Origin of the sequence: Shewanella sp. ULN5, from assembly GCF_030731885.1 — a bacterium.
Classification (GTDB): Bacteria; Pseudomonadota; Gammaproteobacteria; order Enterobacterales; family Shewanellaceae; genus Shewanella; species Shewanella holmiensis.
In genome coordinates this window covers 1-57,671 of sequence record NZ_JAPJEE010000013.1, presented here as the reverse complement: position 1 = coordinate 57,671, position 57,671 = coordinate 1, and the positions used below count along the sequence as shown (strand labels likewise).

Genomic DNA, 57,671 nt, shown 5'->3' with positions numbered 1-57,671 from the left:
GCATTACCTGAGTCAATCGAAAAAGCTGCTGAAATGATGGTGCAATGTCTACTTGGCGGTAACAAAATTCTTTCGTGTGGTAATGGTGGCAGCGCCGGCGATGCACAACACTTTTCTGCTGAGCTATTGAACCGCTATGAAATCGAGCGCCCACCACTTCCAGCCATCGCGCTAAGCTGTGACACCTCAACCATCACAGCGATTGCAAATGACTATAGCTATGATGAAATTTTCTCAAAACAGATTTTAGCACTGGGTCAACCTGGCGATATTTTATTAGCCATTTCAACCAGTGGTAACTCTGGTAACGTGATTAAAGCAATGGAAGCAGCGCTTAGCCGTGACATGACTATTGTGGCATTAACCGGCAAAGACGGCGGCGCAATGGCAGGCTTAATGAGCGCAGGGGATGTTGAAATTCGCGTACCATCAAATGTCACTGCACGTATTCAAGAAGTCCACTTACTGGTCATTCATTGCTTATGCGACAACATTGATCGCACCTTATTCCCACAGGATGAGCAGGCATGATAAAGCTTGTAGCCATCATGTCTGCACTTGTTTTACTTCAAGGTTGTGCAGGGGCGGTAATGATTGGCGCCGTAGGTGGTGCCAAAATGGCCAATGATGAGCGTAGTATGTCTACTCAAATAAGCGATACTAACGCCGACTTTGAAATCTCCAGTGCACTGTCAAAGCATGAAGACATTAACAATCAAACCAACATCACCGGTGTGGTCATGAATAGTAATGTACTCATGATTGGCCAAGCACCTAACTCTATGTTGCGCGATAAAGCCATCAAAGCGGTGCAAGAGTTAAACATTGGTGGCAAGATCCACAATCAGATACGTATTGGTAATCCAACCTCATTTACCACCCGCAGCAATGACACTTGGGTCACGACCAAAGTAAAAGGGCGGATGCTAAATGAAAAAGATTTAGACATCACGCGAGTAAAAGTAATTACTGAGAATGGTGAAGTCTTTTTACTTGGATTAATCGAACGCAATCAAGCCGAACTGGCTGTGGACATCGCCCGCAACACTGCAGGTGTTCGTAAGGTCATTAAAGTCTTCGAATATGTTGAGCCTAAAGAAGAAGATTAATCATCACCTCAACAGCGAATAACAATATTAAAGCCTCTATTTTTAGAGGCTTTTTCTTTTCTATTACCCGCTAATTATTGGGTGTGATTTTTTAGCTAATGCCAATTTATGGCCTTGCAACTTGCGCCACTGGTGTGTGATATAAGGCAGCACTAACGAAGGTAAAATAATCAATCCCGCACCTAACCAGCTTAATCCATCAAGCCATTCGTCAAACCACAACCAGCCAAAGAACACACAAAATAGTAGTCCGGTATATTCGGCAATTGCAATATCACTAGCTTGTGTCTTTCGATAAGCACAAAAGCAAAACCACTGGTATATCAGCAAAAAGATATTACTCATTAAAGCCACCAAAATGATGTCGACAGATATTGTCAGCTCACCAAAAAAAACCACCATCAAACACACAAGCGGTAAACTGAATAAATTATTCAACATCAGGGTGAGTGCAGGGTTTTCAGTCGATGGCAGTTTTTTGAGTGTCAGTTGGCTGACTGCAAAAGTTAGCGCACTGACTAACACTATGACAGCAAACCAATTTATTTGCGTTGGTCTTAAAAGAATGACAATACCTATAAACCCTAAAAAGACCGCTATCCACTGCAATGAAGTCACTTTTTCTTTAAGTAATAACGCCCCCAGTACCATAATCATAATAGGGCCTGAGAAAAACAAAGCACCCGCGGTGGCGAGAGGCAAAGACATCAAACCGATAATAAAACACAAGCCACCAATGGCACCGATATTGGCGCGAAAAAAATGCATTTTATAATGGCTTGTTTGTGAGCGACCGCTATATAACCATAGCGGTAACATCATCAACACTGACAATACTTGCCTGATCAGTAAAAAACTGGCGGCATCAGCATTCGATGGTAACCATTTAACTGACACATCATAAAGGGCACTAAAAACATTACCGATAATCAATAATCCTATACCCAACAAGACTGATGGCTGCATGTTTTTGCTCACTACGATTTAATAAGGCGCCATCATAGCGATCACCGAACATGAATAATAATGATGTTTTTTACTCATGTATGAGATAAATTAATAGTTGATATTGAATAGATTAAAATACGCAATTCAGTCCTCCTTGGCACTGTTGCAAATTAGCTATCCACTGTGCTCACTAACCTATTCAGTGGCTAATAAACGCTTACAACCAACGATAAGGCCCTACCCAGTAATGCGAAAACTTCCTCCACTAAGAAGCTTACATGTATTCGAAGCTGCTGCCAGACACCTCAATTTTTCGCTTGCTGCAACAGAGCTATGTATCACCCAAAGCGCGGTATCGCATCAGGTAAAACAGCTTGAAAACTACTTTGGTGAAACACTGTTTCATCGCTCAGGAAAGCAATTCCAGTTAACTGAAAAAGGCCACATTCTATTTGATGAACTTGAGCAAATTTTTAATCAATTAAATGATCTAAGTTTGCGGATCACTGGAGAGCAAAATCAACATTTACAATTGGCCGTGTTCAGTTCATTTGCAATTAAATGGCTTATTCCGCGCTTAGGTGATTTTAAACGCCAATATCCTCAATACAATATTCGCCTTAATATGATCACGGATGAGCCAATGCTAAGTGATTCTGTTGCTGACATGTTTATTTGCGGTCGACATGAGCAAACTGGATTTTGGCAAACAACGCTTCATAACGAACGGTTGATCCCTGTTTGTAGCCCTGAATTATTTCAACAACAGGAGATGTTCAACGCCGATTGGTTTGAAAAGCAATCATTGCTAGCAGTGGATGAACCTAGCTTGGGTCTTGATTGGGATTTTTGGGGACAGCACAATCAATGGCATTTTAATCGAGCTCAGCAAAGGCATGTTTTTAGTCACGTATTACTGGCGATTGAAGCGGCTAACGCCGGACAAGGCATTGCACTGGCATCTGACTTTATGGTCGAGTCTGATATTAAATCAGGCCGTTTGGTGGCGCTTGATTTACCTCCAGTATTTACCGATTTTAGGTTTAATTTCTTGTGTAAACACCGAAAGAAAAAACAACCAGGTATTGCCGCATTTATTCGATGGCTGCTGCAGCAAACCAACGAGGATAAAAAAACCAGTATCTAGTGATACTGGTTTTTAAGCTGAAAGCCATTGGGTATTAAACGATCATACCAATCTTTTTATACACTAAATCAATGGTTTCTTGGGCACGAGCTTTGGCTTTGTCAGCCCCTTGCTTCATCACTTGTTCAAGATAAGCCTCATCAGCACGATACTGCTTAAAACGCTCCTGTAATGGCTCAAGCATAGCCACAACCGCTTCGCCAGTAGCCACTTTCAAATGGCCATACATTTTGCCTTCAAATTCCGCTTCTAAACTAGCAATAGATTTACCCGTCGCACCAGACATTAAGCTTAATAAATTAGACACGCCCGGTTTGTTATCAAAATCGAAACGAACCACTGGTGGCTCGTCGCTGTCAGTCATGGCTTTTTTCACTTTCTTTAGAATAGCTTTAGGCTCTTCTAACAAACCAATGACGTTATTGCGGTTGTCGTCTGACTTTGACATTTTCTTCAAAGGGTCCTGCAACGACATGACTTTAGCACCGTGTTCTGGAATAAATGCTTGGGGCACTGTAAATGTGTCACCATAGGCATTATTAAAACGTGTTGCGATGTCACGGGTCAGCTCAAGATGCTGCATTTGGTCTTGACCAACAGGCACGGATTGCGCTTGATATAACAAAATATCAGCTGCCATTAAGACGGGATAACCAAATAGTCCAACGTTAATATTATTAGCGTGCTTTTGTGATTTATCTTTAAACTGAGTCATACGATTCAGCTCACCCATTTGGGTATAACAATTTAACGCCCAGCTTAATTGGGTGTGCTGTGGTACATGTGATTGCACAAACACCGTGCTTTTATCTGGGTCAACACCACATGCTAAATACAGCGCTAGGGTATCAAGACACGCTTCACGCAGTTTTGCTGGGTCTTGGCGAACAGTAATTGCATGTAAATCTACCACACAATAAATACAATCATGCGTGTCTTGCATTGCCACCCACTGGCGTAGCGCGCCCATATAATTACCTATGGTTAATTCGCCTGATGGCTGTGCTCCGCTGAAAACAATGGGTTTAGTCATGGGTTTTGTTGCTCCAATTACTGTATTTTAAAATTATTTAGAAAGTAAAAACTGACCGATTTGGTCAAAGTTGTCACACACTTCATTCGGTTCACTTAAACTAATATGCTCACCGTAGTTATAACCATAGGTTAAGCCGATAACCGTCACATTGGCAGATTTAGCCGCTAAGATATCATTCTTAGAGTCACCTATCATCAATAACTGTTGTGGCTCTATTTGCCATTGCTGTAATAGATGATTTAACGGTAAAGGATCTGGCTTCATTTTGGCTAATGAATCACCGCCGAGAACATGATCAAATAAATCCGATAAGCCAAAAGCCTCTAATAACGGTATGGTAAAACGATAAGGTTTATTGGTAACCACAGCTAAACGGTAACCAGCCTGCTTTAAAGCCGTTAAGGTCGATAAGACATTAGGATATAAACAGCTATGTTTTTCTAAATACAAACCATAGTGGTGCATAAACTTAGGCATAGTATCTATTAATAGCGTTTCATCAACCTCATTTGCTAGTGCAAAGCTAAGTGCTCGTCTCATCAGCATTTTAGCGCCATTACCCACCCAGCCTCTTACCTGCTCTTCACTTGCTTGCGGCAAATCTAACTCAAGTAATGTTGCATTGGTTGCGGCAGCCAAATCCGGCACGCTGTCAACTAAAGTGCCATCTAAATCAAAGGCTATGGCACGTATTTTGTCAAAATTAGTCATGGTTTGGCTACTTTCTATTGCTAATGAAGTTGGCGTATTGATTATATTTTTGCTAACTCACTGCGCATTTCGTCGATCACAGTTTTATAATCAGGTTGACTAAAAATAGCTGAACCCGCCACAAACATGTCAGCCCCTGCTGCGGCAATTTCAGCAATATTATCAACCTTTACACCACCGTCTACTTCAAGACGAATATCATAACCACTGGCGTCGATGCGTTCACGTACCTGACGCAATTTATCTAAGGTTGAAGGAATAAATGACTGACCACCAAATCCTGGGTTCACCGACATCAATAAAATGACATCCAGTTTATCCATTACGTGATCTAAATAATGCAGAGGTGTGGCTGGATTAAATACCAAGCCAGCTTTACAACCCGACTCTTTAATTAATTGCAATGTGCGGTCAACATGCTCAGAAGCTTCTGGGTGAAAAGTAATAATTGATGCTCCCGCCTTAGCGAAATCAGGAATAATTCTATCTACCGGTTTTACCATCAAATGCACATCAATATCTGCAGTGATCCCATAATTACGCAGTGCCGTACAAACCATTGGGCCAATAGTCAGGTTAGGCACGTAATGATTGTCCATTACATCAAAATGAACAACATCTGCACCGGCATCGAGTACAGCTTTAACGTCGTCCCCTAAACGGGCAAAATCAGCAGATAAGATTGATGGAGCAATTAAATAAGGTTGCATCATGGTCTCGCAGCAAAATGGGTGTGGCTGTAGTTTACCCTTTGGAACAGCTTGGCTCTAGTCAAACCATGAAAAAATACCCAGGGGTATGCCAGAAGTTTGATTTTGAAAATAAATAACTAATAGGTGTTCATAAACTGTACTAGTTTGATATAATCGACAAAATTTTACGCCGTGTTTAGTCAGATATTAAGCAATTTTATTTGTGTTTTAATGACTAACATATTGTTATATCAAACGTTGATGAAGATAAAGCGAATAGTATTCACTGTGATACTGACGTTATTAATGGAAAGGATCCCCAACATGGAACTGCGTCCAAATCGTTTATTGTCATACTTTAACACTAAGCCATTACAAGCAATTGTGGCTACGGTGACAACATCATCTTTGGTAGTGTTCATCAGCTTGTCGTTTTCAACGACTGGCGAAACGGCGTCAACTCAAGCCTGTGCCTGCGAAGCAAATGTCAATTACAATAGCAGCTTACCTAGCAGCCATCCCAATAATCGCTGTGCTGTTCAAGGGCATGATGTCAGTTGGAAAAATTGGATTACAGGTAACAGCCGCTCAAGTCAATTTCACTTTATTGATTTAATTGAACTGCTATACGGACATAAAGATAAGCCTATTACTGATATACCTACCTCTAAAAAACCTGAGCAAATTTAAAATTGTCTTTGTGGCAGGTATTTAGTAGCACTATAGCGGCATTTTTCGGCGTGCAAACAGATAAAAATCGCCAAAGAGATTTTAAAACCACTTCGCCAATTCCTTTCATTCTAATGGGCATAATGCTAACGGTTTTTCTGGTGCTGACACTTGTGGCCATCGTTAATCAAGTTTTGAGTTAGCCCCTTGCGCTAATAAACTTCATCATCAAAATAATGGTGATCGTATAGTGCCATAATTTCATCCACTTTATTTCGCGATGATCCTTTTTGGCTGATATTTCGCTGAACGGCTATCGTAGCTAATTTCGCCCCTCGATATAACTCTCGAGTCAGTGGAATGTCATGATTACTGATCAATACTGGAATATTGCGCTTATGGGCAGTATGACGTGAATGACGCGCTAATAATGCTTGGTCATCAAGGCTAAAACCAGGTCCGGCATAAGTGGTAAAGCTTGCGGTTGTCGACAATGGGGCATAAGGTGGATCGCAATAAATCACATCACCGTCATTGGCTAAACCGAAGGCTCCCTCATACCCGATGCATTTGAATGTTGCCTTTTGAGCTTTTTCTGAAAAATATCGTATTTCAGCTTCAGGAAAATAAGGTTTTTTGTATGAACCAAAAGGGACATTAAAGCCACCTTTACGGTTATAGCGGCATAAGCCATTAAAACCAAAACGATTTAAATATAAGAAATACACTGAGCGTGTAAAAGGATCTCGGCTTAGATTAAAATCTGCTCTTATGCGGTAATACGCTTCCTTATTATTCATATCTGCAACAAACATGGCTTTTGCTGCCGTAATATAAGCTTCCGGTTGCTGCTGCACAATTTGATAGAGGTTAATTAAATCCTGATTAATATCGCACAACAAGTATTCGTCATAATCTGTATTCAAAAAAACCGAGCCAGCACCAACAAAAGGTTCAACGAGGCGCTGTCCCTTAGGTAAATGTTTAGACAATTCTTCAACGAGTTTAAACTTTCCACCCGCCCATTTGAGAAAGGCTCTATGTTTTTTTGTCATAAAGTGAGCTACTTGCTGCCAAAATTAAAGCTGATGATTGTACTCTGTTTAATCATGTTTATCATCGATTTTCCTGCTCAATGATGTATTCACTCAAATCGCTCCATTTTCTTAGCCAAGGCTCACTCAAGCCCAATTCTGCTTGAAGTCTATTTGCCTGATTTTGCGCTTGTGTGGTTGAAGCAAACTGGCCAAACAAAATGACATAACGATTTTTATAACGTGCAATATAGACATCTTTTTCATGAACCAATTTGTTGGTAATTGAAACCAATGATTGCTTATCGACCACACTTGCCAATTGTAAAGTATAGCCTTGAGGCTTAACGACTTGTGTCACTTTTGACGTCACATCAGCGGGGGCACTGATTGGTTCAGTGCTTTTGACAAGTGACGCTGATTGAGATGCTATCGCGGTAGTGTTACTGGATTGAATGTCGGTAGACTCTGCGTCATTCTCATCTGCTGATTGGGCTTGATTAACATTAATTGTGTTTATCAAAGCCGGTGCTTGTTGCTTCGGAATGGGTAATTCCCCCGAATAAATAGCCTCTTCTAACACTAAAAAACGCTTATGTGCTGTAAGCATAGGCGCCACTAATAATTTACCGTATTGAGCTAAAAATACGTTAGCCTGATCTTTTTGCTGTTGTTGCGTAGCAGTGAGTTGCTGACTAAATCGCGGTTCATTATTCGCTTTAAATACAGAACTGTTAAGCACACCATAAACTGTGCCACCAACTATCAATAAGCTAATCATAGCAATAGCGAATTTGAGCATCTTGGCACCCTTGGTTGGTGCATCTTTAGGTTCAGCAATAGCAAGATTTAATAGCTCAACCACCTCTTCAGGTGTACCAGATTGCTTTTCAAGTTGTTGATGAATAATGCTTCGTGCAATAAAGGGGGTACAGCCACTTCGCAGCAGTAAGCTTTGATATAAACCGTCTCGTTCTGCGATTGGCAAAGGTTCAATGCTGATTGGCAATAGCATTTGCTGCATTTCTTCAGACAGCTCTGCCATTACTTTTGTTAAATATTCTGAATCTATTGCCATTGTCACTGCAATATTAGCACCTGCACAGCGCATCTGAGATAATAAAATGCATTCAGCCCACAGTGATTTAGGCAATAAATGTGCATCATCAATAATGATATGTAGCGGCTTAGTAAGAGTTGATTGGATACGCATAACGGTATCCATAAGGGGCATTTCATCATCAAATATAGGCGATGAAATTAATTGAACTAAGATTTTTCGGCGAATTTCGGCAGGGTCAGCATGCAACGGGCACAGAACTAAAGCAGAATTGTGCTCATCTAACTCGCTTGCTAGAGCCAAACTCAGGGTAGACTTGCCTGATCCCTTTAGACCAGATAGCAGTAACAGTTGACCACTGTAACTGGCCGTATGCTGTAAACGCTGTACAAGTGCTTCTTGAGTTGGAAGTAGTAATAATGCTGAAGTCAAAGATCCACCACACGTCCTTTATGCGCGGCTGATCACCTGTTCAAGTAGATCTTCACTGACATCACTGAACACGTCTGCCTGACCTAAACCGGTAGGTAAAATCAATCTAATCTTACCTGCCAATACTTTTTTGTCGCGCCGCATATGCTTAATAAAGCTATCAAAATCCATTGAGCTAGGAGCTTCAATAGGTAAATCAAAAGCTACAAACAAGTCTCTAATTCGACAAACAATTGACTCATCGATCAAATTTAACTTATGTGCTGTTTCTGCAGCAAGAATTGTGCCTGCAGCAACCGCATCACCATGTAACCATGCACCATAGCCCATTTCAGCTTCAATTGCATGACCAAATGTATGACCTAGATTGAGTAGCGCACGCACTCCTCGTTCTGTTTCATCTTGATTGACGACATCAGCTTTAATTTGGCAACATTTAGCAATTGTGTAGCTTAATGCTCGTGTATCAAGAGCTTTTAACGCTTCAACATTTTGCTCTAACCAAACAAAAAACTCACTGTCCCAAATAATGCCATACTTGATCACTTCGGCCATACCTGCTGAAAATTCATTTGCAGGTAATGTTTTTAGGCATTCGGTATCGATAATAACACTTTGCGGCTGATAAAATGCCCCAATCATGTTTTTACCCAATGGGTGGTTTACTGCCGTTTTACCGCCTACAGATGAATCTACTTGAGATAGTAATGTAGTTGGTACTTGCACAAAATCCACTCCACGCTGGTAACATGCAGCAGCGAAACCGGTCATATCACCGATAACACCCCCACCCAGCGCGACCAACACTGAATCTCTGGCAAAATTATGTTCCAATAATGCTGAAAAAATGACATCTAAATACTCTAGAGTTTTATATTTTTCACCATCAGGAAGAATAACTTTTTTAATTGACGCACAAGACACCATTGCCTTTTCCAATGTCGCTAAGTACAAAGGGGCAATAGTGTCATTGCTAACGATGAGTACGTTCTTGTTTGCAAGGTAGCGATTAAATATTTCGCTTTCATGCATCAAATTCTGGCCTATATAAATGGGGTAACTTCTATCACCTAAATCAACCTGAATTTGTTGCATTGTTTTACCTAAAAACCGAGTTGCTCAATTATTTGATTTGCGACAATTTTCGCACTTTGTTCGTCTGTTTTAACGATGACATCGGCAATCTCTTCGTACAAAGGATTACGCGATTCTGCTAAGTTCTCAAGAACTTCGCGTGGGTCATCAACTTGCAGTAATGGACGACGTTTATCACGTTGCGTACGAGCAACTTGCTTGTCGATAGTCGTCTCTAAATACACCACGATACCGCGAGCAGAAAGATAGTTGCGAATATCTTTGCTCTGAACCGAACCACCGCCTGTTGCGAGTACAATACCTTGCCTTTCTGAAAGATCAGCAATGACTTGTGCTTCACGACGACGGAAACCTTCTTCACCTTCAACATCGAACACCCAAGCGATATCAGCGCCTGTTCTTTGCTCGATCTCGTGATCAGAATCGTGGAATTCTAAATGCAGCATTTGAGCCAAATGACGGCCAATTGTGCTTTTACCTGCGCCCATAGGGCCTACTAGAAAAATATTACGTTTTTCAGCCATTTCGTATACGTCTGAATCTTATATAAAAGAATGCCTGATCGACTAAAGAGACAGCCGACCGCTTAAAATATTACCTTGCTCTATTGAGACTTGACGGAGGATTATCTCAGTTTAGGGCCATTGCTGGCAAGCGATGCTGGCAATTTATAACAATTTTATTAAATAAAAGTGTTATAGCTTACGCCAAAAACAAAAGCCAGCTTGATTTAGCTGGCCTTTATCATTTGATTATTGATTATAACTTTTCAGAAATAATCTTTGGTGTCACGAAAATCAGTAGTTCTTGACGCTCATTTCGGTCTGTTGTGTTTCTAAATAAGAAACCAACCAGAGGAATATCACCCAAAACAGGTACTTTACTCACTCTGCTGATTAAGTTTTGTTGATAGATACCACCCAAAACAATGGTTTCGCCATTATCAACTAATACTTGAGTACCGATACGTTGAGTATCAATAGATACAGCTTCACCAGTTGGGGTTTGAACTGTTTTACCTTGAGAATCTTGGGTGATTTCTAAATCGAGAATCACGCGATTGTCAGGCGTTATTTGCGGTGTGACTCGAAGAGATAAAACCGCTTTTTTAAAGCTCACTGATGTTGCACCACTTGACGCAGATTCCACATAAGGAATTTCAACACCTTGCTCAATGTATGCTGCTTTTTGATTTGACGTAGTGATACGTGGGCTTGCGATAATTTCGCCTTTGTTTTCTTGTTCAAGTGCACTTAATTCTAAATCCAGCACGGTACCATCAGCTAATTTTGCAACATGGAAAGCAATGCTAGTTGGATTAGAAACCGCTGCGGGTAAATTAACGTTTAAGCGATCATCTAACCCAGGAATAATACCGCCAGCAATGCTGCCAGCACCTTCAAGCGAGCCTGAAGTACCTTTAGTGCCTTGCTGATCGGTAATGCCCCAGCGAATACCTAAATCTTCAGATACATCGTCTTTTACGGTCACCATACGCGATTCGATTAATACCTGCTTGATTGGAATATCTAACACTTCGATGAGTCGATGAATGCTTTCTAATATTTCTGCAGTGTCTTTCACCAGTAATGTGTTAGTACGTGCGTCAACAGCAACGCTACCACGACTTGATAGTAAACTTGAATCAGTTCCTTTCAACAATTCTGCTATGTCTAATGCCTTAGCATAATTAATTTGTAAAAACTCAGAATATAAAGGCGCTAACTCTTTTACTTCTTGTTTGTTTTTAAGATCATTACTTTCACGAATTGCCAACTCTTCACTAGGGGCAACCATTAAAATATTACCTTCAATGCGCTTATCAAGGCCTTTAGTTTGTAGAATTAAATCTAAAGCTTGGTCCCAAGGTACGTCATCTAAACGTAGCGTAATATCACCTTCAACCGTGTCGCTAGTGACTAAGTTAAAGTTATTATAATCGGCAATAATCTGTAATACCGTTCGAACTGAAATGCTTTGAAAGTTTAACGATAGTGAACGACCGTTGTATTTTTTGTCTTCTTTAGCAACCGCTAATCGTTCAATTTTATCAATGTTAACTTTAAATACATTACCGTCTTGCTTGTAGTTGTATTCGTAATTACCATTCACATCGACTAAAATTCGTGAGGTTAAATCTTCTTTAAATGTTTCGAAACTACTGACAGGTGTAGCAAAGTCCTCTACATCCATGACATACAATAAATCACTGCCAATATTGGTATTGTAAAGTTTGATTTCTAATTTGGCGCCAACTTGTTCAACATTAGCAGCGACTGAGCGATTACTTAAATTAAATAATATCTCTCCGCCACCTTTCGCATTCCGACGAAAATCGATGCTATTAACCGTATTTACAAATGGATTATCGGCACTTGATGGGCCTGAAACCGCATCGTTTATCGTTAAACGATAGGTATTACCTTCAATTTTACCTTGATAAGGTTTCACGTCTTTTAAAGCGACGACGATAGTTAATCCGTTAGCTTGCTGCTGAGTCGTTAAGGATTTAACACCAACGCTATCAATTGGCAGTTCGTCCTTTGGTAAGTTAGATGTTGTTTCATCAAAATTTAAAATAATTTCAGCAGGGTTGGCTGATAAGTCTACAGTAGGAGACGTTACAGCGGATTCAAACACAAGCTCTAATTCTAATTGATGATCGACAACAGAGTGATATTTCACATCTAATAGACGATTAGCAGCAACTGCGCTTGGAATTGCGCACATTAATAATACCACCCCTAACAGGGTTTTAACTGTTGATGAATTCGTCATTGATTTTCTCATCGCGGCAGAAGATTTCATTATTCCCTCATCCTTCGCACGGTTACTTGCCTGATAATTCTAAGTTGCTTGGGCGTTCTGCCCAACAACCTGAACCATCAGGGATTAATTCTATAATTTCGATGTATTGGGGCGTTACATTTGAAATGCGACCATGATAAAGCCCTAAATACTCACCTACACCCATACGATAAACATTGGTATCTGCTGATTCAATTAAAGCCCAAATTTCATCGTCTTCACTTAACGTTCCACGCATCCTAAGGTTATCTAACGCATAAGTCTCTAAACGGCTTTTACGCCTTTTTAAATCAGGCTGCAAACAGTCTTTTGACGTATCGATAACTTCTTCGGTTAATTCTCTTGATGGCGGAATAAACGGACTGCGCATCAATTCAGCTTGGTAAATAAAGTGCTCAAATTTTGGTGTTTCTTTTAGCGGCGGTATGCGCGCAACATGTTGTGCTTTAGTCGTTGTCACAAACAGCTCTAAATCACTTCTGTCGCCAATACAGCCAGTTAGCATTAAGCTGACACTAACACCAATCAGTGCGGGTAAGAATTTCATTTATTTCTTCCCCTTAGCATCTTTAGGTAACTCAGCACCTTCTTTAAAGCGATATGTCTTAGCGAGAATCGCCATCGACAAACCACCGTCTTCTTTATGTGTGATACTAAAATCATGCAAACTAACAATACGAGGAAGTTTTGCGACTCCACTCACCATATTACCAATTTGATGATAATCACCCTCAACATTTAACCGAATTGGAAATTCAATATAAAAGTCACGCTCAATTTCATCTTCCCAATCTAAACTGTTTATTCTTAAACCTGAATCTGTGGCTACAAAAGTAATATCGTCCAATAAACCAGGCATCTCATTTTCTGATGGAAGCATTTTCAATAATTCAGCAAATTGTGCTTCCATAATGACTAATTGTTCACGGTATAACTTTAGATTAGCAGCTAATTGATATTTAGTTTCAAAATCGGCTTTTAATTCAATTTCTTTTTTCTGCTCAGATTCCATAACGGCAATCGTATCAGCAATAAATAAATAATAACTGGCACCGATAACACATAAAGATAAGAATCCAGCAAACACTAGCTTGACTAATTTAGGCCAGCCGCCAATATTCTCAAAATCAATATCATTAAATTGGTCTAAATCAAGATTCATTTTTTCGCTCCTTGTTGCATATCAAGGGCTTTATTACCAAATTCGTCAGTAATCGATACTCTTAATTTAAAGCGCTGTAGCTGACGTAAATCTTCATTTTGAGAAATAATGGATTGCATACTTGGATCAGTTAAATAACTTGAGGTTTTAACTTTCCTCATCATATTTGCAACGTTGTTATTTGATTCGCTGCGTCCTTCAATCCAAAGAATACTGCCTTTTTTCTCAATACTAGATAGATAGATCCCTGGTGGCACAATTCTCACCAACTCATCTAATACATGTGTCGGCAAATTACGTGATTGCTGAAGACCTAAAATAATTTCAGTTCGACGCTCAATATCTTTTTTACGCTCGGTAATTTTCTTGATTTCGGCGATCTGAGTGTCTAATAAACTAATTTCTGACTGTAAATAACTGTTACGTTGACGCTGATCATCGGTCACTAATTCAAGATAACTAATAAACAAATATACCAGTAAAGACGTGACCAAAAATACTAGGGCAAGAATACCAATAAAATCACGTTTTTGTTTTTCCCGTGCTTCTTCACGCCACGGAAGTAAGTTTATGTTCGCCATTGAGCGTAACTCCTCAGCGCCAAGCCACTTGCTACCATGAACTTGTTAATTGATGGCTGTAATTGGGATTTAATTGCTTCATCGGCATGCAAGCAACCTTGAAACGGGTCGGCAACGATTGCATGAACACCAAGCTCATTGGTTAATACCGTTGTCATGCCTTCTAACTTACCTGTACCACCACACAACACCACATAATCGACTTTTTCACGGCCGCTGGCGGTACAATAGATTTGTAAGGTACGTTTAATTTGCTGCAACAGTTGTGTTTGGAATGGAGACAACACTTCAAACATATAATTTCTAGGTAGGTTACTTGTTACTTTAGCTAATTCAGCTTCTGCATATGGCATACCGTAGAAAGATAAAATAGATTGTGTGAATAACTCACCACCAAATGCCTGCTCTCGAATAAAGGTTGTTTCACCTTTTTCAACAACTGCAAACGTGGTGATATTGGCACCAATGTCTACCATGGCTATAATTTTATCTTTGGCGCCATCGGGTAATTGGGCATAAATAAGCTCAGCAGAGCGCCCTAACGCATACCCCTCAACATCAACCACTTTAACATCAAGCTCAACTGCATCTAGTGCATCAACACGAGCATCAATATTCTCAGTACGGCAAGCACTTAGCAAAACATCGACTTTCGACGGGTCAGTGATGTTTGGGCTTAAGGTCTCAAAATCGATACTGACTTCATCCAGAGAATAAGGAATAAGGTTGTCGGCTTCGATTTCGATTTGAGCTTCCATTTCTTCTTCATTTAATGAAGCGTCCATGTAAATCACTTTAGTCATCACCGCAGAACCAGAAACAGCAACAGCGGCAAACTTCACCCCTTTAGGCAAAGAACGCTTCAGTTGTCTCAAAGATTCTAATACAGCTTCAGAATCTCGAATATCATGATCAGCAACTGCGCCCTTTTTAATTGGCACCGTCGCGTAATTTTGAATTTTATATCCATCAGCAGTCTTACTGAGCAATATGGCTTTGACTTCATGGGAACCAATATCGACACCCACCATTTGCGGAGCTTGACGCTTCCATAATTTAGAAAGCATATTCCGTCATCACAAATTCTATTATTGTTTTAAAAAGATAGTAGCACAAAATCATCTCGTTACACTTATTTGTATAAAATGTTTCTATATTTTACAAATACTATTTTTACTTTACATGTTTTTACTTCACCAAAATGCTCATGGCTTATATACTATCTGTCCTATTTAAGATGTTGGAATACATGTGTGAAGTGGTTTAAAAGATTACTAATTGCCTTCTTTAGTTTAGCTTTACTCGGTGTAGGCGCAATTGCTGCTGCTTATTTTTATGTATTACCAGACCTGCCTGACGTTAACTCCTTAAAGACGGTTCAATTACAAACACCGCTACGCATATACAGTAGCGATGGCAAACTTATTTCACAATTTGGCGAAAAACGTCGCGTCCCTGTTGAATACAATGAGGTTCCTCAACAACTGATTAACGCGGTACTTGATACCGAAGATGCGCGTTTTTTTGAACATAAAGGTATCGATCCGATCGGTATTATTCGTGCTGCAACAATTTTAGTTACGACGGGTAAAAAAAGCCAAGGCGCAAGTACTATTACCCAGCAGGTTGCCCGAGGATTCTTTTTATCGAATGAAAAAACCTATATTCGAAAAATCAAAGAAATCTTTTTAGCTTTAAAAATTGAAAAAACCCTAAACAAAGAAGAAATTCTCACACTGTATTTAAATCGATCATTTTTAGGTAACCGGGCTTATGGTGTCGGGGCTGCTGCACAGGTTTACTATGGCAAAAATTTACATGAGCTAACATTACCTGAAATAGCGATGATTGCGGGCTTACCTCAAGCACCTTCTGCTGCCAACCCTATACGTAATCCAGCAAGAGCTATGGCACGTCGAAATTGGGTGTTAAGTCGTATGTTGGAAAAAAACAACATTACTCAAGCCCAGTATCAAGAAGCGATTGATACGCCTATTTCGGCAAAATACCACGGCGCAGAAATTGATTTATATGCGCCATATATTTCTGAAATGGCGCGTGACTATATGATTCAGAAGTATGGTGAAGAAGCGGCTTATACAAATGGATATAACGTCTACACAACCATTTCGTCTGAATTACAATTAATGGCTCAAGAAGCATTACGTGATAACGTTTTTGCTTATGATCAACGCCATGGTTATCGCGGCCCGATTTCTCAACTTTGGACGGAAACGCCTTTAGTCCGTGACGAAATTATTGAGCAATTGAAAAAAACTGAACCTATGCAAGGTATTTTGCCTGCTGCGGTAATGGATATCGCTGAAAAACAAGCTAACGTCTTACTGGCCAATGGCCAAGAGATCACCATTGATTGGGCAGGATTAAAGTGGGCTCGTAAGTTTATCAGTGATAAACGCCAAAGTTTACCCCCTAAACTCGCGAGCGATATTTTACAAGTTGGGCAACAAGTTTACGTCCGAAATAACGGTGAGTTCTGGCAATTATCACAGATCCCTGAAGTGTCCAGTGCCACCGTTAGCCTTGACCCATTTGATGGTGCCATCCGTACTCTGGTCGGGGGATTTAGTTTCAGCCAAAGCCAATTTAACCGAGTGACACAGGCAAAACGTCAATTGGGTTCAAACATCAAACCGTTTATTTACGCTACGACATTAGAACAAGATTGGACATTGGCCACCTTGATCAATAATGCTCCGATTAATAAACCTGATACTCGACAAGGTACTGCTTGGCGACCTAAAAATTCACCAGATATCTACGGCGGCCCCACTCGTTTACGTGTGGGTTTAGCACAATCGATCAACGTCATGTCTGTACGAGCAATGCGTCATGCTGGTTTGCAAAACACTATCGATGAACTGGTAAAATTCGGCTTTGATGCAAAAGATTTACCCCGTAACGAATCATTAGCCTTGGGCTCACCTTCAGTCACACCTTTGCAAGTTGCTACTGCGTTTAACGTTTTTGCTAACGGCGGTTATTTAGTTGAGCCTTATTTCATTGACCACGTCACGGATGCTTATGACAATATCATTGAACAAGCCTCGCCCACTTTAGCTTGTTCGCCTGCCACTGTTGCCGCTGACGATTCGTTTAACCAGCAAGCCGATGACAATACTCACAACGATACCTTTGCAGATATTTCATCTACGAACAATGAATTGACCGCTGAAAATAGCGATACTGAATTGGTCTGTAATCGTGAAAATGGTCGTTATGCGAATCAAATCATCACTGAGCAAACGGCATTCTTAATTACTGAATCATTGAAAAGCGTAATTTGGGGCGGTGGTGATTGGAGTAAAGGTACGGGCTGGAATGGTACGGCCTGGCGCGCCTCAAAATTGATTAAGCGCCATGACATTGCAGGTAAAACAGGGACAACCAATGAATCGCGCGATACTTGGTTTAGTGGTTTTAATCCAACATTAACCTCTACCTTCTGGGTTGGTTTTGATGATCATGGTCGTCAACTTGGCCGAGCAAGCTGGATGGCTAATGGTGCACCCGATCAAATATCAGGGGCAGAAGCTGGCGCTAAAACAGCAGGGCCTGGGTGGAATGACTTTATGAATAAAGCCTTAAAGGGCACTCCTGAACATTCAACTGAGCCACCGAAGGGTATTGTGTCTGTTCGTATTGATTTAGAAACCGGTAAACTCACTCGCAAAACCGACCATACCACGGCTTTCGAGTACTTCGTTGAGGGTACTGAACCTAAAGAATATGCCACTGAAGCACAAGAATCTGGCGAGATATTTATTGATAATGTTGCAGAAGATTTGTTTCAATAGTATTGATAAAAATAGAATCAATTGACTAAAAAGCCGCCTTAAGTGAAAACTTAAGGCGGCTTTTTTAGGTGTGCTCACATTATAAAAATAAGCGCTGATGTAACTCAGTTAACGAAGATACTTGGTAATGAGGTTGAATATTTTCATCATTTGCTAGGCCATTGGCATTTAACCAGCAGGTTTCAACACCAGCATTTATTCCACCTAAAATATCTGATTGAAGGGTATCCCCAACCATTAGCACTTGGTGTTTTTGCGGCTGCCCCATTTTTTCAAAAGCATGCTCAAATATCGCTTTATCTGGTTTTGCTTTACCCACTTGTTCAGAAATAATCACATGTGAGAATGCACTATCCATACCGGTTTTTTGTAAACGCGCTTGCTGTAACTGTGTAAAACCATTGGTGATGATACCAAGGTTAACTTTACCAATTAAGGCATCAATAAGAGCCTTTGCTCCAGGTAACGGCTGACAAATATCCGCCATTGCCATTAAAAAATCATGGTTAAGTTGCTCTGGCTTTACCGCCAACTTGGCTCCCCACTCGACAAACCTTTGAGTTTGTAATGTGTGCGCATTAATCGTTCCATTTTGATACTCAACCCAAAGCGGTTTATTCACTTTTTGATAATGGTCAAAATCAGATTGGTTAAAGGCAACGTTATATTTTGAAAATAATAACTTAAGCCCAGCGAATGCATCAAAATGAAATAAGGTTTCATCAGCATCGAATAGTATCCACTGGTATTTTGAAATATGCATTATTTGTACTCAAACAAGTTAAGTCGATTAATTTAATCGACCTCGACTATTTTATGTGGATTTTTAAACCGCTCTATTCAAATAAAGGCTTTAATTGCGACTCTTGTGCTAACAAACTTGTAAAAATCGTCAATTGGTTCGCTGCACGATCAAGATTATGATTAGGCTTATGGATAGAAAAATATACATCACCATTGATATGATCAGCTAAAAAACGACTTCCCAACATTAATGCCATCACTTTAATACCTAACCATAAACTGCGTTTTTCTATCGGAGTGATAATACCATCAAGGGCATTAATATAACTTTCACTTGCCGAGGCGATAATTTCCGGCCTAGCGATGACCTTATCTAAAGCAGTAGAATCTTCTTCTTCTGGCGAACAAAAAGCGCGCACCATATCGCCAAAATCATACATTAAATACCCTTTCATACAGGTATCCAAATCAATGATCGCCATGCTAGACATGTCACGCTTATCAAACAGCATATTGTTGATTTTGGTATCGTTATGACAAACCCTGAGTGGTAACAATGATTCTACACGTTTTAGCTCTTCAAATAAGGTGGTTTGGCTAAAGACCAAATCAACCCATTGCTGACATCCAGCCAAACGCTGACATTTGTCGTTAGTCACGGCTTGTTTCAATTGATTTAATCTAAAGGGCAAATTTAAGAAGTCATCGATTACATCTTTAATGCAATTGGGGCTTAATGAGCTCAATGCTGCGGCAAAGTGACCAAATGCACTCGCAGCCATTTTTGCTTGCTCAGTATTATTGACCACTTCAATGGTATGACTGTTAGGCAGATACGTGATTGCCCGCCAAAAGCCAAGCGATTTCAAATCTACGCCATATTGGTTATCTTGGGTTTGTACAGGCTTAACAACCTGTAATTTATAACAATGAGCATCTTGCTGTTGCTGTAAGTGTTCACTGATATAACGTGCGTTTTGGAGTAATTCCTGCGGTTGAGTAAATACATCGGTGTTTATTTTTTGTAATACAAACTCACCTTGAGGCCAACGCACTAAATAGGTTTGATTAATATGTCCATTTCCAAGCGCTGAGATAGTGACCTTATCGAAACCAATACCATAGTGAGGCAACACTTGCTGCCTAATAAAATCACTCACTCACACACTCCATTTCATCTTGTCGCTAAATCTGATTAACGATATTTCTTTAATTAGTCGGTAAATAATCTGCAAATACTTGATGCTGCATCAAGGTCGCTTGACTGCCTTTTAGGCTGAAGTCATAGCCACAAAGTTTAAAACTACCACGCATTGCAATGTGATTAATAATAGATTTGTTATCTAAAGGTGAAAAACGCGCTTCCGTGGCCTCATCGTTCAATAAATCAACAGTAATAGGACGATATTCGCTGCCATCATTGAATACTAATTCGCTACAAGCTTTATCGCCCTTAGCGGTATCAAGCCGCCATATATTCTGAGCCTCACCTGTATCACCCAACCAACGAAGAATAAAAATGTCATTTTGCATTACAATCCAAAAACCATCAGGTAACTTGGCTGAAATACGATCAACTTGCTGCTCAACTTGAGGTTGTGAAGCTGCAACATTATCGTCAGTATCACTTTCACCGCCGGTTAAACTCACCAGTCCCCACACAATCAGCCCTGATATCAATAATACACCAGCAATCTTTGCAGCCCAAAGCAGCGGAACATGATGTTCTTTGGCGCGGTTAAGCCAAGATTTTACCAATTCGGTTACAGAGCCAGTGTCTAATGCATCATGGTCAACATCAAAACGATGCGATGCTTGCCATGATTTTGCCAATGAAGGTTCATTGGTTTTATCATTGGCGGTGATAAAAGGCTCGCTAATCAAAGATTTTGCTCTTATGCCTTTGTTGTGGCCTTCTAAGTCATTAAAGGCCAATACATTTACCTCAGAAGGGACACTATCAGCAGCAATTGAGGCCTGTTGACTTGCTGATTTTACGGTGTCATTTACATTTTGGCTAAACACTTGTGGTTCATGACGTTTTCTTGCTCGGCCTAATATCGCTTGGGGCTGCGCTTTGGCACCAAAATAGCCTTCAACATACTTAACCTGCGTATCTTTGGCAGGGAAAAAACTAATAAATGTACTGCAAGCAACACCTAACAAACCAATTCCGATGATCACGCCTAATGGCCAAAACCAGTAACAACTCAAGCCAAACAACACATGAGGTAATAGTGGGATTAATACCCAATAAACTGGTTTCGCCGCATCAATTAGGCGCCGAACTGTCGACAAGCCCATCACAACGCTGCTGAGCAAAGTGACACATAGAATCAGCACACTTTGTGGAAAAATCAGGCTCACTAATGGCAAAATGCCAAAACTTGCTAATGTGATTGCCATAAAACGGTAGGCATTGTCGCGGCCCTGATAGCACCAAAGCGTGTTTAACTGCATTAAAAAATCCTTGAATCGTAAGCCAGGCGACTCGTTTGAGCCACGGCGCGTATTTTAATATGAATCACTCAAAAAAGAGAGTGTTGATTACAATCTCTGTAAGCTGTAATTTTATGGCTATGTTGCCCGTTTCTGTTGAGTTATAATATTAAGCTTTCTTAACCCTATTACGAGAACAGCAACACTATGACTATTCGTGGCAATCTTTTTATTGTGTCAGCCCCCAGTGGCGCAGGAAAGTCTTCTTTGATATCAGCACTGTTAAAAGATAAACCCAGTGATATGCAAGTTTCTGTCTCTCATACCACGCGTCAACCGCGCCCGGGGGAAGTGAATGGTCAACATTACCATTTTGTCAGTATTGAAGAGTTCAAAGCATTAATTGCTGCCAATGCCTTTTTTGAATGGGCTGAAGTATTTGGTAATTATTATGGTACGTCACGTACTGTTATCGAACAAACTTTAGCCAAAGGTATAGACGTTTTTTTAGACATAGATTGGCAAGGCGCAGAGCAAGTTAAAAAGCTGATGCCTGAAGCGGTTGGGGTATTTATTTTACCACCATCAAAAACAGAATTAGCTCGCCGTTTAACAGGACGCGGACAAGATAGCCAAGACGTGATTGATAGCCGCATGGCTCAGGCAGTATCAGAAATGTCCCATTATACTCAATACGATTTTGTCATTGTGAATGACGATTTCGATACTGCATTAGTTGATTTACAAGCAATCATTCGTAGCCAACGACTAACCTGTGCTAGTCAGAGCCATACTCACAATGGTATGCTTGTCGATCTATTGGCAAATTAATTGTCTTAGTGTACAATTTTGCGTCATTTTTTCCCCATAGATAACACTGGAGTTTCAACACATGGCTCGCGTAACTGTAGAAGACGCTGTAAATAAAATCGGCAACCGTTTTGATATGATTTTGGTTGCGGCGCGTCGTGCACGCCAAATCGCCGTGCAGGGTAAAGACCCTATGGTTGAAGAGATGAATGATAAGCCTACGGTAATCGCTTTACGCGAAATCGAATTAGGTTTAGTCACCTCTAATACTTTAGACGCTGATGAGCGTCAAACTGTCCGTGAGCGCGAAGCTGCTGAAATAGCTGCTGTTGCTGCCATTGCAGAAGGTCGTGTAATTTAAGGAGTAGCGCCACTTGTATCTGTTTGAAGGTCTCAAGGAGTCGGCTTCCGCTTATTTAGACGCGGAGCAAGTAGAATTACTCAAGCAGGCCTATTTGGTTGCGCGAGATGCCCATGAAGGGCAAATGCGCACAAGTGGCGAGCCTTACATCACCCATCCGGTTGCGGTTGCCCGCATCCTTGCAGACATGCGTCTTGATTATGAGACGTTAATGGCTGCCTTACTTCATGACACCATCGAAGATACTCCCGTTACCAAAGAAGAACTCGCAGAGTTGTTTGGTGCCGATGTAGCAGAATTAGTCGAGGGTGTTTCTAAGCTAGATAAAATCAAGTTTCGCGATAAGAAAGAAGCGCAAGCTGAAAACTTTCGCAAAATGATGATGGCCATGACGCAAGATATTCGCGTTATTCTTATCAAACTAGCTGACCGTACACACAACATGCGAACCTTGGGGGCACTTCGTCCTGACAAGCGTCGTCGTATTGCCCGTGAAACACTTGAAATCTATGCTCCAATCGCCAACCGATTAGGTATTCATAATATCAAAATTGAATTGGAAGATTTGGGCTTTCAAGCTTATTACCCGATGCGATATCGGGTGATTAAAGAAGTGGTTAAATCCGCTCGTGGTAATCGCAAAGAATTAATCAACAGCATTGAAGCTGCAATTGAAACTCGCCTAGAAGATGCTGGGATTCCGGCAAAAGTAAAAGGCCGAGAAAAAAACCTCTACTCAATTTATCGCAAAATGCAGAACAAAGAACTGCAATTTGAAGAGGTGATGGATATATACGCCTTTAGGGTGATAGTGGATACTATCGACACCTGCTACCGCGTTTTAGGGTGGATGCACGGATTATATAAACCACACCCTGGCCGTTTTAAAGATTACATTGCTATCCCTAAAGCCAATGGTTATCAATCGTTGCACACATCACTGTTTGGTCCTCACGCCGTGCCTGTTGAAGTGCAAATTCGCACCGAAGAAATGGACCAAATGGCAGATAAAGGGGTTGCTGCGCATTGGATGTATAAAAACAACACCGATGCCTCTCAGCAGAACACCACTCAAGTCAGAGCTCGAAAATGGATGCAAAGTTTGCTGGAACTACAGCAAAGTGCATCAAGTTCATTTGAATTCGTCGAAAACGTCAAAACAGAACTTTTCCCTGACGAGATTTATGTCTTTACCCCTGAAGGGCGTATTTTAGAATTACCTGTCAATGCCACCGCAGTCGACTTCGCCTACGAAGTTCACACCGATGTGGGTAACACTTGCGTTGGTGCTCGCGTTAACCGCCAGGCTTACCCGTTAAGTCAGCCATTAATTTCAGGTCAAACGGTCGAAATTATTACTGCAAAAGGCGCTCGCCCAAATGCTGCTTGGCTTAACTTTGTTGTCACAGGTAAAGCGCGTGGCAAAATTAGGCAAGTACTGAAAAGCTTAAAAGGCGATAACGCCATTGCGTTAGGTCGCCGCCTACTCAACCATGCATTGGGTGAAACTAAAATTGAAAATATCCCCGTTGATCTGGTCGATAAAGTCATTAAAGAAACTAAACATAAAAATTTAGATTCATTACTGGCAGATATTGGTTTGGGTAATGCCATGAGTATCGTCATTGCACAGCGTTTGATGGGGCAAAAACTGGAATCTGCATCCAAAGATGGCAACGCTATGCCAATTCGAGGCGCAGAAGGCATGTTAGTGACTTATGCTAATTGTTGCAGACCTATCCCTGGAGATGCGGTTATTGCCCATGTTAGCCCAGGTAAAGGTTTAGTGGTTCATATGGAAAATTGCGCCAATATTCGCGGTTATCAAGGTGAGCCAGATAAGTATATCTCTGTACATTGGGATAACGCCGAAGGCGTTGAATACCATGCAAACTTGCGAGTTGAAATTGTTAACCATCAAGGTGCTTTAGCTAAAATCACCTCGATTATTGCCTCTGCAGGTTCAAATATTCATAACTTAAGCACCGAAGAGCGTGATGGCCGTGTCTACCAGATTAATTTACGTATTTCGGTAAAAGATCGGGTACATTTAGCCAATGTAATGCGCCGTATTCGAGTACTTCCAGAAGTATTACGCACGTCGCGTAACCGATAACCTTTATAATCATAACAATCAACAAGAGATATTATCATGGCAGAAAAAATCATCATCGCGACCGATAAAGCACCACAGGCAATTGGTACTTATTCACAGGCCGTCAAAGTTGGCAGTACCGTATATCTTTCAGGTCAAATTCCATTAGACCCAGCCACAATGACAATGGTAAGCGATGAGTTTTCTGCTCAAGTTGTACAGGTATTTGAAAACTTAACGGCTGTTTGTGAGGCCGCTGGCGGTTGCATGAGTGACATCGTTAAGTTAAATATCTTCTTAACCGACTTATCGCACTTTGCGACAGTGAATGACATTATGAGCCGTTACTTCCAACAACCCTATCCAGCACGCGCGGCTATTGGCGTTAAAGAGCTGCCAAAGGGATCATTGGTTGAAATGGACGGGATAATGGAGCTATAAGCTTGATACTCAAGTGAGTTTATATCCCACATTAGAGGGCGCTTAAGCGCCCTTTTCGCTTTCTCAACATGAACATTTATTATGAGTCCAGAACGCTACGCCCGCATTAATCAAATGCTAGATAACCGTCAAACAGATCTCACGCTTTGTTTAGATACTGTGCATAAAACCCAAAATATTGCAGCGGTTATTCGTACCGCTGATGCCGTAGGTATCCATCAAATTCATGCGGTTTGGCCCGATGCCGAGATGCGAGTCTCAGGTAATACCGCATCAGGGAGTCAACAGTGGGTCAAAACCCTGCAATACAACAGCATGAGCGAAGCTGCTAAACAGTTTAATTTGCAAGGCATGCAAGTGCTGGCTACCAATTTTTCAGATAAAGCCATCGACTTTAGAGACATTGATTACACCAAACCCACGGTCGTGATCATGGGTAACGAGCGTGACGGTGTCAGTGATGAAGGTCTTGCCATTGCCGATCAACATATCATCATTCCAATGCTTGGAATGGTGCAATCACTAAATGTATCCGTGGCTTCTGCATTAATCATGTATGAAGCACAACGCCAACGTGAACAAGCAGGCATGTATGGTACTCGTCAGTTAGATGAATCTTATTGTCAAAAAATGTTATTTGAACAAGGCCATCCTATTTATGCCAAAGCTTGTCGACGTAAAGGCATTCCTTACCCTAACATTGATGCACAAGGACAAATAGAAGCTAATACTACTTGGTGGCAACGCATGCGCGAACCCGATCCAAATGCTGAAGAAGCTTAACTGAAAATCAGCTTGTTATGACGATCGTCATAACGTTAAAGATAGTGGCAAACGCCTAATCAGGACTATGCCACTTAGACGGGATAAGCGCGCCTCCAACCACAACAATTACCAAGCAAGATAACAACAAACTCGCGTAATTTATTTAACCCTCTGCCAACAGCATCAATAAATAATCCAAATAATGACCAAGTATCGTCCACTTTTGTGCTGGTCAGAGCTTGTTATTAACAGATAGCGTTTAATATCGCAGCAACGCAAACCATTTGCACCGGCTCTCAAAACTCGCCATACTAGTTCAAACGCATGTTTGAACTAGTCTTATTAATAACAAAAAATCAGAGAATAGCCCTATGAATAATGCAATGAAAACACCCGTTGAGATGCTTGCGCATTGGGTTGACACTCAAGGTGATGAAATCTATCTACGCCAACCGATTAACGGCAAATATGTCGATTTTACCTGGCGTGAAGTACAACAGAAAATGCAACAAATTACCGGAGCCCTGCGACATTTAGGCTTAGTGCCTGGCGACAAAGTTGCCGTTTTATCTAAAAATTGTGCCGAATGGTTTATTACCGATCTGGCATTAATGCACGGGGGATATATCAGTGTACCTATTTACCCAACAGCCAATGCCGATACCATTCGTTATGTGTTAGAACACAGTGGTACCAAAGCTATTTTTATTGGTAAATTAGATTATTGGGCTGATCAAGAAGCTGGCGTAGGTGGAGATATATTACGCTTAGCGATGCCTTACGACACCATGCCTGCGCAATATCAATGGGATCAGTTGTTATCTTTGGGGCAACCGCTTGTGGATGTCGAGTATCCAACACCAGATACCACAATGACGTTAATTTACACCTCAGGTTCAACCGGTAAACCTAAAGGCGCCATTCATACGTTTGCGAATTACAGCTGGACCTGCGGCGTTGTCGTGCGTGATTTGCAAACCAATACTGCCGATAGATTAATATCCTATCTTCCTCTAGCCCATATTACTGAGCGAGTAGCGATTGAAGGTTCCTCTTTTTATTCTGGCTCATCGGTCGCCTTTGTCGAAAGTCTTGATAGCTTTGTCAACGATGTGCAACGCTGCCGCCCAACGGTTTTCTTCTCAGTGCCGCGTTTATGGACTTTATTCCAGCTGAACATTATCAATAAAATTGGTGAGAATAAGCTTAATTTCCTCTTAAAAGTCCCAATCATCAGTAGCATTATTAAGCGCAAGATCCAAAAGGGTTTAGGCTTAGAGCATTGTCGCTTATTAGGCTCGGGCTCTGCACCTATTCCACCCACACTATTGAAGTGGTATCACAGCATTGGCATGAATATCTGTGAAGCATGGGGCATGACAGAGAATTGTGCTTACTCGATTATCAACTTCCCATTCAATCCTAATAAAATTGGCAGTGTAGGTCGCGCCATTGAAGGTTGTCAGGTTCGCCGAACAGAACAAGGTGAATTAATGGTTAAAAGCCCTGGCTTGATGAAAGGCTACTACCTACAAGAAGAAGCCACAGCGGCGGCGTTTGATGAAGATGGCTTTTTCTACACTGGCGATTTATGTGAAATAGACAGTGATGGCTATATAGATATTACTGGTCGAGTCAAAGACAACTTTAAAACTTCAAAAGGCAAATATGTGGCGCCGGTTCCGATTGAGCGTAAGTTAGCTCAAGATTCACACCTTGAGCTAATTTGTGTGATAGGTTCAGGTTTACCACACCCTGTCGCATTAGTGCAATTATCTGAGGGAGCAAACAGACAGCCACGAGAAGAAGTGCGCAGCTCATTAAAAGCCACCTTAGACAGTATCAACCCTAACTTAGAATCCCATGAACATGTCGATGCGATTGTGGTGGTAACAGAACCCTGGACCATCGAAAATGATGTTCTAACGCCTACGCTTAAAATCAAACGTCATGTGTTAGAAAAAGCGTTTAGTGCCAAAGTAGAAGGTGTACGTGGAGCAAAAGTGCGCTGGGAAGACGAGCTATAACTCGATGAATTAAAATTCATGAGATAGATAAAAAAATACACGCTGAATGCGTGTATTTTTTTGACATATTCTGTCAACATATGCCGACCAAAACTGTCGCCTTAAGTGCAAAAAATAGTGTCACTTAGGTAACCTAATTTAATGAGAGTATCATGTTGATTGCATTGGCCATTATTGGCGGATTTATAATTTTAACCTTCGGCGCAGAAGCGTTAGTTCGTGGTGCGAGTGCTGTCGCATTACGCTTAGGTATCGCACCGTTGATCATCGGTTTAACCATTGTTGCCTTTGGTACCAGCGCACCAGAATTAGCGGTAAGCGTAAAATCGGCTTTAGCGGGTAACCCTGGCATAGCACTTGGCAACGTAGTGGGCTCAAACATTGTCAACATTGGTTTAATCTTAGCGATCACCGCACTGATCAAACCAATAAAAATCCAATCACAAATGGTGAAGCGTGATATTCCATTAATGATTGGCGCCTCTATATTAGTGTGGTTCTTGCTACTGGATGGTATTGTCAGCTTTATGGACGGCGCCATTTTATTTAGCTTGTTGGTCGGTTATTTGGTCTTCAGTTATGTTAGTTCAAAAAATGAGCCTGAAGAGTTAGATATTGATACCACCCCACAAAATCCACTGCTGTCAATTGGCCTTATTGCTGTGGGTATCGCGATGTTAGTCGGCGGCGGCATATTGTTTGTTGGTGGCGCGGTCGACCTTGCCAAAATGTTTGGCATTAGTGAAGTCATTATTGGTTTAACCATTGTGGCTATTGGCACCAGCATGCCTGAGTTGGTCACCTCGGTGATGGCGGCATTGAAAGGTCAAAGCGATATTGCCATTGGTAACGTTGTTGGCTCTAACATCTTTAACGTACTGGGTATTTTGGGCGCAACGGCGTTAATTCACCCAGTATCGGCTGAAGGTTTTAATCAAGTCGACTTTATTGCGATGATTATTTTTGCCATCTTAGTACTGCCATTCGCCTGGAGCGGCCTGCGGATCGGGCGTCGTGAAGGTGCAGTTTTGCTTGCAGGCTATATTGGATACACCAGCTATTTGATTTCTCAAGTGGTGTAATCATCAGCAGTCTAAATACTTCGAGCCCCTGATTATCAGGGGCTTTTTACTTTTAATCTTCATCGATGACAAATGTCATATTCAATTGATGACCTTTGTCGCTAACAACAATTCGGCCCTATCGACATACTAAGCCTATCCCAACAAATTGCTTGGGCTTACTTATACGGATATAGCCATGAAAACATAGATGCTGAACTGGCTTTTACGGCCATAGGTGAAGTTGACCCACTTAATGATAAAGAGCGTCATGCACTCAGACTTGCCAGCGAAGGAAAGTCGACTATTGATATTGCCAAAATCCTTTTCATTGCCGAGGGCACTGTGCGAAATGACTTATCCGAAGCCATCAGTAAACTGAACGCCGGCAATCGAATAGATGCAGCAAGAATCGCCAAACAAAAAGGTTGGTTGTAAAAACCACAAACATTCCGCTGCATCCCATTATTGCCTTAGAGGCAATCTCTGCTAGTATAGACAAAATACATGTATATATTTACAGTGTTACACAATAAACGGATTGGAGTAAGTTGCATTTGTTGCGTTTAGATTTAGTGCCCATTACTGAACTAAAAGGTGTGGCCCAAAAAATGGCTGAGAAGCTACACAAATTAGGCATAAAAACAGTGCAAGATGTGCTGTTTCACTTACCTTTACGCTACGAAGACCGAACCCAAATCTACCCTATCGCCAACTTATCTTTTGGCAGTTACGGCACCATAGAAGCAGAAGTGCAATCGACGCAAATTATTCAGGGCCGCCGCCGAATGCTTATCTGTAATGTACGCGATGCAACAGGCCCGCTGACCTTACGCTTTTTTAATTTTTCCATGGCACAGCGCAGCGCCATGCAACAGGGCGCGATGATCAGAGCCTATGGTGAAATCCGCCGCGGTAACCACCATGCTGAAATTGTTCACCCTGACTATAAAATCATTCAAGCGGGTAATGATGCCAACTTAAGCGAAACTTTAACGCCCATCTATCCAACAACCGAAGGGCTAAAGCAGGCAAGTTGGATAAAGCTGACCGAACAAGCGTTATTAATGCTTAGTCAGGGCGGGTTAGTTGAGCTAATCCCTGCCAACTTACAACCGAATAACTTAAGCTTACCGCAAGCCTTAATGATTTTGCATCGACCAGATAAAAACGTCGACCCACATATGCTGGAGCAAGGCGACCACCCTGCCCAACAACGTCTAGTGCAAGAAGAATTGCTGGCGCATAATTTAAGCATGTTGCAATTAAGACAAAAGTCTCGACGTGATAATGCCGTTTCTTTATCTGCAAGCGGTCAATTGCTCAATCCATTTTTAAAAAATTTACCTTTTAAACCCACTGGGGCGCAACAGCGTGTTGTGGCGGAAATCAGCGAAGACCTAAATCTAGCCCACCCTATGATGCGTTTAGTTCAAGGTGATGTTGGCTCAGGTAAAACTCTGGTTGCCGCTATGGCGGCGCTGCAAGCGATAGAAAACGGTTACCAAGTTGCCATGATGGCACCAACAGAGCTATTAGCAGAGCAACATGCGGCTAATTTTGCACAATGGTTTGAGCCCCTTGGATTAAAAGTAGGTTGGCTGGCAGGTAAACTTAAAGGTAAAGCCAGAGCCCAATCTTTAGCAGATATCGCCTCTGGTGCTGCCCAAATGGTCATTGGTACCCATGCGATATTTCAAGAAGCGGTACAATTTCATAAACTTGCCCTAATCATAATCGATGAGCAACACAGATTTGGCGTACATCAACGCTTAGGGTTGCGAGAGAAAGGCGTGCATCAAGGTTTTCATCCACACCAACTGATCATGACTGCAACCCCCATACCTCGCACACTGGCCATGACAGCCTATGCTGACCTTGATACCTCTATTATCGATGAGCTACCGCCAGGACGAACACCCGTGAGCACGGTGGCTGTATCCGATAGCCGCCGTAACGATGTCATTGAACGCGTCAGAATTGCAGCAATCCAAGATAATCGCCAAGCTTATTGGGTATGCACCTTAATTGAAGAGTCCGAAGTGCTAGAGTGCCAAGCTGCTGAAGACACGGCAGCTGAACTCACCGAAGTACTGTCAGAATTAAAAGTCGGTTTAGTCCACGGGCGAATGAAAAGCACAGAGAAACAAGCCGTCATGGCACAATTCAAAGCTGGCGAAATACACCTGCTTGTGGCAACCACTGTGATTGAAGTTGGCGTGGATGTGCCCAATGCCAGCTTAATGATTATCGAAAACCCTGAACGCCTAGGGCTAGCACAGTTACACCAGTTGCGCGGGCGGGTTGGCCGCGGCGCGGTAGCTAGCCATTGTGTGTTACTCTATAAAGCGCCCTTGTCGCAAACAGCAACCAAGCGTTTAGGGGTATTACGTGACAGTAATGATGGCTTTGTTATTGCGCAAAAAGATCTTGAGATTAGAGGTCCAGGCGAGGTACTCGGTACCCGACAAACCGGTCTTGCTGAATTGAAAATTGCGGATTTAGTCCGCGATCAACATTTGATCCCCAGCATTCAAAAATTGGCGGTTCATATTCATCAACAGGTTCCTGACAATGTCGGCCCGATCATTCAGCGATGGTTGGGTGAACGTCAACAGTATGTGCAAGCATAATACTGAGTAAAAAAGATGATTTTTTATTTTTATTTCAACCCTCCTATAGACAAGCAAGCGTAATCTTGCACAATGTACAGAGTATTATGGATTTTAATGTTCTGTATTATCAGCTTTAGCAGCTAAGGAATTACAATGCAGGTTAATAAAGAAGATCGAGCAACTCCCGCACCAGAGCCAAAATCGGGCTCCAACACCACAGTTATTGGCGTAGTGGTCGTTGCACTTATTGCGGCAGCTGGTTACTTCTATATGAGTGGTGATGACGCGATAGAAATAGAGCAAAGCCTCCCCACACCGGTTGTATTACCTGAGCCTATTCCTATGGAGCCGATTGAACAAGCCCCTATCGAAGAGCCTGCGATTGAAGAATCCATAACTGAGTCTGATGTTGTTCCATTAGGTGAACCTGAAACGCCTGCGGCAATTGTAGAGCCTTTACCCGCATTAGCGGAATCAGATGATTTTGTCGCGAAAAAAACCCTTGCCGTTGCCAGTGGCATGAAGATTGAACCACTGATTTTAAAAAAGGATATGGCGCGTCAATTTGTGGTCTTTATTGATAACCTCGCTCAAGGTGAACTGATCCGTAAAGCTAGCCCTATGATAGGTCCTGACAATAAATTTACCACCAGTGAAATCACTAACAAAACCTATCTCAACCCAGATAGTTATCACCGTTATGATATTTATGCTGACTTTGTCAGTGGCTTAAACGATCAAGAATTAGCCGCCACGTACCGTGAACTAAAGCCTTTATTCGAAGAAGCCTTTACTGAATTAGGCTATACCGACACCAGCTTTGATGCCCGTATGCATCAAGCCTTTAAGATGATTGTCGATGCACCTATCGTTGAAGACCCAATTGAGTTAACCTCGATTTCAGTGAACTACAAATATGTTGATGCTAACTTAGAAGCCTTGCCAAACGCCCAGAAGCTTTTGATCAGAATGGGACCTGAAAATACTCGTAAGATTAAAAATGCTGTAAAGCGTTTGCAACCTTTACTGCCAAACTAAGCCCATTAAATTCTTATCGGTCACTTCTACCATAAGGTGACCCTTAACAAGCAGCGAAAATGACATCATTGACGCTGCTTTTTTATGCCTTAAACACTGTTTCACACTTCATACTTTAGTGTACAATTGCGGCGGTTAATGATGAGCCTTGCGCATGTTTTAGTACACACTCAGAATTAACTCTTAGATAAGGACAACTAGGCAACATTGAGGCAATGTAATGCAGTTAGCATTTGATATTTTATCATGGGGAGCATGGACACCCGACTTTCAAACAAAAGAGAGTTGGTTGAACTGGCAATCACCTAATCAAAATGATCAGCCGAATTCCGTTGCCCCCGCGTTAACGCATATTCCTGCAATGCAACGTCGTCGTTTTAGTCGATTAACTAAAATGATGCTTCACGTTGCGTTTGAATGTCAGGCACAGCCCAATACTCGAAGCGTATTTGCCTCGCGTCACGGTGAGCTCAATCGCACCATCGGCTTGCTTGAAGATGTCATTGCCAAACAACCACTTTCCCCTATGGCCTTTAGTCAATCTGTACACAATACCGGCAGTGGTATTTATGGCATTGTCAGTGACAATACCGCAAGTTCAACCTCCATTGCGGCAGGAGCGCAAAGCTTGCCACAGGTATTTATTGAAACCTATGGTCAACTTGTAGCAAACCCTACACCTGTGCTGTTGGTTTTTGCTGATGAACCTGTCCCCCCTGTGTATAACGAATTTATCAACGAGGTCGAATTATCCATTAGCCTCGGCGTATTACTCACCTTAGCATCGGATACTCCTAGACCAGAAAGGATAGCCAGGTTAACACTGACAAATACAAATAATCTGCAGACTTCAGACTCTGCTATCAGTTTAAGCCAACTCATTCACCATCTTGCCAGCAGCAATCCACTGCAAGGTAAAATGTGCCAATGGCATTGGATGCTAACCCCCCATGTCTAGTACCAAGCAAACGTTACCCCCGCCAGCCCCAAAACTGACTGGAATCGCTTATATACCAAGATGGATTGGTGGAGTAGGTTGTTATTTGATGTTTGGTTTGGGTGGATTACTCAGCTCGTTGACAGTTTTACCTTTACTGCGTTTTTGGCCTGGCACTTATACCGTTAAAGTTGCGAGGGTACAGCGTTTTGTCAGTTGGATGTTTCGTGGTTTTGTCGCCATGTTAACTTTTGCAGGGGTGATAAAAGTCAGCCAAGCACAGATTAAACGACTGAATAACGTAACTGGTACCATTATTGTGGCTAACCATCCCACGCTAGTGGATGTTGTGGTACTCATCAGCCTAATGCCCAATGTTGGCTGCGTGGTCAAACAAACATTATGGCGCAATCCATTTATTCGCGGGGTATTATCCTGTGCTGGATATATTCCTAATCGCGGTGCAACGCTGTTACTAGATGATTGTGCTGAGGTGTTATCTCGAGGCACTAATGTGATCATTTTCCCAGAAGGCACGCGCACTGTAGTGAGAAGCATCATTAACCCTTTTGCCCGTGGTGCCGCCAATATAGCCCTGCGCACCTGCAGCGATATTTTGCCCGTGATCTTGAGAACCGATGTCGCAGGGTTAACCAAACAACAACCATGGTATGAAATTCCCCGACAAACGATTAATATGTCGGTTGAAGTCGGTGATATTTTTTCCTATCAAGCTTACCAGCAACTCGATGGCGGCGATGCAAAGCGGGCCAGACAGATGACGCGTGAGCTAGAACAGTTTTACAAAACACAATTAGTACACCCGATCCCGTTTTAGATATTAGCAACCATAAGAATAGAAAATGACCACGTTAAATAATGAAATCAAACAACTCATCATTGATTGTTTAGATCTTGAAGATATCTCAATTGAAGATATTGACACCAATGCCGCTCTATTTGGTGAAGGCTTAGGCTTAGATTCAATTGACGCTTTAGAATTAGGGTTAGCCATTAAAAAACAATTTGATGTTAAAATTGAAGCAAACTCTGATGCCACCAAAGCCCACTTTTACAGTGTTGCAAGTTTGGCAAGTTTCATTGAGTCACAGCGCGTTTAGGAGCCAACATGCAAAGCCGTGAACAAATTTATGACATGCTGTGTGGCATTCTAGTAGATGAATTTGAAATTGAACGTGAAGACATTACTTTAGAGGCTTCACTTTACCAAGATCTGGACTTAGACAGTATTGATGCCGTGGATTTAGTGATAAAACTGCAGCAGATGACAGGTAAAAAAATTCAACCTGAAGAATTCAAAGCAGTGCGTACCGTGGATGATGTCGTTAATGCCATTGATGGATTAATGAAACAATAATGAAACGTATATTGCAGGTGCTGTCTGCATTGGCGGTAATGGGATACCCAATTGCCGTCTACTTCGGCCTGCAATTATTGCCCAGCGGCGTCATTGCCCTAGTGTTATGTGGTTTATTAATCACGCGACTGTCATTAAGTCGGCAGCAATTAAAACCTATGCTAGCACCATTGATAGTCGGGATAGCCTTAACGGCAGCCAGCTTTATTGCTAAACGGCATGATTGGTTATTGTATTATCCTGTGGTCATTAACCTCAGTATGTTAGCTTTATTTGGCCACTCATTGAAATATGGCCCAAGCATGATTGAGCGTTTAGCTAAATTGAAAGAGCCCGATTTACCAAAGGAAGCAACACCTTATCTGGTCAAAGTGACCCAGATTTGGTGCCTGTTTTTTGTCTTAAATGGACTCATGGCGCTCTATACTGCGCTCGCAACAAGCTTAGAAACATGGACCCTATATAACGGCCTTATCGCATATGTATTGATAGGTGCTTTATTGGGTGGAGAATGGCTGTATCGTACTTTATGGTTGAAAAAACATGGATAATTTATTACTTAATTGGCTTAAACAAGGGCCAAATACTCAGCAATTAATCAGTTTTAATCATCACGATATTATGCCAAGCAACCGCTTTTGTGCTCAGGTGGCTTATCTTTATCAGCAGTTACATGCACAGCCTGCACAACGTTGGCTCCTGGCCGCCAAGCAAAGCGATTTATTTGCTGCAGGCCTTTGCGCAGGGTTATTAGCCGGTAAAACCATTATTTTGCCCGCAAACACTCAGGCAGGTACGATATCTGAACTCAACCATCAATTTGACGCTGTGCTTGCTGACGAGCCAGTTTGTGAAGTCAGAACCTTTATCCCCCTCAGCACTGAAATAACCCCGCCAGCCGCAAAATGGCCTAAAAGTGACCACTTAGGTGAGTTAATTCTATTTACTTCGGGGAGTAGCGGCGAACCCAAAGCGGTACGAAAAACCATTGCTCAACTTGATGCAGAAGTCAGCACATTAGAGCGCACTTTTGCCGAACAATTACCCCATTGCTCAGTCGTATCAACAGTTTCGCATCAACACATTTATGGTTTGTTGTTCAAAATTTTATGGCCACTTGCAGCTAATCGACCTTTCTTGAGTGAACAAATTGAATACCCAGAAACCCTGAGTTACTACTTAGCTATCATGCCAAACCTCTGTTTAATCAGTAGTCCTGCACAGCTTTCTCGGTTACCAGGTGCTTTAGACAATCAGCTACAGCACCGCCATCCTAGCTTAATCTTTAGCTCAGGTGGCCCACTTAGTTTTCAAGCAGCTACCGATATAGAGCAATGTTATCGTCAAGTGCCTATCGAAATTTTCGGTAGTACAGAAACCGGCGGAATTGCCTATCGACGTCAACACAAGGCCAATGAACCTTGGCAAGTGTTCAGCCCTGTGACCATTAAACAGGCCCCCGATGATGGTGCCCTATGCATTCAATCTGCTTATTTGGAACAAGATAACCAATGGCATAAGTGTGATGACAGCATTGAGCTAATTAACGCGCAGCAATTTACCCTGCTCAATCGCCTTGACCGTATTGTAAAAGTAGAAGAAAAGCGCATTTCCATGGTGCAGATGGAACAGTTACTACGCTCACATCCTTTAGTGGTAGATGCTGCAGTCGCTATGCTTACTAAGCCGCGCCAAATGCTAGGCGCGATTGTGACGTTAACCGACGAAGGTAAAGCATTGCTGGCAACAGAAGGCAAACTCGCAGTAAATAACCGCATTAAAAAGCATTTATTAAGCCAATTTGAGCGCGTCACACTTCCAAGGCGTTGGCGTTATCCGGATGCCATCCCTCAAAATTCGGAAGGGAAACGAGTCCAATCCGATCTGATTTCGTTACTAAAAAAACATGATTAAATCCGTATTACCGCAAATCATTAGCACGCATCAACAAGATGACACCATTACATGGCATATTTTTGTGGATGCCAGTTTAGACTTTTTTAAGGGCCACTTTCCTGAGCAGGCGGTATTGCCTGGTGTCACACAATTGGATTGGGCGGTGCAGTTAGGATGCCAGGCATTTGGCTACGATCCCAAAGTGGCTAGCCTTGAAGTATTAAAGTTTCAGCAACTGTTGCTGCCAGACAGTCAGGTTGAACTCACCATTAATCACAATAAAGATAAAGCCAGACTCACGTTTCAGTATGCCAACGGCGATAAACGCTATGCATCAGGGCGCATAGTGTGCATCCCCAAGGTTTCAGGAAACAACCAATGAAACTGGCATTAATTATTCCCAATTACAATCATCATCTTGAGATTGAAAATACCCTAGCGGCATTAGCACAGTTTAACCTACCCTGTTATTTAATTGACGATGGTAGTCAAGATGAAACCCGTTATGTGCTTCAAGCCATGGCGGACAAATTTGCTTGGGTCACTTTAATTCATCACCCTTTTAATCGCGGCAAAGGTGCTGCGGTGATCACTGGGCTAAGAGCGGCTTTTGCCGATGGCTTTAGCCACGCTTTGCAAGTGGATGCCGATGGCCAGCATAACCTCACGGATATTCCGTTAATGATTGAGGCTGCAGAGGCAAATCCACTAGCATTGATTTCAGGTAAGCCAGAATACGATGAATCTGTGCCCAAAGGGCGTTTATACGGGCGCTACATCACCCATTTTTGGGTGTGGATTGAAACCTTAAGTTTTGACATTCAAGATTCAATGTGTGGCTTTCGTATTTATCCCCTTGCCGCTACCGAGCAGCTTTTTAAAACTTGCTCGCTTGGCGAACGAATGGATTTCGATATCGAGGTCATGGTGAAGTTACATTGGCAAAAGACGCCAATTATTCAACTGCCCACTAAAGTGATTTACCCTGAAAATGGCATTAGTCACTTTCAAGGCTTACAAGACAACGTTCGCATCAGTTGGATGCACACGCGATTATTTTTTGGCATGTTAAAAAGACTCCCTCAAAGACTATTGCAGCGCGATAACCAACAACACTGGTCAACGATGCAAGAACGTGGCAGTTACTGGGGCATAAAATTACTGGCGCAAAGCTATCGATTTGGTGGCCATTGGTTATGCCGCGCCATTATGTACCCCGTAATTGGTTATTTCTTTCTAACTGGCGGAAGTGCACGTAAAGCATCGATGGAATTTTTACAGCATGTTAAGCAACTTAACCCACTACATACGGATTTATCAGCCAAGTTAAGCTGGCAAGACAGCTTGCGACACTTCATCGCCTTTGGTAACGCCGCCTTAGATAGAATCGATGCTTGGTGCGACCGGATTACACTGAGCGAAGTTGATTTTGCCGACAGACATTTACTTGCAGATCAAATAGCTACTGGTAAAGGTGCCGTGTTATTGGTATCGCATTTAGGTAATTTAGAATTATGCCGAGCAATATCCATCCACCAGCAAAAAGTAAAAGTGAATGTCATGGTGCTCACAAGTCATGCTGAAAACTTTAATAAAGTATTGCAGCAGCTTAACCCACAAAGCACGTTAAATTTAATCCAGGTTAACGAGCTAGACCCCAGCACCGCCATGCTATTACAGCAAAAAATCGAGCAAGGTGAATTGGTCGTGATTGCCGCCGACAGAACGTCTTCAAACAGTCAGGGACGAGTGGTTAACTTGCCCTTTTTAGGTGAACCAGCGCCCTTCCCGCAAGGGCCGTTTATTTTGGCAAGTCTACTTGATTGCCCTGTATTTACAATGTTCTGTATTCGTCAGCATGGCCGCTATCAAGTGCATGTTGAGCACTTAGCCGACACCTTAAAAGGCCCCAGAAAAGATCGAGCAGCCAGGCTCACAGATGCCATGACGAAGTACAGTCAACGCTTAGCGTATTTTGCACAACTTGCCCCATTACAATGGTTTAATTTTTATGATTTTTGGCGTGACGATAACAAAAGCATACGCCAATCTGTCCAATCTAAGCAGGAACAATAACTCGATGACGCACTCGATTTCGCAGCCAGCCACTATTAATTTAGGTCATGTGGATTTTTATCAAGGCCAACTCACTATTGAGCAAGTGGTTGCCATTGCGAAAGGGGCTAAGGTCAAATTGAATGACAGCCCCGAATATCAACACTACATTGAGAAAGGCGCCCACTTTATTGATAGCCTATTGCATGAAGAAGGTGTGGTTTACGGTGTTACCACAGGTTATGGCGACTCTTGCACTGTCAATGTCAGCTTAGAATTGGTGCACGAATTACCGCTGCATTTATCCCGTTTTCATGGTTGTGGCTTAGGTGATGTATTTAGCCCTGTTCAAGCTCGTGCTGTAATGGCATGTCGCTTGAATTCATTGGCTGTAGGAAAATCAGGTGTTAGTTATGCTTTACTGCAACGTATCGAGTGGTTACTGAATAATGATATTACTCCAGTCATCCCAGAAGAAGGCTCTGTCGGTGCTAGCGGTGATTTAACGCCATTATCTTATCTTGCTGCAGTATTAATTGGTGAGCGAGATGTGGTGTATCAAGGCCAACGCCAACCGACAAGCGTGGTTTATCAGGCTTTGGGGATAACCCCGCTAAAACTTCGCCCCAAAGAAGGTTTAGCCTTAATGAACGGCACTGCAGTGATGACCGCTTTAGCCTGCTTGGCATATGATCGCGCTCAATATTTATCACGTTTATCTAGCCGTATTACGGCAATGGCTTCATTAACATTAAAAGGTAACTCAAACCATTTTGATGAAATTCTGTTTGCCGCTAAACCACACCCAGGTCAAAGTCAGGTTGCCAGCTGGATACGCGAAGATTTAAACCATCATACTCATCCACGAAACTCAGACCGCCTGCAAGACCGTTATTCTATTCGCTGCGCACCGCATATCATTGGGGTTCTGCAAGATGCATTACCTTTTATGCGTCAGTTTATTGAAACTGAGTTAAACAGTGCCAACGATAACCCAATTGTTGATGCCGAAGGCGAACATATTCTGCACGGCGGCCATTTTTATGGTGGTCATATTGCCTTTGTGATGGACTCGATGAAAAACACTATTGCCAATATTGCCGATTTAATTGATCGCCAGATGGCATTGGTGATGGACACCAAATTTAATAACGGCTTGCCGGCTAATCTGTCGGCGGCTACCGGCGAACGCCGCGCCATCAATCATGGTTTTAAAGCCGTACAAATTGGCGTATCAGCCTGGACCGCTGAAGCCCTAAAAAACACTATGCCTGCCAGTGTGTTTTCTCGCTCAACAGAGTGTCATAACCAAGACAAAGTGAGTATGGGCACTATTGCAGCCCGTGATTGTATGCGCATATTGCAGCTTACGGAACAGGTTGCGGCCGCGGCATTATTGGCCATGAGTCAGGGGATCCAATTACGCATTAGCCAGAATGAGTTAGACATTAATAGCCTAACGCCTTCACTAGCAAAAACCCTTGCTCAGGTCAGTGAAGACTTTGAGTTACTTGTTGAAGATCGCCCATTAGAAGCAGTACTGCGTCAAACCGTCGCTAAAATACAACAAGGTGAATGGGAGGTCTGCTAATGAAAGGCATACTCAGTATTGAAATGGACATGGTAATCCCTTTCCACGATGTGGATTCTATGGGCATCACTTGGCACGGTAACTACCTGCGCTACTTTGAAGTGGCGCGTTGTAAGCTATTAGATAAACTTGATTATAACTACCGTCAAATGCAAGCGTCTGGGTTTGCCTGGCCAGTAGTAGACCTACAGGTTAAATATGTTAAAAGCAGCAGTTTTGATCAACTCATTACCGTTAAAGCCGCTATTATTGAGTGGGAAAATCGCTTGAAAATCAATTATCAAATTATTGATACCCACACAGGGCAACGCATTACTAAGGGCTATACTATTCAAGCGGCCGTTGATATGACTACCGAAGAACTGTGCTTCATCACCCCTGACATCTTTCAAGCCAAAATCAAGCCCTGGCTAAGCGCTAATGAATAAGCCAAACCGCGTGGTACGCTGGATTAACAAGCTCATTGTTATAATGCAATGTGGCCTAATTGCCGTGTTTTTGTTGCTATTGATTACCCAATTGACGCCATCACAGGCTGCTGACATGACTCATGCGCAAACCGAGCAAAAACCAAAGGATGCACTTTTGTCTCCCCTTGCTGATTTAGCAAGTGTATTTGATCGTCCCGCCAGTGAACAAGATTTACAGCAACTGGCTAATCAGGTGTCTTTAACACACGAAAATACCCAAGGCTTGTTTGAACAAACCCGTCATTTAGCGGTATTAAAAAAACCATTGAGCAGCCATGGGACATTTGCATTTAATCCCAATTTAGGTATGGTTTGGCATCAACAAGCCCCTTTTATCACCACCATGGTGATGCACAAGCAACAGCTAACCACCATAGATAGCCAGGGTAACGTTCAACACACTGCCGCCAAAAGTGCACAATCAGCTAATCCACTGATGCAGCAAATTCCACTGTTAATGCAACATTTACTCAGCGGTGATTTAATGGCCTTACAAGGTGATTTTTCGATGTTTTATCTTGCATCCGATGCCAATAGCACCCCATTATGGACCTTAGGCTTGCTCGCAAAAGACCCTCGTTTACAACAAGCGTTAGGTAAACTCATCATTCAAGGACAACAGCAAATCAATCGTATTGTGATGTTAAATCAAGCTTCAGCTCAGCAAGCTGATCGTCTCGATATCACCGACATACAATTCAACCAGGTTAATCATCTGCCATTAAGCGGAGAAAATGCCGCCTGGTTCGATATGGTAAATGTCAACGCATCGCCAACAACCGCAGAAAACGCCAGCCCTGTGACAACGCAACAATGAGTGCCAAACCAGTAAAAACTCACCTTTTTTCAGCCAAATGGCGTTTTGCTATATGGTGCCTGCTAATTAGCAGTGTAGTGGTGTATGGCGTAAATTTATGGCAATCAGGTGCAAAAGTTCAAAGTGACATATTGGCAATGCTGCCACATTTACAACAGGATGAATTAACCCATAAAGCACTTCAACAAGTGGAGAATCGTTTAGCGAATCAGGTTTATATTGCTATTGTTTCTTCGCAAAAACAGACCGCGATTAACGCAGCAAAAACACTGATTCACCAGCTTAAACAAGACCCTCAACAAGCCTTTAGCCAGGTGACCAGCGCCAGTGATAGCGATATCAATGCTTTAGGTAAATGGTATTTTGACCATCGCTTTAAACTACTCACTGCAGACCAGCAACATGCACTTACCACTAGGCAACTCGATGGGTTAATTGCTAAAGCGCAGCAACAACTTTACAGTGCATTTGGCTTCGCCAATAGCCAGTTGATAAGTCAGGACCCTTTACTGCTGTTTAGCGATAACATGCTGGCATTAACAGCCTCATCGTCACTCAGTCAGGAACAGGGTATTTTATTTAATCAGCAAGCTAATCAGACCGCCGCAATTGTTATCGCTAAAGGGGCACAAAGTGCATTTAATCCCAATGCACAGCAGCAACAGTTAGCAGTCCTCAATCATGCCTTTGCTGCCGTTGCCGGAGTAGATGTGCAAATTTTAAAAGCGGGTGCGCTGTTCCACGCTCAAGCGGCTACCTCATCTGCCAAACAGGAAATTACCTTTATTGGCGGCTTATCGCTTATTGGCGTGGTGCTCCTGGTCTGGCTTGGATTTCGCACCCTAATGCCACTGCATTTAGCCTTGCTCACTTTATCGAGTGGGTTACTGTTGGCGTTAGTCACCACGCTAAGTTTATTCAATGAATTACATCTACTTACGCTAGTGTTCGGCACCAGCCTTATTGGTATTGCCATCGATTACAGTTTTCATTTTTACTGTGAGAAACTCAGCCAGCCACAACAAAATGCCCAACAGGTCATCGACAATATTCTGCCTGCGATGACGCTTGCATTAGCCACTAGCTCGCTGGCCTTTATCGGTATTGGCTTTACGCCGTTTCCTGGCATGCAACAAGTGGCGGTATTTTGTGCCTCAGGGTTATTCGGCGCTTACATTACCTTAGTGTTGGCATTTCCACTGCTGGCAAACAAGCCCTTAAAGCCTTCAAATGCCTTAAACTGGGCACAATATTATTTACATTTAGTGATAAAGATATCCGCTAAACCTGTCATCAATCGAGTGGTGTTTTGTATCATAGGATTAGTGTGTTTTGCTGGGCTTTTACAGTTACAACATAACGATGACATACGCTATTTACAACAAAGTCCACAGCAGATCACTGATGAAGAAAACCAACTCAGACATTGGCTTAGTGGCGGCACAGATAATCAGTTTATTTTAGTCAGTGCTGAAAATGAAACCTCTCTTTTAGAAGCTTTGCATCAACTGACACCCACTTTAGACTTGGCTGTTAACCAAGGTGAGCTAAATCATTTCTTTAGCCTAGCGACTCTACTACCAAGCTTTTCACAGCAACAACAAAACTATCAATTACAAGGACTGATTTATCAGCAAAACTTACCCCATATTATTGATCAGTTAGGATTAAATGATGATACAGGCTTATTAAATCAGTCACTATTGACGGCTTACTTAGAAGCGCAACCCGCCAATTTAACCCCAAATGCGTTACTCGCACTTGGTGACAGCGCATTAAAAGACTTATGGCTGACGCCAACTAACAAAGGAAGCGTTGGGGCGATCGTGCTATTAACCGGAATCAACAAACTAGATGAATTAACAACGCGCATTAATCACACCCAGCTTAGCGATGCCAAGGTTAAACTGGTAGATAAAGTGGGCGACATTTCCAATTTAATGGGCCAATATCGCCAATTTACCATGCTGCTGCTATTGGGCGTGTTGGTCATTGCTTGTATCATATTTTGTATCAAATACCCGATTAAATTAGCTTTGGCCGTTATCGGAGTACCAACACTGGCGATCATTTTAACATTAAGCAGTTTAGGGCTTTTGGGCTCCCCTTTTAGCCTATTTCATGCACTGGCTCTCATATTAGTGCTAGGGATTGGCATAGACTACAGCTTGTTTTTTGCCGAAGCGAAACACACTAGCCAAGGTGTGATGATGGCGATATTTATGTCGGCTTGCTCAACGTTACTTGCCTTTGGTTTATTAGCCTTTAGCCAAACCAACGCCATCCATTTTTTTGGCTTAACCCTATTACTTGGGATCGGCTATGCCTTTTTACTTGCCCCCTTTATGACATTGATAACAAGGAAAATGCGTTAACATGCACAGCGAATCGTTAAACTCAATCAACAACTTGGACGTTGATGTTGCCATTATTGGCGCGGGCCCTTCTGGTGCTATTGCGGCCAGCCTGCTACATCAGCAAGGTAAAAAAGTGTTAGTGTTAGAAAAGCAGTATTTCCCACGATTTTCGATTGGTGAAAGCTTATTGCCTTGTTGCATGCAATTTATCGAACAAGCAGGAATGATAGATGCGGTTAAAGATGCTGGATTCCAGTTTAAAAACGGGGCGGCATTTCGTTATCAGGATCAATACACCACTTTCAACTTTACCGACAAATTTACAGCAGGTCCTGGCACGACATTTCAAGTCCAGCGCGGACAATTTGATAAAATTCTGGCAGATACAGCCGTAAAACAAGGCGTAAATATTCATTACGGTCATACGGTGACGCAAGTCGATTTGCATGCTGATCCCGTATTACAGGTTACCGATGATAATGGCGCCGCCTATCAGGTTAATGCCAAATTTATTTTAGATGCCAGTGGCTTTGGTCGCGTTTTACCGCGTTTACTGAATCTTGAAAAACCCTCAAATTTACCTTCACGCAGCGCCATCTTTACCCATATTGAAGATAATATTGATGATCCCACATTCGACCGAAACAAAATCCTGATCAGTGTGCACCCACAACATAAAGATATCTGGTACTGGCTGATCCCATTCAGCAATAATCGTTGTTCTATTGGTGTGGTCGGTGAACCGCATTTACTGCAACATCTTCAAGGCACTTTAGAACAGCAATTATTCTCTATTGTGAATGAAGAGCCCGGCCTGAAACGTTTACTGACGAATGCTAACATTGTTCAGGAGTGCGCCACTTTAAAAGGCTATTCCGCCAATGTCAGCACACTTGCTACTACCAAATTTGCCCTCCTTGGTAATGCCGGTGAATTTTTGGACCCAGTATTTTCTTCAGGCGTGACCATTGCAATGCAGTCTGCCGCTATGGCCGTTGAAAGCTTATTAAAACAGTTAGATGGTGAAGCAGTAGATTGGCAGCAGGACTATGCAGAACCTTTGATGAAAGGGGTGAATACTTTTAGAACCTATGTTCAAGCTTGGTATGACGGCCGCTTCCAAGACGTGATTTTTTACCAGCATGGCAACCCCAAAATCAAACAGATGATCTGTTCAATTTTAGCTGGCTATGCTTGGGACGCTAGCAATCCGTTTGTGGCTGAATCTGAGCGACGCTTAAATACTATCGTTGCCTTATGTCGCGAAACCGCTGCATAATTGGTATCACTGATGTGCCAAGCTAAATGTCATTGGATCAGGGTTCTATAACCCCCGATATCAACCGAAGATTGAATAACAAATTGATGATAAAGACTCATTACCGCTTACCACTATTGTGCGGATTACTGCTATGTGCATTGTTGCTAAGCGGTTGCAGCCAGCAATTTCAGCGACAAACCTGTGTCGCCTTGTCTGAAGCGCTGAGCTATTGCTTAGCGCCGATAAACGAGCAAGTTGAACAGGGCGCACATAGCCAAACGGTGCAATTTAGCCATGATGGTCAAACACATCAATTAATAACTGAATTACAGATAGATAAAAACACCATGACACTGGTAGGTTTAGCTCCTTTGGGTCAACCACTGTTCACAATTGTCTACGATGGTCATCGCTTAATTAGTCAGCAAAGCAATTTGCTCGGCAAGGATTTTAAAGCAGAATACCTAATGGCCATTTTGCAGTTAGTGTACTGGCCAACCGATGTGATCAATCAACATTTATCGGCGGGTAGCTGGCAGCAGCATCCTTGTCAGTTGGTATTATGCCGTCAACTCACCGCAGATAATAATGACGTAGTGTTGAACGCCGAGTATAGCCAAATTGTGCCATGGCAAGCGGCCATCGATATTCACATCATACAAGCCGATGTGCAGATTATGATTCAAGCGTTACAATAAACGCCCCTAATTAAATCGCCAATAGATATAAACAACGCTGAAGATAACAACATGACAGGTATAGGCATCACACACATAGGATTGTGTACTCCGCTAGGAAATAGCGCAGAGTCCGTGTTAACCAGATTATTGCAGGGCGATACCAGCGCAATGCAATGGCGTGACGATTTATTATTTGATAAATCGACATTAGTTGGCGTGGTAAACAACAATGATCTGCTGAGTATTCCAGAACATTTACAAGAGTTTGCCTGTCGTAACAACCGATTACTTCATACCGCCGCCATGCAAATTAAGGATCAGGTACAAAGTGCAAAGCAGCGTTACGGTGCCCAGCGAATAGGGGTGATTTTAGGCTCAAGTACTTCAGGTATTTCAAAGGGAGAAACGGCATTAAGGTATCGTGCTGAACATGGCTGTTTTCCGCCTGATTATCATTATTCGCAACAGGAATTAGGCAGCACTAGCTTTTATTTACAACAATTGTTTGAGTTACAAGGCCCTTGTTACACCATATCCACAGCCTGTTCTTCCAGTGCTAAAGTTTTTGCGGCAGCCAAACGTTTATTACAAGCCAACCTTTGCGATATGGTGATTGTTGGCGGAGCAGACAGCTTGTGCCAACTCACCTTAAACGGGTTCGGCGCATTAGAATCTGTCTCTGCAGGACAATGTAATCCATTCAGTGTTAATCGAGATGGCATAAATATCGGTGAAGGCGCTGTGCTTTTTACCCTTGAAAAAACACCTGCGCAAGTCCTGCTTGTTGGCGTAGGCGAGTCTGCTGATGCTCATCATGTTTCAGCGCCCCACCCGCAGGGCAGCGGAGCCATTACGGCAATGCAGCAAGCGCTTGCAGATGCCAATATCAGCATAAACGACATCGATTATATTAATCTGCACGGTACCGCGACCCCTAAAAATGATGCGATGGAATCGCGCGCAGTAGCGACACTCTTTAAGGATACGATCCCGCCTTGCAGCTCCACCAAACCTTTGGTTGGTCACCTACTTGGTGCTGCAGGGGCGATTGAAGCGGCATTTTGTTATTTAATATTAAGTGAACTCAATATTCATCAAGCCTTGCCACCACAATTATGGGATGGACAAGTTGATCCTAATGATCCCAGCCTACCTTTAGTGGCTCAGGGGCAAACTGCCAAAAGACTGGATTATGTAATGAGTAATTCATTTGCATTTGGCGGCAGTAATGCCAGTGTTATTTTTGCTAGACAAACTATACAGGGCCAGAGTTCATGACAACCGCGACACCTGACTTATTGGCACGTCCTATCAGCGATTTTATCCCGCACCGTGCCCCTATGATTTTGATTGACCACATTGTCAGTCATCAGCCAGATAGTTTGATCACCCAAACGCAAATTAGCCCGCAAAGTGCTTACTTTGACGAAATACTGCAAGGGGTGCCCAATTACGTTGGCATTGAATATATGGCTCAAAGCATTGCAGCTCTCGCTGGGGTTGAGGCAATACTGCAAGGGCAGCCTATTAAAGTGGGTTTTTTATTGGGCAGCCGTAAGCTGCAAATGCATCAGCACTTATTTGCCCTTGGACAAACCTACCACACTCACGTGACTCGCTTATATCAAGAAGATTCTGGCTTAGCGGTATTTGATTGTCAGATATTTCATCAAGATACATTAATGGCGCAAGCCAACGTGAATGTCTTTCAACCTGCCGATAGCCTAGCGTATGTCAACGACAGTTATAGCGCTTAATGTTTTGGAGAACCACATTGAATAAAAGAGTTTTAATCACGGGTTCAAGCCGTGGCATAGGTAAAGCCATTGCCCTTAAGCTTGCCGCTGCTGGCTATGACATTGCCCTGCATTTTCACAGCAATCTTCAAGCCGCGACTGACACCCAGGCAGAATTAGTCACATGTGGCATTAATGTCAGCTTATTGCAATTTGATGTTGCCGATCGCGCTGGTGTTAAGCAAGCTATTGAGCAAGATATAGCTGAACATGGTGCCTATTATGGTGTGATTTTAAATGCCGGAATTACCCGCGATACCGCCTTTCCAGCGATGACTGAACAGGAATGGGATAGCGTCATTCATACTAACTTAGATGGGTTTTATAACGTGATCCACCCAACGGTAATGCCCATGGTACAAAGCCGCAAAGGCGGTCGCATTATTACTCTAGCATCAGTTTCGGGTATCGCAGGTAACCGCGGACAGGTGAATTACAGCGCCTCTAAAGCAGGGGTTATTGGTGCAACCAAGGCTTTATCTTTAGAATTAGCAAAGCGAAAAATCACCGTAAATTGTATCGCACCCGGCCTAATTGAAACTGACATGGTCCATGACTTCCCCAAAGAAATGGTCGATCAAATCGTGCCGATGAAACGTATGGGTAAGCCCTCTGAAATTGCAGGCCTAGCACTATTTTTACTGTCAGACGACGCCGCTTATATTACTCGTCAGGTGATTTCTGTTAATGGGGGTATGATATGAGTCGCAGAGTGGTGGTAACAGGGATAGGTGGAATTTCAGCCTTAGGCCATAACTGGCAAAGCATTAAAGCCAGCCTGTTGGCACAAAAAAACTGCGTTGTGCGGATGGATGAATGGGACCGATACCCAGACTTGAATACGCGTCTAGCCGCACCAGTTACAGACTTTGTGGTACCTAGTCATTATTCTCGTAAGAAAATTCGCTCAATGGGTCGCGTGTCCCTAATGGCCACTCGCGCCAGTGAATTAGCGTTAGAGGATGCAAACCTATTAGAGCATCCTATTTTGACTTCAGGTGACACTGGCGTTGCTTATGGCTCATCTACAGGCAGCACAGATCCCATCATGGGCTTTGGCGATATGCTAAAAACAGGCAGTATGACAGGCCTTACAGCGACAAGTTATATCCGCATGATGGCACATACCACAGCGGTAAATATCGGGGTGTTTTTTGGCCTTAAAGGCCGAATTCATACCACAAGTAGTGCTTGTACCTCAGCCAGTCAAGGTATTGGTTATGCCTATGAAGCGATAAAATATGGTCATCAAACGGTAATGTTAGCCGGTGGAGGAGAAGAGCTTTGCCCTACGGAAGCGGTGGTATTTGACACCTTATTTGCCACCAGTACTCAAAATGACACGCCCGCCTTAACACCAAGCCCATTTGATAAACATCGTGATGGCTTAGTCATAGGTGAAGGTGCGTGTACCTTAATACTGGAAGAGTTAGAGCACGCTAAAGCACGTGGCGCTAAAATCTATGCTGAGTTGGTCGGGTTTGGCACAAATTCGGATGGTTTACATGTTACCCAACCCAATGCACAAACAATGGAAATTGCTATTCGCTTAGCCCTAAAAGATGCTCAACTGCATGCCGCTGACATTGGCTATGTGAATGCACACGGCACCGCAACAGACAGGGGTGACATTGCTGAAACCACCGCAACCCATGCCGTTTTTGGCAGCAAGATGCCAATTTCATCACTAAAAAGTTACACCGGCCATACGCTCGGAGCCTGTGGCGCATTAGAGGCTTGGACCAGTATTCAAATGATGAATGAAAGTTGGTTTGCGCCGACGTTGAATCTCACCGAATTAGACCCTGAATGCGCCCCGTTAGATTATATTTGTGGTGACATCAGAACGCTGGAAACAGATTATGTAATGAGTAATAACTTCGCATTTGGCGGCATTAATACCTCATTAATTTTTAAACGCTGGTATTAATTCGCTAGCTAACCACCCCATAAGGATATGAAATGAAGAAAATTGCATTAAGGCTGTTAATTTCAAGCTGCCTACTGGCCCCCTTTGCGTTTGCCGACGATTATACACTGGAAGATTATCAACAAATTTTTCAAGGTGATAAGCAATTTAAACAACAGTCAGCGGTTGAATCTCTGGTTCTATCCGGTCTCAATGACCCCAGTTTATTTGATATTGTTGAAGCCAAACTCAACGCCAGTTTACCCCTTGCAACCCAAAAACATCCTATAGAATACTCTTCATGGTTAGCTAAAGGATTAGGCTATTCTGGCAATGAAAAATATCGCGCTAGCCTGCAAGCCATTGTAAATGGGGATTACCATAAAAAACTGCGTAAATACGCCCAAGAAGGACTTAGCAATATTGACAAGTTTGCCATTTGGAACCCAATTCTCAATGACAAAAGCCAATATGATGCCAAACAATCCCAACCGTTAAACGTACTCGCCAATGCATTAGCAAGCAGTGATTTAGAGCTCAAACGAATGGCAGCCAAACACATTGCAGATAAACGTGTTTATGACGAATTTCTACTAGAAAAATTAGCCAACCAACTTACCAGTTTAGATTTACTCAAACATGACAAATTATCGATAGATACTTATGCATGGATAGCCAAAGCGTTAGCATCATCGGCTAATGAAAAGTTTAAACCTGTAATCGTCAACATTGCAGAAACCGCACCAGAGAAAAAACTGCGAAAATACGCCACTAAATATATCAAAACGTATTATTAAACTGTGATTAATTGCCACTGATACCATAAAAATGCGCCCGCTAAATTTTTAGCGGGCGCATGTTATTATTCAACGTCAGCTTGGACAATAAGCAGCGTAATTAACCATGTAAAATACTGTTACCCCCATTTAACTGACTTAACCTGCCTGCTTAATCGATATTACACCTGATAAGTAGCGGCTTTAGTTTGATACTCTTGGGTTATCTGCTTCATTTCATTTACGCCTATGGCCAGTTTAGCGATTTGCTCTGACAACAGAGTGACAGTATTAATATGCTGATAAACACCAGTGACTGACTTATTGTAAGTACGTGCAACACCGTTATATGGAACAAACTGTTTAATATGGATTAATTACTGCAAACAAAGGAAATTAATTACGTAAAAAAACGCCAACCTTCGATTATAGTCAAAGGTAGGCATTAATAAGCTAAAGTAATCAATTAATTAAAGGGGGTGACTGCAGCACCCAATAAAACATTGAACAAATTTATACGCATAAATCATATATTGTTGTGTCAAATCAAACGGGTCATTTTGTTAAAAAAGCCATTCGTGCACCAACGTCATCAAAGGTAAACTAACCCACGACAGCTTATTAAAAAAAGCGCTTTGATAAGTGTTGTTACTTGGACCTAAACTCAAGATGAGAACAAGTAACTATGCCAGTTGACCCAAAGCTTGTTTAGCATTTGCCATCGCGGTTGTTGCATAGTCTGGCCCCATATTTAAGCCTTCAGCGTAAATCACTTCAACATCTTTGATGCCAATAAAAGCCAATACGGTGGTTAAATAAGGCACTAAGTGATCGCTACCGGCATCTTTATGCATTCCGCCACGAGAAGTCACAATGACGGCTTTTTTACCGTTTAATAACCCTTCTGGACCTTTATCTGTATAGGTAAAAGTTACCCCTGCACGTGCAATAAAATCAATCCAGGCTTTTAGCTGAGTGGGGATCATAAAGTTGTACATAGGCGCAGCTAGTACAATCGTGTCGTTTTCTTTTAGCTCAGCAACAAGTTTGTCTGATAGGGATAATGCAGCCTTTTGACGATCATTTAGCCCATCTCCACCGCGTAAACCATTGGCTAATTCGCCATCGAGTAAGGGAATAGGGTCAGCAGCTAAATCACGCGTCGTGATCTGTGCGCCCTTGTCTTTCCATAACATCGCCAGATCATCTAACAATGCTGATGATTGTGAATGTTCGCCTAAAATACTCGATTTCAACATTAATACTTTTTTCATAATTATTCCTTAGCTTGGTAAAACGTTATCAGCATTGCCCAACCACATTTAATAGCGGATTTTATGGCATGAACACAGTTTACCTACTAATAAATGGAATAATAGCGGAATAAATCGACACAAAGGTTCGACAAAATCGAATGCATAACCACTTAACCTCAGGCTGAGATTATTTAACTTGCACAGGTAACGACACGTATAAGCCTTTAAAGCTGGCACATAGCAGCTCATCGCACCATAGCTCAACTGTCAACTCGGCTTTAACACGCCGCCCCTGCAATAGTGGCGTTAATGCCACATCGGGCCAGATGACTTTTGCAGTCGGTTGAGTACGCACTGGGGCATGATATTTTATTTGTGCATCAGCCAACACAATATCACCGTTAACCGCCGCAAGTTTTTGCTGTAACCACACCATCCCCCACCCTGTTAATGTCATTAGGGTGTAAATACTCCCAGCAAACATGGTGTTATGCAGGTTAATATTGGGTGATAGTGGTGCGGTCGTTATCAATTGATGTGGGTTGAATACCGCATCCAAAGATGGGGTTGAAGCATTAATATTGGTATCGTTTTTTACGGCAAACGATACCACATTAACTTGCATAAACTGACTAAGTGGAATGGTTTGATGCCAGGTCGCAACAAGTTGGTCAATTAACGCTTGATGCATTTTCATGGTTAGACCTGCAAATTAAATGTTACTGGGCCATCATTAATTAATGACACTTGCATATCCGCGCCAAAACGCCCTGTTTGGGTTTCTACACCAAGTTCGCGACAATAAGCCACAAAGGCTTCATACAAGGTATTGGCTTGCTCAGGTGTGGCTGCACCTGAAAAGCTTGGGCGCAATCCTCTCCCCGTATCGGCGGCTAAAGTGAACTGTGATACCACCAATAATTTGCCACCTACCTGCGACACATTGAGGTTCATCTTGCCATCATTATCACTAAACACACGATATTTAATGATTTTATTGGCTAACTTTTGCATTTTTTCAATGTCATCTTCACGTTCTACACCGAGTAAAACCAATAGCCCTTGATTGATTTCACCCGTTGTTTCATCCGCCACGGTCACTTTTGCCTGTTTAACACGTTGTATTAAGCCGATCATCTTGACACTAAACCCCTTGAGGATGTTGCATAACCGGTATCGCTTTAATCAGCTTTTCTGTACCCTCAGGCATAGAAGTGCCTACCTGACGTAAGCCTTCATCGGTCCAAATTAAGAAACGACGAATTTCTTCAAGGCTCATCACATTCACGAAAGTCGCACTGCTTTGTACCTGAATAACGGCGCCATTTTCACGAATGAAAAACTTCGCAAAATTTAACTTTTGATTGAGTTGACCAATCATCACTAACAATTCTTTACTGCCCTGTAACTGAGGATGAACCGCATAAAAACGATTGGCTAAAATACGGTCAATTCCGTCAGCATTCATGCTAGGTTGCAACACAAATTGATGGTCACCCAACTGCACCGCCACACGAGAAGGCCCGACTTTGGTGACCAAATAGTTAGCTTTAATCAATGAAGTATATAATGTTTCGGCTGCTTGCTCATTGGTCATAGCTGACATATCGACCGTGCTAGGGACGGCATTATCTACCGCAGGCTTGGTTTCTGTTCCGGTTGCACTACAAGCTGAAAGCACTAACAAACCACTTAACAGTAATAATTTTCTCATTTTTTTCCTTAACTTATATTCGCTATACTTTGCATTACACGGATTAACATCTTAGCATCATTTAAACTGTGATATCCCGATTTAACTTCCTCAACCATAAGATGATGATGTTGCGATTGCTGTAAAAAATCATGCAGTAGATGAGCTGGACACACCCAATCTAACTCACCTTGAATCAAATGGGTTTTAGCAATAATTTTACCGTTAATCTGTTGAAATAAATCAGCGGCTGAAAAGTAATGATGTATGGCATGATGGTGCTCAATGACGGCCAAGGTAACCGATGCTGAAGACGAATCCACTAGGGTAATTTGATTCGGTGAAGCGAGCTTTTGTTCCCATTGATTCCAGGATGATGCCGCTAGCTGCCGATGTGGGTTATCTGCGTTAAAGCGCTGCGAGTATCCAAGTAATATATCTTCAGTAGACATAGGCTCAGATAAAATAGCACCAGTCTTTGCAGCGAGTTGAAAGTCATGGTAATCGTCAGGAAAAAACACCGCCGCACCTTTAGGACCATACAACCAATCACAAGCAGCCTCATTGGCTAAGAACATTCCCCAATAAACCTGTTCACTAACCCTGTTAGGGTACAGCCCACTGTATAACCATCCTAAAGTGGCGCCATATGAGCCGCCGACAATCGCCCATTGTTCAATCGCAAAGTATTGTCTTACGCGTTCAATATCTTCGACTAATTCTGGCAAGGTATTATCGGCAAGATCAGCACCCAGTGAGCGGCCACAGCCTCTTTGGTCAATAAAAAAAATATGTAAGTCGAGATGTTCAAATAATGTCACATCACTGGCATGGCAACCTGCACCTGGCCCGCCATGTAAATACAACACAGGTTTGGCCCCTACTCGCCCGTATTGCGACACTGACAACGCAATGCCATTAGCAACCTCTACCATAACATGACGGATAAACATTAAACTCAAGATAGCGACTCAATAGGCTTAACTTGATCTTTTACTGGCTCAGCAGAGACGACAGCCTCAGCTGTCGGCGCTTGCTGTGGGGCTTCATGATCCGCTTGTGTCACTATGGTTCCTAAAGGTGGTTTTTGCGGCGTATCATGTCCAGCTTCCATTCTAATTTTATGCAATAGTTCGGCAACATGTTGATCTAAATATTCTGGTAACGAAGCCGTGATGACCGCACCTAAAAGTACAATCACCCAAGATAAATATACCCATACAAATAAAATGGGAATGACAGCTAAGGCACCGTAAATCGCTTCATAACTAGGGAACTGGGTGACATAAAAAGCAAAACCTCTTTTACCCGCTTCAAATAACAAAGCCGCTACGATTGCACCTAATAGCGCATGCCAAAAGCGCACTTTTTTATTCGGTACAATCATATATAACAACAAAATTGACGCTACCGAAAACATCATAGGCAAACGCGACATTATCCAGGGTAATATGCCTGATAGCTCAGTATCTGTTAGTAGTTGTAACGACAACACATAAGACGACGCCAAAATACTTGCGCCTATAAGTACAGGACCTAAGGTTAGCACCATCCAGTACATCGAAAACGACACCACATAAGAGCGCTTTTCAGTCACACGCCAGATACTATTTAGCGCTTTATCAATAGCGGAAATCAGCATAATCGCCACAAATACCAAAGCCACAATACCAACAAACGTACCCTTTGAAGCATTACTGACAAACTCATTGATATACACCTGCACTGTGTCCCCAGCTGCTGGTAGAAAGTTTTCATAAATGAAGCTTTCAATGTGCCCTCTAATCCCTTTAAACACAGGAAAAGCAGACAACATAGACATGGTCACGGCAACCATAGGGACTAATGATAATAAGGTGACATAGGTTAAGTGCCCAGCACGTATATTGATTTGGTCTTCGTTAAGCCGTTGCTTTAAATGTAATAAGAACTTCCAAGTCCCAACAAAAAAACCTTTGAGGGATGGCATAATGCTACGACTGGCCATAAAAATCCTTATTCACAAACGATAGGTAAGATATTCATTGTAATCACATTTCAACTTCGTACAATGTTATAACAAATCAAATATAAACCAAAGGAACGAATTTATGTCGCAACAAGGATCGGCTGGCAACGTATTAGCCGCTGTCGCTAGCTTATTTTTCCCAGGTCTTGGGCAATTATTACAAGGTCGTATTTTGGCCGCTATCGCTTTCTTTTGTATTGTTGGCGTGTGCTATTTCTTTTGGGTGTTAATTATCCCTCCCATCATTGGTGCTATTTTTCACCTATGGAGCATTATCGACGCGGCAAAATTTAAATCTCCCGCTTAACACTTAAATGAGACTCACAAAATGAATACATTTAATTTTATTAAAATTGGCCTTGCTGCCACTCTTGCTATCAGCACGTTATCGTTAAGCGGATGCCAAAGTGCCTATTATGGTGCAATGGAAAAAGTGGGTTATCACAAACGCGACATCATGGTTGACCGAGTTCAAGACGCTAAAGAGTCACAGGAAGAAGCCCAGCAACAATTTAGCTCAGCATTAGAAGAAATGCAGGCATTACTGGCATTTGATGGTGGCGATTTAGAGAAGGCCTTCAACAAAGCTAAAGATGAATACGAGTCAGCGCAATCAGCAGCTGATGATGTCAGCAATCGCATTAACAAAGTAGAAGATGTGGCTGAAGCCTTATTTGAAGAATGGCAGTCTGAAATCGATGAAATTAGCAAAGCCAGTTTACGTCGTAATAGCACAACAAAGTTAAAAGAAACCCAGCGTTCTTATCAATCTTTAGTTAAAAGCATGCGTCGCGCTGAAGCCAAAATGCCGCCGATTTTAACCGCGATGAAAGATAATATGTTGTATCTAAAACATAACCTTAATGCGCAGGCTATTGGTGCCATTAAAGGGGAATTTAGCAACTTACAAACCGACATTTCCAGCTTAATAAAAGAAATGAATAAGTCGATTGCTGAATCGAATAAATTCATTGCATCCATGGAAGCAGGCGCTTAACGTCAACGCTCACCCAGTACAAAAAGCCGCCTGATGTCTTAAATAACATGGCGGCTTTTTTGTGCGAGAAAATAATACGGCTCAGCCATCAGAAAATGATTGCTGATATTTTTTAGCCGCATCTTTGAATATTGTGAAAGGTTATTCTAATGGTAACGTCGTACGGCTAAATACGGGTTTTAATACCACCGTAGAGCTCACTTGCGCGACATTATCTAAATTACTGATATTCTGTTTCACCAAACGCTCTAAACTGAGTAAGTCCGTCGCAACAATTTTTAGCATATAATCATACTCACCAGACACCACCACACACTCCATAATATGGTCTAGTTTGATCATCTCTTGCTCAAATCTATCGGTAAAACTGCTTGAGCAATCGTTGAGGCGAATATACAAAAAAGCACTCACATTCAGATCCAGCTTTTGCGGATCTAACTGTGCTTGATACCCAGTTATCACCTTATCCTGCTCAAGCTTTTTCACCCTGCGTAAACAGGGTGTATCAGACATGTTCATTTTGTCTGCGAGATCAGCAATGGAAATACGGCCTTGTTTTTGCAAAATATCTAATAATTTTAAATCTTTTTTATCCATCAGTTAGCCTATTGTTACTCCAATTCTGATTATTCACATGCGCTATAAAGCATAAAAAAATAGCATGATTCACTTACAATTAAGCGGCATTAGTTTCATTTAAATGACAGGAAAATAACCTATATCAAGCACCTTATTGATAAATCTCATAGACTGCAAATGTGTCATGCTCACCCCATTAAGGATAAGTGACAAACACCTCACGCGCTGTAAATTGTTGTGCATGATTGAGGATGATGTCTCCCCCATCCAACAAGATGCATTAAATTTAGACACTATGGGCTTCTAGCTGGTTTAAAGTTATTTTTTATAAAAAAGCATTTGAATTGACGGCTAATCCCCACGCCACCAAAGCCAAAGCCAAAGCCAAAGGTTACAGCCTTTAAAACGGAACTAAAAATAAAAAACCTTCTATTACAGAATAATGCTATTCGGATAAGCATTACTGTTTATATTTAAGTGGATAGCGGCTAGGTATATAGAGCACTGATCGTGGATA

General features: G+C 42.2%; 59 protein-coding genes and 1 pseudogene (1 of these 60 running past the window's edge). 37 read left to right on the top strand and 23 right to left on the bottom strand.

What is annotated here, in order from left to right:
- Positions 1–531, top strand: the 3' portion of a protein-coding gene (locus ORI98_RS13105; RefSeq protein ID WP_188842316.1) for a phosphoheptose isomerase. The gene continues 63 nt to the left of window position 1, outside the view; only the last 531 of its 594 coding nucleotides appear in the window; the start codon falls outside the window, past its left edge; the stop codon is at positions 529–531.
- The gene (locus tag ORI98_RS13100; protein WP_306135495.1) at positions 528–1,109 is read left to right on the top strand and encodes a BON domain-containing protein; all 582 of its coding nucleotides are present in this window, start codon (positions 528–530) and stop codon (positions 1,107–1,109) included. The genes ORI98_RS13105 and ORI98_RS13100 overlap by 4 nt, the downstream gene beginning before the upstream one ends.
- 63 nt (positions 1,110–1,172) lie before the next feature.
- On the opposite strand, the gene ORI98_RS13095 is transcribed toward ORI98_RS13100, so the two are convergent.
- Entirely contained in the window at positions 1,173–2,075 is a 903-nt protein-coding gene (locus ORI98_RS13095) for a DMT family transporter (protein ID WP_261297653.1), read from the bottom strand.
- Between the two features lie 229 nt (positions 2,076–2,304).
- On the opposite strand from ORI98_RS13095, the gene ORI98_RS13090 reads away from it, so the two are divergent.
- A complete protein-coding gene (locus ORI98_RS13090; RefSeq protein WP_306135494.1) occupies positions 2,305–3,204 on the top strand; it encodes a LysR substrate-binding domain-containing protein in 900 nt (299 codons plus the stop codon).
- Positions 3,205–3,238: 34 nt separating this feature from the next.
- On the opposite strand, the gene trpS is transcribed toward ORI98_RS13090, so the two are convergent.
- From trpS to rpe, 3 genes are read right to left on the bottom strand one after another with little or no spacing between them, the layout of a single operon-like run.
- Complete coding sequence (gene trpS, locus ORI98_RS13085) at positions 3,239–4,237, bottom strand: tryptophan--tRNA ligase (protein WP_261297655.1); 999 nt, start codon at positions 4,235–4,237, stop codon at positions 3,239–3,241.
- Between the two features lie 33 nt (positions 4,238–4,270).
- Positions 4,271–4,951 (bottom strand): phosphoglycolate phosphatase, encoded by a 681-nt coding sequence (locus ORI98_RS13080; RefSeq protein WP_306135493.1) that lies wholly within the window; start codon positions 4,949–4,951, stop codon positions 4,271–4,273.
- A gap of 41 nt (positions 4,952–4,992) precedes the next feature.
- The gene (rpe, locus tag ORI98_RS13075) at positions 4,993–5,661 is read right to left on the bottom strand and encodes a ribulose-phosphate 3-epimerase (protein ID WP_306135540.1); all 669 of its coding nucleotides are present in this window, start codon (positions 5,659–5,661) and stop codon (positions 4,993–4,995) included.
- A 306-nt stretch (positions 5,662–5,967) separates the two neighbouring features.
- Here rpe and ORI98_RS13070 point away from each other — a divergent pair, with 306 nt between their 5' ends.
- On the top strand, positions 5,968–6,333 hold the full coding sequence (locus ORI98_RS13070; protein ID WP_261297657.1) for a hypothetical protein: 366 nt from the start codon (positions 5,968–5,970) through the stop codon (positions 6,331–6,333).
- 2 nt (positions 6,334–6,335) lie between these two features.
- Positions 6,336–6,515 (top strand): DUF2970 domain-containing protein, encoded by a 180-nt coding sequence (locus tag ORI98_RS13065; protein ID WP_261297658.1) that lies wholly within the window; start codon positions 6,336–6,338, stop codon positions 6,513–6,515.
- A 9-nt stretch (positions 6,516–6,524) separates the two neighbouring features.
- On the opposite strand, the gene ORI98_RS13060 is transcribed toward ORI98_RS13065, so the two are convergent.
- From ORI98_RS13060 to ORI98_RS13020, 9 genes are all read right to left on the bottom strand, one after another.
- Positions 6,525–7,367 carry a Dam family site-specific DNA-(adenine-N6)-methyltransferase gene (locus ORI98_RS13060; RefSeq protein WP_261297659.1) on the bottom strand — a complete coding sequence of 281 codons (843 nt, stop codon included), beginning with the start codon at positions 7,365–7,367 and terminating at the stop codon, positions 6,525–6,527.
- A gap of 61 nt (positions 7,368–7,428) precedes the next feature.
- Entirely contained in the window at positions 7,429–8,838 is a 1,410-nt protein-coding gene (locus ORI98_RS13055) for an AAA family ATPase (RefSeq protein WP_306135492.1), read from the bottom strand.
- A gap of 18 nt (positions 8,839–8,856) precedes the next feature.
- On the bottom strand, positions 8,857–9,933 hold the full coding sequence (aroB, locus tag ORI98_RS13050; RefSeq protein WP_261297661.1) for a 3-dehydroquinate synthase: 1,077 nt from the start codon (positions 9,931–9,933) through the stop codon (positions 8,857–8,859).
- A gap of 8 nt (positions 9,934–9,941) precedes the next feature.
- A complete protein-coding gene (gene aroK / locus ORI98_RS13045) occupies positions 9,942–10,457 on the bottom strand; it encodes a shikimate kinase AroK (RefSeq protein WP_188842299.1) in 516 nt (171 codons plus the stop codon).
- Between the two features lie 235 nt (positions 10,458–10,692).
- On the bottom strand, positions 10,693–12,711 hold the full coding sequence (gene pilQ / locus ORI98_RS13040; protein WP_371931164.1) for a type IV pilus secretin PilQ: 2,019 nt from the start codon (positions 12,709–12,711) through the stop codon (positions 10,693–10,695).
- Positions 12,712–12,763: 52 nt separating this feature from the next.
- Positions 12,764–13,288 carry a pilus assembly protein PilP gene (locus ORI98_RS13035; protein ID WP_261297663.1) on the bottom strand — a complete coding sequence of 175 codons (525 nt, stop codon included), beginning with the start codon at positions 13,286–13,288 and terminating at the stop codon, positions 12,764–12,766.
- A complete protein-coding gene (locus tag ORI98_RS13030) occupies positions 13,289–13,903 on the bottom strand; it encodes a type 4a pilus biogenesis protein PilO (protein ID WP_261297664.1) in 615 nt (204 codons plus the stop codon).
- The gene (locus ORI98_RS13025; RefSeq protein ID WP_261297665.1) at positions 13,900–14,484 is read right to left on the bottom strand and encodes a PilN domain-containing protein; all 585 of its coding nucleotides are present in this window, start codon (positions 14,482–14,484) and stop codon (positions 13,900–13,902) included. Before ORI98_RS13025 ends, ORI98_RS13030 begins: the two co-directional genes overlap by 4 nt.
- Positions 14,472–15,551 (bottom strand): pilus assembly protein PilM, encoded by a 1,080-nt coding sequence (locus ORI98_RS13020; RefSeq protein ID WP_261297666.1) that lies wholly within the window; start codon positions 15,549–15,551, stop codon positions 14,472–14,474. The genes ORI98_RS13025 and ORI98_RS13020 overlap by 13 nt, the downstream gene beginning before the upstream one ends.
- A gap of 186 nt (positions 15,552–15,737) precedes the next feature.
- On the opposite strand from ORI98_RS13020, the gene ORI98_RS13015 reads away from it, so the two are divergent.
- Positions 15,738–18,302: a penicillin-binding protein 1A gene (locus ORI98_RS13015; RefSeq protein WP_306135491.1), complete on the top strand. Its 2,565-nt coding sequence runs from the start codon at positions 15,738–15,740 to the stop codon at positions 18,300–18,302.
- 79 nt (positions 18,303–18,381) lie between these two features.
- Here ORI98_RS13015 and yjjG read toward each other — a convergent pair whose 3' ends face one another.
- From yjjG to ORI98_RS13000, 3 genes are all read right to left on the bottom strand, one after another.
- Positions 18,382–19,065 carry a pyrimidine 5'-nucleotidase gene (gene yjjG / locus ORI98_RS13010; protein WP_306135490.1) on the bottom strand — a complete coding sequence of 228 codons (684 nt, stop codon included), beginning with the start codon at positions 19,063–19,065 and terminating at the stop codon, positions 18,382–18,384.
- Between the two features lie 73 nt (positions 19,066–19,138).
- The gene (locus ORI98_RS13005) at positions 19,139–20,206 is read right to left on the bottom strand and encodes an aminoglycoside phosphotransferase family protein (protein WP_261297669.1); all 1,068 of its coding nucleotides are present in this window, start codon (positions 20,204–20,206) and stop codon (positions 19,139–19,141) included.
- 49 nt (positions 20,207–20,255) lie between these two features.
- Positions 20,256–21,506, bottom strand: a complete 1,251-nt coding sequence (locus ORI98_RS13000) for a hypothetical protein (RefSeq protein WP_306135489.1) — start codon at positions 21,504–21,506, stop codon at positions 20,256–20,258.
- Between the two features lie 186 nt (positions 21,507–21,692).
- Between ORI98_RS13000 and gmk the strand changes: the two genes are divergently transcribed.
- From gmk to ORI98_RS12855, 29 genes and pseudogenes are all read left to right on the top strand, one after another.
- On the top strand, positions 21,693–22,316 hold the full coding sequence (gene gmk / locus ORI98_RS12995) for a guanylate kinase (RefSeq protein WP_306135488.1): 624 nt from the start codon (positions 21,693–21,695) through the stop codon (positions 22,314–22,316).
- Between the two features lie 61 nt (positions 22,317–22,377).
- Positions 22,378–22,656 carry a DNA-directed RNA polymerase subunit omega gene (gene rpoZ, locus ORI98_RS12990; RefSeq protein ID WP_188735731.1) on the top strand — a complete coding sequence of 93 codons (279 nt, stop codon included), beginning with the start codon at positions 22,378–22,380 and terminating at the stop codon, positions 22,654–22,656.
- Between the two features lie 13 nt (positions 22,657–22,669).
- Positions 22,670–24,772 carry a bifunctional GTP diphosphokinase/guanosine-3',5'-bis pyrophosphate 3'-pyrophosphohydrolase gene (gene spoT / locus ORI98_RS12985; RefSeq protein WP_306135487.1) on the top strand — a complete coding sequence of 701 codons (2,103 nt, stop codon included), beginning with the start codon at positions 22,670–22,672 and terminating at the stop codon, positions 24,770–24,772.
- A gap of 36 nt (positions 24,773–24,808) precedes the next feature.
- Positions 24,809–25,192 (top strand): RidA family protein, encoded by a 384-nt coding sequence (locus ORI98_RS12980; protein WP_306135486.1) that lies wholly within the window; start codon positions 24,809–24,811, stop codon positions 25,190–25,192.
- Between the two features lie 81 nt (positions 25,193–25,273).
- Positions 25,274–25,975 (top strand): tRNA (guanosine(18)-2'-O)-methyltransferase TrmH, encoded by a 702-nt coding sequence (gene trmH, locus ORI98_RS12975; RefSeq protein WP_306135485.1) that lies wholly within the window; start codon positions 25,274–25,276, stop codon positions 25,973–25,975.
- A gap of 353 nt (positions 25,976–26,328) precedes the next feature.
- A complete protein-coding gene (locus ORI98_RS12970) occupies positions 26,329–27,984 on the top strand; it encodes an AMP-binding protein (protein WP_261297675.1) in 1,656 nt (551 codons plus the stop codon).
- Positions 27,985–28,136: 152 nt separating this feature from the next.
- A complete protein-coding gene (locus tag ORI98_RS12965) occupies positions 28,137–29,066 on the top strand; it encodes a calcium/sodium antiporter (RefSeq protein ID WP_261297676.1) in 930 nt (309 codons plus the stop codon).
- 186 nt (positions 29,067–29,252) lie between these two features.
- Positions 29,253–29,483, top strand: a pseudogene (locus tag ORI98_RS12960) (helix-turn-helix transcriptional regulator); the annotation flags it as partial.
- Between the two features lie 119 nt (positions 29,484–29,602).
- Positions 29,603–31,678, top strand: coding sequence for an ATP-dependent DNA helicase RecG (gene recG / locus ORI98_RS12955; RefSeq protein ID WP_306135539.1), 2,076 nt, complete (start codon positions 29,603–29,605; stop codon positions 31,676–31,678).
- Positions 31,679–31,813: 135 nt separating this feature from the next.
- Positions 31,814–32,698: a DUF3014 domain-containing protein gene (locus ORI98_RS12950; protein ID WP_306135484.1), complete on the top strand. Its 885-nt coding sequence runs from the start codon at positions 31,814–31,816 to the stop codon at positions 32,696–32,698.
- Positions 32,699–32,918: 220 nt separating this feature from the next.
- Positions 32,919–33,656, top strand: coding sequence for a beta-ketoacyl synthase chain length factor (locus tag ORI98_RS12945; RefSeq protein ID WP_306135483.1), 738 nt, complete (start codon positions 32,919–32,921; stop codon positions 33,654–33,656).
- Positions 33,649–34,473 carry a 1-acyl-sn-glycerol-3-phosphate acyltransferase gene (locus ORI98_RS12940; RefSeq protein ID WP_306135482.1) on the top strand — a complete coding sequence of 275 codons (825 nt, stop codon included), beginning with the start codon at positions 33,649–33,651 and terminating at the stop codon, positions 34,471–34,473. Before ORI98_RS12945 ends, ORI98_RS12940 begins: the two co-directional genes overlap by 8 nt.
- Before the next feature lie 25 nt (positions 34,474–34,498).
- Positions 34,499–34,756, top strand: coding sequence for a phosphopantetheine-binding protein (locus ORI98_RS12935; protein WP_261297684.1), 258 nt, complete (start codon positions 34,499–34,501; stop codon positions 34,754–34,756).
- 8 nt (positions 34,757–34,764) lie between these two features.
- Positions 34,765–35,013, top strand: coding sequence for an acyl carrier protein (locus tag ORI98_RS12930; protein WP_261297685.1), 249 nt, complete (start codon positions 34,765–34,767; stop codon positions 35,011–35,013).
- Positions 35,013–35,564 (top strand): hypothetical protein, encoded by a 552-nt coding sequence (locus tag ORI98_RS12925; RefSeq protein WP_261297686.1) that lies wholly within the window; start codon positions 35,013–35,015, stop codon positions 35,562–35,564. The genes ORI98_RS12930 and ORI98_RS12925 overlap by 1 nt, the downstream gene beginning before the upstream one ends.
- Entirely contained in the window at positions 35,557–36,927 is a 1,371-nt protein-coding gene (locus tag ORI98_RS12920; protein ID WP_306135481.1) for an AMP-binding protein, read from the top strand. The genes ORI98_RS12925 and ORI98_RS12920 overlap by 8 nt, the downstream gene beginning before the upstream one ends.
- A complete protein-coding gene (locus ORI98_RS12915) occupies positions 36,920–37,291 on the top strand; it encodes a thioester dehydrase (protein WP_261297688.1) in 372 nt (123 codons plus the stop codon). The genes ORI98_RS12920 and ORI98_RS12915 overlap by 8 nt, the downstream gene beginning before the upstream one ends.
- Positions 37,288–38,985 (top strand): glycosyltransferase, encoded by a 1,698-nt coding sequence (locus tag ORI98_RS12910; protein WP_306135480.1) that lies wholly within the window; start codon positions 37,288–37,290, stop codon positions 38,983–38,985. Before ORI98_RS12915 ends, ORI98_RS12910 begins: the two co-directional genes overlap by 4 nt.
- A 4-nt stretch (positions 38,986–38,989) precedes the next feature.
- Positions 38,990–40,555 carry a histidine ammonia-lyase gene (gene hutH / locus ORI98_RS12905; protein WP_306135479.1) on the top strand — a complete coding sequence of 522 codons (1,566 nt, stop codon included), beginning with the start codon at positions 38,990–38,992 and terminating at the stop codon, positions 40,553–40,555.
- Entirely contained in the window at positions 40,555–40,983 is a 429-nt protein-coding gene (locus ORI98_RS12900) for a thioesterase family protein (RefSeq protein ID WP_306135478.1), read from the top strand. Before hutH ends, ORI98_RS12900 begins: the two co-directional genes overlap by 1 nt.
- The gene (locus ORI98_RS12895; protein ID WP_306135477.1) at positions 40,976–41,842 is read left to right on the top strand and encodes an outer membrane lipoprotein carrier protein LolA; all 867 of its coding nucleotides are present in this window, start codon (positions 40,976–40,978) and stop codon (positions 41,840–41,842) included. The genes ORI98_RS12900 and ORI98_RS12895 overlap by 8 nt, the downstream gene beginning before the upstream one ends.
- Positions 41,839–44,217, top strand: a complete 2,379-nt coding sequence (locus ORI98_RS12890) for an MMPL family transporter (protein WP_306135476.1) — start codon at positions 41,839–41,841, stop codon at positions 44,215–44,217. Before ORI98_RS12895 ends, ORI98_RS12890 begins: the two co-directional genes overlap by 4 nt.
- A gap of 1 nt (position 44,218) precedes the next feature.
- On the top strand, positions 44,219–45,478 hold the full coding sequence (locus tag ORI98_RS12885; RefSeq protein ID WP_306135475.1) for an NAD(P)/FAD-dependent oxidoreductase: 1,260 nt from the start codon (positions 44,219–44,221) through the stop codon (positions 45,476–45,478).
- Positions 45,479–45,564: 86 nt separating this feature from the next.
- Complete coding sequence (locus ORI98_RS12880) at positions 45,565–46,158, top strand: DUF3261 domain-containing protein (RefSeq protein WP_261297695.1); 594 nt, start codon at positions 45,565–45,567, stop codon at positions 46,156–46,158.
- A 51-nt stretch (positions 46,159–46,209) separates the two neighbouring features.
- The gene (locus tag ORI98_RS12875) at positions 46,210–47,418 is read left to right on the top strand and encodes a beta-ketoacyl-[acyl-carrier-protein] synthase family protein (RefSeq protein ID WP_306135474.1); all 1,209 of its coding nucleotides are present in this window, start codon (positions 46,210–46,212) and stop codon (positions 47,416–47,418) included.
- Complete coding sequence (locus ORI98_RS12870) at positions 47,415–47,897, top strand: hotdog family protein (RefSeq protein ID WP_306135473.1); 483 nt, start codon at positions 47,415–47,417, stop codon at positions 47,895–47,897. Before ORI98_RS12875 ends, ORI98_RS12870 begins: the two co-directional genes overlap by 4 nt.
- 17 nt (positions 47,898–47,914) lie before the next feature.
- A complete protein-coding gene (locus ORI98_RS12865; protein WP_306135472.1) occupies positions 47,915–48,640 on the top strand; it encodes a 3-ketoacyl-ACP reductase FabG2 in 726 nt (241 codons plus the stop codon).
- Positions 48,637–49,866 carry a beta-ketoacyl-ACP synthase gene (locus ORI98_RS12860; RefSeq protein WP_306135471.1) on the top strand — a complete coding sequence of 410 codons (1,230 nt, stop codon included), beginning with the start codon at positions 48,637–48,639 and terminating at the stop codon, positions 49,864–49,866. The genes ORI98_RS12865 and ORI98_RS12860 overlap by 4 nt, the downstream gene beginning before the upstream one ends.
- A 32-nt stretch (positions 49,867–49,898) precedes the next feature.
- Positions 49,899–50,642, top strand: coding sequence for a hypothetical protein (locus ORI98_RS12855; protein ID WP_306135470.1), 744 nt, complete (start codon positions 49,899–49,901; stop codon positions 50,640–50,642).
- A 662-nt stretch (positions 50,643–51,304) separates the two neighbouring features.
- Here the strand turns inward: ORI98_RS12855 and ORI98_RS12850 are convergent.
- From ORI98_RS12850 to ORI98_RS12825, 6 genes are all read right to left on the bottom strand, one after another.
- A complete protein-coding gene (locus tag ORI98_RS12850; RefSeq protein ID WP_306135469.1) occupies positions 51,305–51,895 on the bottom strand; it encodes an FMN-dependent NADH-azoreductase in 591 nt (196 codons plus the stop codon).
- 169 nt (positions 51,896–52,064) lie between these two features.
- Positions 52,065–52,574 carry a thioesterase domain-containing protein gene (locus tag ORI98_RS12845; RefSeq protein ID WP_306135468.1) on the bottom strand — a complete coding sequence of 170 codons (510 nt, stop codon included), beginning with the start codon at positions 52,572–52,574 and terminating at the stop codon, positions 52,065–52,067.
- Positions 52,575–52,576: 2 nt separating this feature from the next.
- Positions 52,577–53,014 carry a D-aminoacyl-tRNA deacylase gene (gene dtd, locus ORI98_RS12840; RefSeq protein WP_261297705.1) on the bottom strand — a complete coding sequence of 146 codons (438 nt, stop codon included), beginning with the start codon at positions 53,012–53,014 and terminating at the stop codon, positions 52,577–52,579.
- A 7-nt stretch (positions 53,015–53,021) separates the two neighbouring features.
- The gene (locus ORI98_RS12835) at positions 53,022–53,591 is read right to left on the bottom strand and encodes a hypothetical protein (RefSeq protein ID WP_306135467.1); all 570 of its coding nucleotides are present in this window, start codon (positions 53,589–53,591) and stop codon (positions 53,022–53,024) included.
- Positions 53,592–53,599: 8 nt separating this feature from the next.
- Entirely contained in the window at positions 53,600–54,523 is a 924-nt protein-coding gene (locus ORI98_RS12830; protein WP_261297707.1) for an alpha/beta fold hydrolase, read from the bottom strand.
- A 5-nt stretch (positions 54,524–54,528) separates the two neighbouring features.
- The gene (locus ORI98_RS12825; protein WP_261297708.1) at positions 54,529–55,557 is read right to left on the bottom strand and encodes a virulence factor BrkB family protein; all 1,029 of its coding nucleotides are present in this window, start codon (positions 55,555–55,557) and stop codon (positions 54,529–54,531) included.
- Between the two features lie 103 nt (positions 55,558–55,660).
- On the opposite strand from ORI98_RS12825, the gene ORI98_RS12820 reads away from it, so the two are divergent.
- Positions 55,661–55,885 (top strand): hypothetical protein, encoded by a 225-nt coding sequence (locus ORI98_RS12820; protein ID WP_261297709.1) that lies wholly within the window; start codon positions 55,661–55,663, stop codon positions 55,883–55,885.
- A gap of 21 nt (positions 55,886–55,906) precedes the next feature.
- Positions 55,907–56,575, top strand: coding sequence for a DUF2959 domain-containing protein (locus ORI98_RS12815; protein ID WP_261297710.1), 669 nt, complete (start codon positions 55,907–55,909; stop codon positions 56,573–56,575).
- Positions 56,576–56,716: 141 nt separating this feature from the next.
- Here ORI98_RS12815 and ORI98_RS12810 read toward each other — a convergent pair whose 3' ends face one another.
- Entirely contained in the window at positions 56,717–57,172 is a 456-nt protein-coding gene (locus ORI98_RS12810) for an Lrp/AsnC family transcriptional regulator (protein WP_306135465.1), read from the bottom strand.
- Positions 57,173–57,671 lie beyond the last annotated feature (499 nt).

What these genes read in the sequence shown, in the direction of transcription:
- ORI98_RS13100 (WP_306135495.1), top strand. Translation starts at nt 528, where the DNA reads ATGATAAAGCTTGTAGCCATCATGTCTGCACTTGTTTTACTTCAAGGT.
- ORI98_RS13095 (WP_261297653.1), bottom strand. Translation starts at nt 2,075, where the DNA reads ATGCAGCCATCAGTCTTGTTGGGTATAGGATTATTGATTATCGGTAAT.
- ORI98_RS13090 (WP_306135494.1), top strand. Translation starts at nt 2,305, where the DNA reads ATGCGAAAACTTCCTCCACTAAGAAGCTTACATGTATTCGAAGCTGCT.
- trpS (WP_261297655.1), bottom strand. Translation starts at nt 4,237, where the DNA reads ATGACTAAACCCATTGTTTTCAGCGGAGCACAGCCATCAGGCGAATTA.
- ORI98_RS13080 (WP_306135493.1), bottom strand. Translation starts at nt 4,951, where the DNA reads ATGACTAATTTTGACAAAATACGTGCCATAGCCTTTGATTTAGATGGC.
- rpe (WP_306135540.1), bottom strand. Translation starts at nt 5,661, where the DNA reads ATGCAACCTTATTTAATTGCTCCATCAATCTTATCTGCTGATTTTGCC.
- ORI98_RS13070 (WP_261297657.1), top strand. Translation starts at nt 5,968, where the DNA reads ATGGAACTGCGTCCAAATCGTTTATTGTCATACTTTAACACTAAGCCA.
- ORI98_RS13060 (WP_261297659.1), bottom strand. Translation starts at nt 7,367, where the DNA reads ATGACAAAAAAACATAGAGCCTTTCTCAAATGGGCGGGTGGAAAGTTT.
- aroB (WP_261297661.1), bottom strand. Translation starts at nt 9,933, where the DNA reads ATGCAACAAATTCAGGTTGATTTAGGTGATAGAAGTTACCCCATTTAT.
- aroK (WP_188842299.1), bottom strand. Translation starts at nt 10,457, where the DNA reads ATGGCTGAAAAACGTAATATTTTTCTAGTAGGCCCTATGGGCGCAGGT.
- pilQ (WP_371931164.1), bottom strand. Translation starts at nt 12,711, where the DNA reads ATGACGAATTCATCAACAGTTAAAACCCTGTTAGGGGTGGTATTATTA.
- ORI98_RS13035 (WP_261297663.1), bottom strand. Translation starts at nt 13,288, where the DNA reads ATGAAATTCTTACCCGCACTGATTGGTGTTAGTGTCAGCTTAATGCTA.
- ORI98_RS13030 (WP_261297664.1), bottom strand. Translation starts at nt 13,903, where the DNA reads ATGAATCTTGATTTAGACCAATTTAATGATATTGATTTTGAGAATATT.
- ORI98_RS13025 (WP_261297665.1), bottom strand. Translation starts at nt 14,484, where the DNA reads ATGGCGAACATAAACTTACTTCCGTGGCGTGAAGAAGCACGGGAAAAA.
- ORI98_RS13020 (WP_261297666.1), bottom strand. Translation starts at nt 15,551, where the DNA reads ATGCTTTCTAAATTATGGAAGCGTCAAGCTCCGCAAATGGTGGGTGTC.
- yjjG (WP_306135490.1), bottom strand. Translation starts at nt 19,065, where the DNA reads ATGCATATTTCAAAATACCAGTGGATACTATTCGATGCTGATGAAACC.
- ORI98_RS13000 (WP_306135489.1), bottom strand. Translation starts at nt 21,506, where the DNA reads ATGCAGTTAAACACGCTTTGGTGCTATCAGGGCCGCGACAATGCCTAC.
- gmk (WP_306135488.1), top strand. Translation starts at nt 21,693, where the DNA reads ATGACTATTCGTGGCAATCTTTTTATTGTGTCAGCCCCCAGTGGCGCA.
- rpoZ (WP_188735731.1), top strand. Translation starts at nt 22,378, where the DNA reads ATGGCTCGCGTAACTGTAGAAGACGCTGTAAATAAAATCGGCAACCGT.
- ORI98_RS12980 (WP_306135486.1), top strand. Translation starts at nt 24,809, where the DNA reads ATGGCAGAAAAAATCATCATCGCGACCGATAAAGCACCACAGGCAATT.
- trmH (WP_306135485.1), top strand. Translation starts at nt 25,274, where the DNA reads ATGAGTCCAGAACGCTACGCCCGCATTAATCAAATGCTAGATAACCGT.
- ORI98_RS12970 (WP_261297675.1), top strand. Translation starts at nt 26,329, where the DNA reads ATGAATAATGCAATGAAAACACCCGTTGAGATGCTTGCGCATTGGGTT.
- ORI98_RS12965 (WP_261297676.1), top strand. Translation starts at nt 28,137, where the DNA reads ATGTTGATTGCATTGGCCATTATTGGCGGATTTATAATTTTAACCTTC.
- ORI98_RS12950 (WP_306135484.1), top strand. Translation starts at nt 31,814, where the DNA reads ATGCAGGTTAATAAAGAAGATCGAGCAACTCCCGCACCAGAGCCAAAA.
- ORI98_RS12945 (WP_306135483.1), top strand. Translation starts at nt 32,919, where the DNA reads ATGCAGTTAGCATTTGATATTTTATCATGGGGAGCATGGACACCCGAC.
- ORI98_RS12940 (WP_306135482.1), top strand. Translation starts at nt 33,649, where the DNA reads ATGTCTAGTACCAAGCAAACGTTACCCCCGCCAGCCCCAAAACTGACT.
- ORI98_RS12935 (WP_261297684.1), top strand. Translation starts at nt 34,499, where the DNA reads ATGACCACGTTAAATAATGAAATCAAACAACTCATCATTGATTGTTTA.
- ORI98_RS12930 (WP_261297685.1), top strand. Translation starts at nt 34,765, where the DNA reads ATGCAAAGCCGTGAACAAATTTATGACATGCTGTGTGGCATTCTAGTA.
- ORI98_RS12925 (WP_261297686.1), top strand. Translation starts at nt 35,013, where the DNA reads ATGAAACGTATATTGCAGGTGCTGTCTGCATTGGCGGTAATGGGATAC.
- ORI98_RS12920 (WP_306135481.1), top strand. Translation starts at nt 35,557, where the DNA reads ATGGATAATTTATTACTTAATTGGCTTAAACAAGGGCCAAATACTCAG.
- ORI98_RS12915 (WP_261297688.1), top strand. Translation starts at nt 36,920, where the DNA reads ATGATTAAATCCGTATTACCGCAAATCATTAGCACGCATCAACAAGAT.
- ORI98_RS12910 (WP_306135480.1), top strand. Translation starts at nt 37,288, where the DNA reads ATGAAACTGGCATTAATTATTCCCAATTACAATCATCATCTTGAGATT.
- hutH (WP_306135479.1), top strand. Translation starts at nt 38,990, where the DNA reads ATGACGCACTCGATTTCGCAGCCAGCCACTATTAATTTAGGTCATGTG.
- ORI98_RS12900 (WP_306135478.1), top strand. Translation starts at nt 40,555, where the DNA reads ATGAAAGGCATACTCAGTATTGAAATGGACATGGTAATCCCTTTCCAC.
- ORI98_RS12895 (WP_306135477.1), top strand. Translation starts at nt 40,976, where the DNA reads ATGAATAAGCCAAACCGCGTGGTACGCTGGATTAACAAGCTCATTGTT.
- ORI98_RS12890 (WP_306135476.1), top strand. Translation starts at nt 41,839, where the DNA reads ATGAGTGCCAAACCAGTAAAAACTCACCTTTTTTCAGCCAAATGGCGT.
- ORI98_RS12885 (WP_306135475.1), top strand. Translation starts at nt 44,219, where the DNA reads ATGCACAGCGAATCGTTAAACTCAATCAACAACTTGGACGTTGATGTT.
- ORI98_RS12880 (WP_261297695.1), top strand. Translation starts at nt 45,565, where the DNA reads ATGATAAAGACTCATTACCGCTTACCACTATTGTGCGGATTACTGCTA.
- ORI98_RS12875 (WP_306135474.1), top strand. Translation starts at nt 46,210, where the DNA reads ATGACAGGTATAGGCATCACACACATAGGATTGTGTACTCCGCTAGGA.
- ORI98_RS12870 (WP_306135473.1), top strand. Translation starts at nt 47,415, where the DNA reads ATGACAACCGCGACACCTGACTTATTGGCACGTCCTATCAGCGATTTT.
- ORI98_RS12860 (WP_306135471.1), top strand. Translation starts at nt 48,637, where the DNA reads ATGAGTCGCAGAGTGGTGGTAACAGGGATAGGTGGAATTTCAGCCTTA.
- ORI98_RS12855 (WP_306135470.1), top strand. Translation starts at nt 49,899, where the DNA reads ATGAAGAAAATTGCATTAAGGCTGTTAATTTCAAGCTGCCTACTGGCC.
- ORI98_RS12850 (WP_306135469.1), bottom strand. Translation starts at nt 51,895, where the DNA reads ATGAAAAAAGTATTAATGTTGAAATCGAGTATTTTAGGCGAACATTCA.
- ORI98_RS12845 (WP_306135468.1), bottom strand. Translation starts at nt 52,574, where the DNA reads ATGAAAATGCATCAAGCGTTAATTGACCAACTTGTTGCGACCTGGCAT.
- dtd (WP_261297705.1), bottom strand. Translation starts at nt 53,014, where the DNA reads ATGATCGGCTTAATACAACGTGTTAAACAGGCAAAAGTGACCGTGGCG.
- ORI98_RS12835 (WP_306135467.1), bottom strand. Translation starts at nt 53,591, where the DNA reads ATGAGAAAATTATTACTGTTAAGTGGTTTGTTAGTGCTTTCAGCTTGT.
- ORI98_RS12830 (WP_261297707.1), bottom strand. Translation starts at nt 54,523, where the DNA reads ATGTTTATCCGTCATGTTATGGTAGAGGTTGCTAATGGCATTGCGTTG.
- ORI98_RS12825 (WP_261297708.1), bottom strand. Translation starts at nt 55,557, where the DNA reads ATGGCCAGTCGTAGCATTATGCCATCCCTCAAAGGTTTTTTTGTTGGG.
- ORI98_RS12820 (WP_261297709.1), top strand. Translation starts at nt 55,661, where the DNA reads ATGTCGCAACAAGGATCGGCTGGCAACGTATTAGCCGCTGTCGCTAGC.
- ORI98_RS12815 (WP_261297710.1), top strand. Translation starts at nt 55,907, where the DNA reads ATGAATACATTTAATTTTATTAAAATTGGCCTTGCTGCCACTCTTGCT.
- ORI98_RS12810 (WP_306135465.1), bottom strand. Translation starts at nt 57,172, where the DNA reads ATGGATAAAAAAGATTTAAAATTATTAGATATTTTGCAAAAACAAGGC.